50 protein-coding genes and 2 tRNA genes (2 of these 52 cut by a window edge) are annotated in these 57,671 nt (G+C 44.8%); 21 read left to right on the top strand and 31 right to left on the bottom strand.

The features are described from left to right. On the top strand, positions 1-554 hold the final stretch of the coding sequence (locus VIR50_RS04725) for an FAD-binding and (Fe-S)-binding domain-containing protein (RefSeq protein ID WP_331933985.1). Its footprint begins 2,440 nt before the window's first position; only the last 554 of its 2,994 coding nucleotides appear in the window; its start codon lies beyond the left edge, outside the window; it ends in the stop codon at positions 552-554. Further along, the gene (locus VIR50_RS04720; protein WP_331933984.1) at positions 551-3,073 is read left to right on the top strand and encodes an endonuclease MutS2; all 2,523 of its coding nucleotides are present in this window, start codon (positions 551-553) and stop codon (positions 3,071-3,073) included. Before VIR50_RS04725 ends, VIR50_RS04720 begins: the two co-directional genes overlap by 4 nt. 18 nt (positions 3,074-3,091) lie before the next feature. Here VIR50_RS04720 and mfd read toward each other — a convergent pair whose 3' ends face one another. From mfd to VIR50_RS04680, 8 genes are all read right to left on the bottom strand, one after another. After that, positions 3,092-6,523: a transcription-repair coupling factor gene (mfd, locus tag VIR50_RS04715; protein WP_331933983.1), complete on the bottom strand. Its 3,432-nt coding sequence runs from the start codon at positions 6,521-6,523 to the stop codon at positions 3,092-3,094. A gap of 3 nt (positions 6,524-6,526) precedes the next feature. Continuing rightward, positions 6,527-7,276, bottom strand: coding sequence for a polyprenol monophosphomannose synthase (locus tag VIR50_RS04710; protein WP_331933982.1), 750 nt, complete (start codon positions 7,274-7,276; stop codon positions 6,527-6,529). A gap of 75 nt (positions 7,277-7,351) precedes the next feature. Then, a complete protein-coding gene (locus VIR50_RS04705) occupies positions 7,352-8,110 on the bottom strand; it encodes a lysophospholipid acyltransferase family protein (RefSeq protein WP_331933981.1) in 759 nt (252 codons plus the stop codon). A 6-nt stretch (positions 8,111-8,116) separates the two neighbouring features. Next, positions 8,117-9,286, bottom strand: coding sequence for a metallophosphoesterase (locus VIR50_RS04700; protein WP_331933980.1), 1,170 nt, complete (start codon positions 9,284-9,286; stop codon positions 8,117-8,119). Positions 9,287-9,351: 65 nt separating this feature from the next. After that, entirely contained in the window at positions 9,352-10,677 is a 1,326-nt protein-coding gene (locus tag VIR50_RS04695) for a dihydroorotase (protein WP_331933979.1), read from the bottom strand. Positions 10,678-10,690: 13 nt separating this feature from the next. Next, complete coding sequence (locus tag VIR50_RS04690; protein ID WP_331933978.1) at positions 10,691-11,497, bottom strand: DUF4369 domain-containing protein; 807 nt, start codon at positions 11,495-11,497, stop codon at positions 10,691-10,693. Between the two features lie 116 nt (positions 11,498-11,613). Further along, positions 11,614-12,018, bottom strand: coding sequence for a hypothetical protein (locus tag VIR50_RS04685; protein ID WP_331933977.1), 405 nt, complete (start codon positions 12,016-12,018; stop codon positions 11,614-11,616). Positions 12,019-12,036: 18 nt separating this feature from the next. Next, positions 12,037-12,369 carry an FtsB family cell division protein gene (locus tag VIR50_RS04680; protein WP_331933976.1) on the bottom strand — a complete coding sequence of 111 codons (333 nt, stop codon included), beginning with the start codon at positions 12,367-12,369 and terminating at the stop codon, positions 12,037-12,039. Between the two features lie 207 nt (positions 12,370-12,576). On the opposite strand from VIR50_RS04680, the gene VIR50_RS04675 reads away from it, so the two are divergent. Continuing rightward, positions 12,577-14,367 carry a DNA polymerase III subunit gamma/tau gene (locus VIR50_RS04675; protein WP_331933975.1) on the top strand — a complete coding sequence of 597 codons (1,791 nt, stop codon included), beginning with the start codon at positions 12,577-12,579 and terminating at the stop codon, positions 14,365-14,367. Between the two features lie 691 nt (positions 14,368-15,058). Here the strand turns inward: VIR50_RS04675 and asnA are convergent. The 5 genes from asnA to VIR50_RS04650 all read right to left on the bottom strand — a co-directional run bounded on the left by asnA (position 15,059) and on the right by VIR50_RS04650 (position 21,916). Then, positions 15,059-16,096: an aspartate--ammonia ligase gene (gene asnA / locus VIR50_RS04670; RefSeq protein WP_331933974.1), complete on the bottom strand. Its 1,038-nt coding sequence runs from the start codon at positions 16,094-16,096 to the stop codon at positions 15,059-15,061. 124 nt (positions 16,097-16,220) lie between these two features. Continuing rightward, entirely contained in the window at positions 16,221-18,482 is a 2,262-nt protein-coding gene (locus tag VIR50_RS04665; RefSeq protein WP_331933973.1) for a cation:proton antiporter, read from the bottom strand. Beyond that, the gene (gene pepT / locus VIR50_RS04660) at positions 18,482-19,705 is read right to left on the bottom strand and encodes a peptidase T (RefSeq protein WP_331933972.1); all 1,224 of its coding nucleotides are present in this window, start codon (positions 19,703-19,705) and stop codon (positions 18,482-18,484) included. The genes VIR50_RS04665 and pepT overlap by 1 nt, the downstream gene beginning before the upstream one ends. 135 nt (positions 19,706-19,840) lie before the next feature. Further along, entirely contained in the window at positions 19,841-21,649 is a 1,809-nt protein-coding gene (locus VIR50_RS04655) for an SGNH/GDSL hydrolase family protein (RefSeq protein ID WP_331933971.1), read from the bottom strand. A gap of 193 nt (positions 21,650-21,842) precedes the next feature. Further along, positions 21,843-21,916, bottom strand: a tRNA-Thr gene (locus VIR50_RS04650). A 246-nt stretch (positions 21,917-22,162) separates the two neighbouring features. On the opposite strand from VIR50_RS04650, the gene VIR50_RS04645 reads away from it, so the two are divergent. The 3 genes from VIR50_RS04645 (at position 22,163) to queF (ending at position 24,440) form a co-directional block, all read left to right on the top strand. Continuing rightward, positions 22,163-23,104, top strand: a complete 942-nt coding sequence (locus VIR50_RS04645) for a calcium/sodium antiporter (RefSeq protein ID WP_331933970.1) — start codon at positions 22,163-22,165, stop codon at positions 23,102-23,104. Between the two features lie 169 nt (positions 23,105-23,273). Next, positions 23,274-23,963, top strand: coding sequence for a queuosine precursor transporter (locus VIR50_RS04640; RefSeq protein WP_331933969.1), 690 nt, complete (start codon positions 23,274-23,276; stop codon positions 23,961-23,963). 6 nt (positions 23,964-23,969) lie between these two features. Next, the gene (gene queF, locus VIR50_RS04635; protein ID WP_331933968.1) at positions 23,970-24,440 is read left to right on the top strand and encodes a preQ(1) synthase; all 471 of its coding nucleotides are present in this window, start codon (positions 23,970-23,972) and stop codon (positions 24,438-24,440) included. Between the two features lie 216 nt (positions 24,441-24,656). Here the strand turns inward: queF and VIR50_RS04630 are convergent, their stop codons facing one another. From VIR50_RS04630 to VIR50_RS04620, 3 genes are all read right to left on the bottom strand, one after another. Then, the gene (locus VIR50_RS04630) at positions 24,657-25,112 is read right to left on the bottom strand and encodes a MarR family winged helix-turn-helix transcriptional regulator (RefSeq protein ID WP_331933967.1); all 456 of its coding nucleotides are present in this window, start codon (positions 25,110-25,112) and stop codon (positions 24,657-24,659) included. Positions 25,113-25,210: 98 nt separating this feature from the next. Next, a complete protein-coding gene (locus VIR50_RS04625; RefSeq protein WP_331933966.1) occupies positions 25,211-25,759 on the bottom strand; it encodes a glutathione peroxidase in 549 nt (182 codons plus the stop codon). 438 nt (positions 25,760-26,197) lie between these two features. Next, a complete protein-coding gene (locus VIR50_RS04620; protein WP_331933965.1) occupies positions 26,198-27,052 on the bottom strand; it encodes a hypothetical protein in 855 nt (284 codons plus the stop codon). 207 nt (positions 27,053-27,259) lie between these two features. Here VIR50_RS04620 and VIR50_RS04615 point away from each other — a divergent pair, with 207 nt between their 5' ends. The 12 genes from VIR50_RS04615 to VIR50_RS04560 all read left to right on the top strand — a co-directional run bounded on the left by VIR50_RS04615 (position 27,260) and on the right by VIR50_RS04560 (position 41,137). After that, positions 27,260-29,035, top strand: coding sequence for an oxaloacetate decarboxylase (locus tag VIR50_RS04615; protein WP_331933964.1), 1,776 nt, complete (start codon positions 27,260-27,262; stop codon positions 29,033-29,035). After that, a complete protein-coding gene (locus VIR50_RS04610) occupies positions 29,025-29,591 on the top strand; it encodes an HDIG domain-containing metalloprotein (RefSeq protein ID WP_414703529.1) in 567 nt (188 codons plus the stop codon). The genes VIR50_RS04615 and VIR50_RS04610 overlap by 11 nt, the downstream gene beginning before the upstream one ends. 84 nt (positions 29,592-29,675) lie before the next feature. Beyond that, a complete protein-coding gene (locus VIR50_RS04605) occupies positions 29,676-32,507 on the top strand; it encodes a putative LPS assembly protein LptD (RefSeq protein WP_331933963.1) in 2,832 nt (943 codons plus the stop codon). Between the two features lie 132 nt (positions 32,508-32,639). Next, positions 32,640-32,716: transfer RNA gene (locus VIR50_RS04600), tRNA-Arg, on the top strand. 64 nt (positions 32,717-32,780) lie between these two features. Further along, the gene (fmt, locus tag VIR50_RS04595) at positions 32,781-33,779 is read left to right on the top strand and encodes a methionyl-tRNA formyltransferase (protein ID WP_331933962.1); all 999 of its coding nucleotides are present in this window, start codon (positions 32,781-32,783) and stop codon (positions 33,777-33,779) included. 67 nt (positions 33,780-33,846) lie between these two features. Beyond that, positions 33,847-34,416, top strand: coding sequence for an L-threonylcarbamoyladenylate synthase (locus VIR50_RS04590; protein ID WP_331933961.1), 570 nt, complete (start codon positions 33,847-33,849; stop codon positions 34,414-34,416). 3 nt (positions 34,417-34,419) lie between these two features. Beyond that, on the top strand, positions 34,420-36,195 hold the full coding sequence (locus VIR50_RS04585) for a chloride channel protein (RefSeq protein ID WP_331933960.1): 1,776 nt from the start codon (positions 34,420-34,422) through the stop codon (positions 36,193-36,195). 91 nt (positions 36,196-36,286) lie between these two features. Continuing rightward, on the top strand, positions 36,287-37,264 hold the full coding sequence (locus VIR50_RS04580; protein ID WP_331933959.1) for an ROK family protein: 978 nt from the start codon (positions 36,287-36,289) through the stop codon (positions 37,262-37,264). Positions 37,265-37,377: 113 nt separating this feature from the next. Further along, positions 37,378-38,049, top strand: coding sequence for a LysE family translocator (locus VIR50_RS04575; protein WP_331933958.1), 672 nt, complete (start codon positions 37,378-37,380; stop codon positions 38,047-38,049). 25 nt (positions 38,050-38,074) lie between these two features. After that, entirely contained in the window at positions 38,075-38,656 is a 582-nt protein-coding gene (locus tag VIR50_RS04570) for a DUF4924 family protein (protein ID WP_331933957.1), read from the top strand. Between the two features lie 11 nt (positions 38,657-38,667). Further along, on the top strand, positions 38,668-39,549 hold the full coding sequence (gene rfbD / locus VIR50_RS04565; RefSeq protein WP_331933956.1) for a dTDP-4-dehydrorhamnose reductase: 882 nt from the start codon (positions 38,668-38,670) through the stop codon (positions 39,547-39,549). Between the two features lies 1 nt (position 39,550). After that, on the top strand, positions 39,551-41,137 hold the full coding sequence (locus VIR50_RS04560) for a peptide chain release factor 3 (protein ID WP_331933955.1): 1,587 nt from the start codon (positions 39,551-39,553) through the stop codon (positions 41,135-41,137). A 115-nt stretch (positions 41,138-41,252) separates the two neighbouring features. On the opposite strand, the gene trpB is transcribed toward VIR50_RS04560, so the two are convergent. From trpB to VIR50_RS04545, 3 genes are all read right to left on the bottom strand, one after another. Next, complete coding sequence (gene trpB, locus VIR50_RS04555) at positions 41,253-42,452, bottom strand: tryptophan synthase subunit beta (RefSeq protein ID WP_331933954.1); 1,200 nt, start codon at positions 42,450-42,452, stop codon at positions 41,253-41,255. A gap of 79 nt (positions 42,453-42,531) precedes the next feature. Next, complete coding sequence (locus VIR50_RS04550; protein WP_331933953.1) at positions 42,532-43,245, bottom strand: phosphoribosylanthranilate isomerase; 714 nt, start codon at positions 43,243-43,245, stop codon at positions 42,532-42,534. A gap of 501 nt (positions 43,246-43,746) precedes the next feature. Then, positions 43,747-43,956: a hypothetical protein gene (locus VIR50_RS04545; RefSeq protein WP_331933952.1), complete on the bottom strand. Its 210-nt coding sequence runs from the start codon at positions 43,954-43,956 to the stop codon at positions 43,747-43,749. Positions 43,957-44,163: 207 nt separating this feature from the next. Between VIR50_RS04545 and VIR50_RS04540 the strand changes: the two genes are divergently transcribed. Beyond that, on the top strand, positions 44,164-44,757 hold the full coding sequence (locus VIR50_RS04540) for a sigma-70 family RNA polymerase sigma factor (RefSeq protein WP_331933951.1): 594 nt from the start codon (positions 44,164-44,166) through the stop codon (positions 44,755-44,757). A gap of 104 nt (positions 44,758-44,861) precedes the next feature. Here VIR50_RS04540 and rpe read toward each other — a convergent pair whose 3' ends face one another. The 5 genes from rpe to VIR50_RS04515 form a co-directional block, all read right to left on the bottom strand. Then, on the bottom strand, positions 44,862-45,518 hold the full coding sequence (gene rpe, locus VIR50_RS04535) for a ribulose-phosphate 3-epimerase (protein WP_331933950.1): 657 nt from the start codon (positions 45,516-45,518) through the stop codon (positions 44,862-44,864). Positions 45,519-45,566: 48 nt separating this feature from the next. Then, positions 45,567-45,716: a hypothetical protein gene (locus VIR50_RS04530; RefSeq protein WP_331933949.1), complete on the bottom strand. Its 150-nt coding sequence runs from the start codon at positions 45,714-45,716 to the stop codon at positions 45,567-45,569. A gap of 350 nt (positions 45,717-46,066) precedes the next feature. Continuing rightward, positions 46,067-47,527, bottom strand: a complete 1,461-nt coding sequence (locus VIR50_RS04525) for a glycoside hydrolase family 57 protein (RefSeq protein WP_331933948.1) — start codon at positions 47,525-47,527, stop codon at positions 46,067-46,069. 65 nt (positions 47,528-47,592) lie between these two features. Continuing rightward, positions 47,593-48,861 carry a glycosyltransferase family 4 protein gene (locus VIR50_RS04520; RefSeq protein WP_331933947.1) on the bottom strand — a complete coding sequence of 423 codons (1,269 nt, stop codon included), beginning with the start codon at positions 48,859-48,861 and terminating at the stop codon, positions 47,593-47,595. A 14-nt stretch (positions 48,862-48,875) separates the two neighbouring features. After that, positions 48,876-50,819, bottom strand: coding sequence for a glycogen debranching enzyme N-terminal domain-containing protein (locus VIR50_RS04515; RefSeq protein WP_331933946.1), 1,944 nt, complete (start codon positions 50,817-50,819; stop codon positions 48,876-48,878). A gap of 234 nt (positions 50,820-51,053) precedes the next feature. On the opposite strand from VIR50_RS04515, the gene VIR50_RS04510 reads away from it, so the two are divergent. Next, complete coding sequence (locus VIR50_RS04510) at positions 51,054-51,758, top strand: Crp/Fnr family transcriptional regulator (protein WP_331933945.1); 705 nt, start codon at positions 51,054-51,056, stop codon at positions 51,756-51,758. Between the two features lie 9 nt (positions 51,759-51,767). On the opposite strand, the gene miaA is transcribed toward VIR50_RS04510, so the two are convergent. Both miaA and gap read right to left on the bottom strand, forming a co-directional pair. After that, positions 51,768-52,691, bottom strand: a complete 924-nt coding sequence (miaA, locus tag VIR50_RS04505; RefSeq protein ID WP_331933944.1) for a tRNA (adenosine(37)-N6)-dimethylallyltransferase MiaA — start codon at positions 52,689-52,691, stop codon at positions 51,768-51,770. Positions 52,692-52,763: 72 nt separating this feature from the next. Beyond that, a complete protein-coding gene (gene gap / locus VIR50_RS04500; RefSeq protein ID WP_331933943.1) occupies positions 52,764-53,792 on the bottom strand; it encodes a type I glyceraldehyde-3-phosphate dehydrogenase in 1,029 nt (342 codons plus the stop codon). A 419-nt stretch (positions 53,793-54,211) separates the two neighbouring features. On the opposite strand from gap, the gene mscL reads away from it, so the two are divergent. Continuing rightward, positions 54,212-54,637 (top strand): large-conductance mechanosensitive channel protein MscL, encoded by a 426-nt coding sequence (gene mscL, locus VIR50_RS04495; RefSeq protein WP_331933942.1) that lies wholly within the window; start codon positions 54,212-54,214, stop codon positions 54,635-54,637. Positions 54,638-54,712: 75 nt separating this feature from the next. Here mscL and VIR50_RS04490 read toward each other — a convergent pair whose 3' ends face one another. The 5 genes from VIR50_RS04490 to guaA all read right to left on the bottom strand — a co-directional run. Beyond that, positions 54,713-54,922, bottom strand: a complete 210-nt coding sequence (locus VIR50_RS04490; protein ID WP_331933941.1) for a helix-turn-helix transcriptional regulator — start codon at positions 54,920-54,922, stop codon at positions 54,713-54,715. Continuing rightward, a complete protein-coding gene (locus tag VIR50_RS04485; protein WP_331933940.1) occupies positions 54,912-55,376 on the bottom strand; it encodes a hypothetical protein in 465 nt (154 codons plus the stop codon). The genes VIR50_RS04490 and VIR50_RS04485 overlap by 11 nt, the downstream gene beginning before the upstream one ends. A 172-nt stretch (positions 55,377-55,548) precedes the next feature. After that, entirely contained in the window at positions 55,549-57,360 is a 1,812-nt protein-coding gene (locus VIR50_RS04480) for a MutS-related protein (RefSeq protein WP_331933939.1), read from the bottom strand. 87 nt (positions 57,361-57,447) lie between these two features. Beyond that, positions 57,448-57,585 (bottom strand): hypothetical protein, encoded by a 138-nt coding sequence (locus tag VIR50_RS04475; RefSeq protein WP_331933938.1) that lies wholly within the window; start codon positions 57,583-57,585, stop codon positions 57,448-57,450. Positions 57,586-57,588: 3 nt separating this feature from the next. Then, positions 57,589-57,671, bottom strand: partial view of a glutamine-hydrolyzing GMP synthase gene (gene guaA, locus VIR50_RS04470; protein ID WP_331933937.1) — the end only. It continues 1,462 nt past the right edge of the window; 83 of the gene's 1,545 nt are visible here — the last part of the coding sequence; its start codon lies off the right edge, out of view; the stop codon is at positions 57,589-57,591.

Below are 57,671 nucleotides of genomic sequence, written 5' to 3'. Positions count from 1 at the left end.
GTTGTGGACAAATATGGGAAAGCAAAGGCATGATGGATATTGCTGACCGCAAAAGCGCAGAATTGGAAGCGGCACTATGGGAAGCCAGTGAAGAAGGACGCTACCCCATATTATGCGACCAAAGCCCATGCTTGCACCGTATGCGCAAAGTTTTCACACGACTAAAGCTGTACGAGCCGGTTGAGTTCATCATGACTTATTTGAAAGATAGGCTTATTTTCCACCCCACCCATAAGAAAATAGCCCTCCATATCACCTGCTCCACTCGTGAAATGGGACTTACCGAGCAAATGATTGAGTTGGGCCGGCTCTGCTCAGATCAAGTTCTTATCCCCGATGGCATAGGCTGTTGCGCTTTCGCGGGCGACAAAGGATTTACCCATCCCGAAAGCAATAAATACGCATTGCGCAAGTTACGCCCTCAAATTGAGAAAGAACATATAGAAGTGGGCTACTCTAACAGCCGCACATGTGAGATTGGTTTAGAGAGCAACTCGGGCATACCCTATTTAAACATCGCCTATTTGGTGAATGAAGTGACTGAAACAAAATGATATACCCACAAAATTTTGAGACTAAAATCGGATTCTACGAGATCCGCAAAATGATAAAAGAACGTTGTCTGTCAGCACTTGGAAAAGAGCTGGTAGACAACCTTACCTTTCTTACCGAAGCAGATGTTATCAACATCCGCTTGGCTGAAATCAGAGAATTTCGCCGAATCATAGCCCAACAAGAAGACTTCCCTTTAGATAATTTTCATGATGTAAGGGAAGCGTTGAAAAGGGTCAGGATTATCAATACCCATTTAGAAGAAACCGAACTCTTCGACTTGCGCCGTTCACTTGATACGATACATCGCATCAAACGTTTCTTGGTGCCTGCCACAGAAGACGAACAGACCGAATACCCCACATTGGCTAAATTGGCGGAAGAGGTCAATACTTACCCCAATATCGTACAACGCATTGACCAAATACTCGATAAGTTTGGTCACATAAGAGATACCGCAACCCCTACTTTGCGAGACATCCGAAGAGAGTTGGCCCGTATGGAAGGCAGTATCTCCCGCACCTTATACAGCATTCTACGAACGGCCCAAAGCGAAGGGCTGGTCGATAAAGACGTTACCCCCACGCTACGTGATGGTCGACTTGTCATTCCCGTTGCTCCGGGGCTAAAGCGTAAGATACAAGGTATCGTTCATGATGAGAGCGCTTCGGGGCGTACAGTCTTCATAGAGCCTACGGAAGTAGTGGAAGCTAACAACAAGATTAGGGAGTTAGAGAGTGATGAACGCCACGAAATCATCAAGATTCTGACAGACATCACCAACAAAATACGGCCCGAAGCGCAAGACATGCTACAGTCGTATGCCTTGTTATCGCAAATCGATTTCATCCAAGCCAAAGCCAATGTGGCCATTAACATGCAAGCCTTTGAGCCAAATGTAACGGCGAATCCTCATATAGATTGGATAAGGGCGTGCCATCCTATCTTGGCAAAGACCAAGGAGGTCGTACCTCTCGACATCACTCTTAGCCGAGAAAAACATATCCTTATCATATCAGGACCTAACGCCGGCGGCAAATCCGTGTGCCTGAAGACTGTCGGCTTGCTGCAATATATGCTCCAAATGGGTATAAGCATTCCCGTTGGTGACAGGTCGCAAACCGGTATTTTCCACAATATCATGATTGACATAGGCGATGAGCAGAGTTTGGAAAACGACTTGAGTACTTACTCCAGCCATTTGCTCAACATGAAAAACATGATGAAAAGTGCCAATGATCAGACCCTTATTCTCATCGACGAGTTCGGTACCGGCACTGAACCACAGATTGGTGGCGCCATCGCTGAGAGCGTATTGGGTCAGTTTTGTAAGAAACATGCGTTCGGCGTGATTACCACTCACTATCAGAATCTCAAACATTTTGCCGATAGCCATGAGGGAGTAGCCAATGGAGCCATGCTCTATGACCGCCACGAAATGCGTCCCCTATTCCAATTGGCGATAGGTCGCCCGGGCAGCAGCTTTGCCATTGAGATTGCCCGAAAGATAGGATTGCCCGAAGAAGTCATCAATGAGGCAGCTGAAATCGTGGGCAGTGACTACATTCAAAGTGACAAGTATCTGCAAGACATTGTGCGTGATAAGCGCTATTGGGAGAACAAACGGCAGAGCATTCACCAACGAGAAAAAGACTTGGAAAGGACTATCGCCAACTATGAAGCCGAAATAGAAACGTTGGAAAAAAGCCGCAAAGAGGTTATCCGCAAAGCGAAGGAACAAACGGAAGAACTCTTTAAGGAAAGCAATAAGAAGATAGAAAACGCTATCCGAGAGATTCGTGAGCACCAAGCAGCCAAAGAAGAAACTCGTAAAATTCGCCAAGAGCTGAATGATTTTAAGGACAACGCACTGCAAAATGCCACTGACGAAAAGATAGCAAAGAAAATAGAACAAATCAAACAGCGGCGTGAGCGAAGCGAAAAGAGGAAAAAGGAGAAGACCCAACAAGAGGCTAAGGCCGCGGAAGCCATCCGTACGAGCTTAGGACAACGGGCTGAAAATCAAGCGAACAACAGAACAATTCAGGCCGGCGACACCGTAAGAATAAAAGGACTGAAAAGCATAGGCAAGGTCGAAAGTACGGACGGACGCATGGCTAATGTTATTTTTGGCGACATGCGGACCAAAATGAAGACCGAACGTTTGGAAATAGTAGACTCCGTTTCCGTGGAAGAAAATAGCTCCAATACTCATGTCGGCCTGCAAACTTACCAAGTGAGCCGCACCACACGCGACACGATTGACGCACATAAGAATAACTTCCGACAAGACTTGGACGTAAGAGGAATGCGAGGCGACGAAGCCTTGAATGCCGTACAATACTTTATTGACGACGCCATTCTTGTGGGCATGCAGCAAGTAAGAATACTTCACGGCAAAGGTAATGGTATCTTACGCCAACTGATTCGTCAATATCTTGGCAGCGTTCCCAATGTAACCCACTATCGGGATGAGCACGTTCAGTTCGGTGGAGCAGGAATTACAGTCGTTGAACTGTAATTCCCGCATCCTCAAACCTCATGAACTTTGGATTTCTTTCAACAACCGGACAGCCTCCTCCACCGAAAATATATCCTTTATGTGCATGAGCCTACGCCCTTTTATCTCTTTAAGATCGCAACGACGAGGGTGACTTGCTATAAAATTAAGAATGCGATCAAAGCTCTTACTCTTGTAATAAGCACTTAAAGGATTGCTTACAAACTGTAGATTAAGCTGACTGCCACGAAGCATAATCTTCTCACATCCCAAGCCTTTTCCCAATCGGCGAAGGAGGACTACCTGCATAAGTTCCTCTCCCGCATGAGGAATAGGACCAAAACGGTCTATCAGTCTCTGCCTATAGGCTTCGAGCTCACCATCGTCATTGATATTATCAAGCTCACGATACAACAACATGCGCTCACTGCTTCCGGGCACATAAGTATCGGGAAAATACATTTCCAAATCACTTTCAATGGCACAATCCTCCACAAACTCCCCGCCTGAAATATCATTGCCGGCAGCTATTTCCTCGGCATAAACATCATGGAACTCCTCATTCTTCAGCTCTGTAACGGCCTGATTCAATATTTTTTGATACGTTTCATAGCCTAAGTCCTCCATGAAGCCACTCTGTTCAGCCCCCAGCAGATTTCCTGCGCCACGTATATCCAAGTCCTGCATGGCCAAATTAAAGCCACTGCCAAGCTCGGAGAAAGTCTCAAGCGCCTCCAAACGGCGGCGGGCCTCGGGCGTAAGCACACTTTTAGGGGGAGACAACAGATAACAGAATGCCTTACGATTGCTACGTCCTACCCGACCACGCATTTGATGAAGATCGGACAAGCCGAAACGATGCGCGTCGTTGATAATAATGGTATTGGCGTTACTTATATCAATACCATTCTCTACAATCGAAGTAGATAGCAGTACATCGTAATCGTAATTCATGAAACCTACTACTATCTTCTCGAGTTCCTCCGGCTTCATCTGCCCATGACCGATGGCTATACGGCAATCGGGCACGTGCTTCTTGATAAGTCCAGCTATCTCCGGGAGATTGCTGATGCGGTCATTTATAAAATAAACCTGCCCGTTTCGACTCATTTCAAAGTTAATGGCGTCGGCTATCACCTCGTGCCCATAAGTCGCCAATTCCGTATGGATAGGATGGCGATTGGGAGGCGGCGTCCGTATTATGCTCATGTCCCGGGCGCCCATCAACGAGAATTGAAGGGTTCGAGGAATAGGTGTGGCCGACATCGTAAGCGTATCTACATTTGTCTTTAGCTTCCGGAGCTTCTCCTTAGTGCTCACGCCAAACTTCTGTTCCTCATCAATAATCAACAAACCCAAGTCATGCCACTTTACCGACTTGCTGATCAGCTTGTGCGTACCGATAATAATATCGATACGACCAGCCTCCAAATCACTCAACACCACCTTGGTATCTTTGGCCGAACGGGCCCTTGAGAGATAATCAACCCGCACGGGAAGATGCTTCAAACGGTCACGGAAAGTCTGATAATGTTGGAAAGCCAATACCGTTGTCGGCACCAACACAGCCACCTGCTTGCTATCGGCGGCTGCCTTAAAGGCCGCACGTACAGCCACCTCTGTCTTACCAAATCCCACGTCACCACAGACAAGTCGGTCCATGGGCCGCTTACTTTCCATGTCAGCCTTGACATCTTGCGTGGCCTTGTTTTGGTCGGGCGTGTCCTCATAAAGAAAACTTGCCTCCAATTCATGCTGCATATAGGAATCGGCACTGAAGGCAAATCCCTTCTCATGACGCCGCAGCGCGTAAAGTTTGATGAGGTCGCGTGCGATGTCCTTGATACGCTTCTTGGTCTTTTCTTTCAAGCGATCCCACGCGCCGGTACCCAAAGTAGACAGCCGTGGCGGCTCTCCCGTGTCCTGCCTGCGGTATTTACTTATCTTATAAAGCGAGTGAATAGAAACGTCAACCTTATCATTGTTCTGGTAAATAATGCGTATCATTTCCTGATAGCCTTGCTCGCCGACGGCACCCGACGGCGTAGGTAACGGCACACGGACCAAACCGCCGAACTTACCGATACCAAAATCAACGTGCACAAGATAATCCCCGGGCTCCATTTCCTGCAACTCTTTCATCGTGATGGCCATCTTTCCGGCCCGAGCCCCATCCGATTTCAAACTGTATTTATGGAATCGGTCAAATATCTGATGGTCAGTGAAATAGCAAATCTTAGCCACATTGTCGACAAAACCCTCATGAAGCGTTTTATCTATGGGTTCAAAACGTATGGCATATTTCTTCAGCGCATCGCTCTCAAATATGTCTTTCAATCGCTGTTGCTGCTTCTCGCTATCAGCCAAAACAAACAGTTGATAGCCCCGCAACTGATAGTTCTCCAGCGTTTGTGCCAATAAATCGAAATTCTTATGGAACAATGGCTGCTGCGAAATATCAAAAGAAATAGTGGAAGACGCTTCTTCGGAATTGGAAGAGCCCAATGTTATACGTTGAAAACCGGCCATATCGTGCACGAATTGGGCTGCCGTACAAAGCGACTTTTCCTTCTGCATGGAGCTGATTATTTCCTGCTGCTCCATTTCCGTGGCGTTTGCCAATTGGTCGGTAAGGGCTTGTGACGAAAAGCCTTCCTGATAAATTCGCTGAATAACGTCATGAACAAAAGAAAAATCTTTCATGACAAGCACAGCCATTTCGGGCAAGAAACTTAAAAAACTTATCTTTTCAGTGCCCAAAGAGGCTAACTCCGGCACTATCTCTATCGACTTTTTAATATCCTTCGATAATTGGTCCTGCACCTCAAACGTGCGAATGGTATCAATCTCATCGCCGAAAAAATCTATTCGATAAGGGTATTCGCAGGAATAAGAATATACGTCGAGAATGCTTCCACGCAATGCGAATTGCCCCGGTTCGTACACGTAATCAACCTCTGCGAAGCCATAATCACGCAATGAATGGACTATTTCCGTTACATTTACTTGGGCCCCACAAGCCAAGGAAAGGCGACGCTCGTCGATCACTTTTTTAGATACGACCAGCTCGGAAAGGGCTTCCGGGTGGGTCACGATAAAGGTTGAACGCCCCTTTTCGCCCTTATCGGCAGTCAACGCGCTCAATACTTCCGTACGCAAAATCTCATTCGCGGCGTCCTTTTGACCGTACTTCACGGCCCGTCGATAAGAAGAGGGAAAGAAAAAGGCCTGCTCTTGGCCGATCATTTGCACCAAGTCATGATACAAGTAGCCTGCTTCGTCAGCGTCATTAAGCACAAACAAGAATGTACGAGAAGCCTTCTTTGACAATGACGCAAAGAAAACAGAAGTGGCCGAGCCAACAAGTCCTTGCAAAAAAATGTTGCGTTGGGACTTATCTTTCAACAAATGCAAAAGGGCCCCACCCTGTGGAGCCTTTTCAAAGTTAGCTAAAATGTTATTGATTTTCATGAGTTACTGGGGCATTGCAGGGTACTTACGAATCCAACCATCGAGCCTTAGACGCATCACTCCAAAGAAAGCCTCGCCAAAAATACCACCGCTCATCTTGCTGGTACCCTCACGTCGATTCACGAAAATCACGGGAACTTCCTTTATTTTAAAGCCTATCTTAAAGGCGGTAAACTTCATTTCTATTTGAAAACCATAGCCCTTGAATCGTACTTCGTCAAGTGGTATCGTCTCCAAGACACGCCGACGATAGCAAACAAAGCCCGCGGTAGTGTCGTGAACCTTAAATCCGGTAACACACTGAACATACTTTGAGGCGAAATAACTCATCAATACGCGTCCGATAGGCCAGTTAACGACATTGACACCACTCACATAACGAGAACCGATAGCCACATCATTGCCCTCCGTATGTACCGCCTCATAAAGCCGGGGCAAGTCATTAGGATCATGACTGAAGTCGGCGTCCATCTCGAAAACGTACTCATAAGCATGTTTTAACGCCCACTTGAAACCGGTAATGTAGGCCGTACCCAAGCCCAATTTACCCGAACGCTCTATAATGAACAGCCTATCTTGGAACTCAGTCTCCATCAAATGATGCACTATCTTTGCCGTACCATCAGGACTACCGTCGTCAATGACCAATATATGAAAAGCCTTTTGCAAGCCAAATACGGCCCGTACTATTTTCTCTATGTTCTCCTTCTCGTTATAAGTAGGAATGATTACGATACTATCGCTCTGACTCATATTGCTTTATTGTTTATATTTACAAAGGTAATCCTTTTTTAGTGCATGCGATGAAACTTATCCTTAAAATTCACATTATTGGTCAGGATTTTCCACATAACCTTGATATTCCGGCACCAAACCATCCATCACGGCCCGGTAAGCCTCATCCATTGTCTGCTTTTCAAACTCAAGTCCCTTTCCCTTAGGCATTATCGGCTGATGAATTGTGAGCTTTAAGGGGTGCCATATTGCCCAACGCAAATCACGCATGCGGGGCATTACATCAAACGAGCCGTTGATTGTCAGCGGGACAACGGGCAACTGCAACTCATCGGCCAGCATGAAAGCGCCCCGGCGAAAGAATCCCATGTGCCCCGTAAACGTACGCGACCCCTCGGGGAAAACCACTAACGACATGCCCTCTTTCAAGATACGACTCGCATTAACATAAGTCTGTCGAATCTTGCTCGGGCCTCTCTTGTCCACAAATATATGATGGGCCGCACGGCAAGCCATGCCTATCAATGGAATATTTCCCAACTGGTGCTTCATCATCCATTTAAAGTTTCTATTCAGATAGCCGTAAATCAGGAATATGTCAAAGGCTCCTTGGTGATTGGCCACAAAGACATAGGACTGGCCTTTTTGCAGATTCTCCTGACCCTCGACCTTTACCGGCAGCAACAGCACTTTGATAATAAGCCACGCCCAGCACTTTCCGGGGTAATAACCCCAAAAGTGTCCGTTGCCAAGCAGGCAGCCGATGACCGTCACCAAAGAAGTTATAATAGAAGCCAACAAGATAATTGGCAGGCAAACCAACAATTGATAGACGCGATAGATAATTCTCATGATAAACTATTTACTATGAAGAGTGAACACTACTATTTCGGGAACAGCACCTATTCGTATCGGTACTACCCCACCCAATCCTGCCGATACATAGAGGAAACGTCCTTCCTTTTCAAACAAACCATAATCTTGCTTGTAAGTCAACATGGTGGGTCGCAGCCCAAACAGCTCTACTTGCCCCGCATGGGTGTGACCGCTCAAGGTTAGACAGGCATTGGTATGGGGCAAAATAGTACGTTCCCATGACGATGGGTCGTGCTGAAGCATGATGACAAAGGCTTCCTTGGCTATGCTAGACATGGCTTTCTTTATATTGATTTTAGAGGGTAAGGGAGGCTTACCGTCATTATGTGTTCCCACGATTACAATACTGTCACCACCCCGACGAACCGTAGCATGCGCATCGGTCAGCAACTTCCAACCCACTTGCTCTTGCAAACGGCATGTCAAACGTTCATTATTTCGCTTCGCGTTTTCAGCCTCTCCCTTTTGATAAAGGCTGTAATCATGATTTCCCAAAACAGAAAAGACGCCATCAGGAGCACGCAAGGATGATAATTCCTTTTGAAAATGGATTAACTCTTGCGGCTTTACATTTTGCAAATCACCCGTAAACACGATGATGTCCGACCGCTGGGCATTGATACTGTCAATATCTCTCGTTAAAATCTTACGGCGCCATCCCTTATAAGTTCCTATATGTAAATCGGAGAACTGGGTAATTCGGAATCCGTCAAAAGACTTTGGCAATCCATCCACCGTAAGATTAACATGACGCACTACGAGCTTCGACTCACCATGGGTAAAACCATACCAAAAGAAAGCAATGCCCAAAACCGAGAAAAACGGACCGATAATGTTTCCCCAATTACGATGTGTCCGGCTCATGATACACCATAACCAACCTGCACAAGAGCAAACTACAAAAAGGAATTTAGGCAGAATAACGAGTGTCAGTAATATGTAGAAGATTTCCAACCAAATCATATTATCCGGAACAAAGTCGCGGAATGTTGCCATCCATATACAATAACCGGTCACCGCTACAGTGGGAAGCCAACCCAAAATTCGCTTCCACCAACGTAGATGAAACCTTCTCCTAAAGAAGTGAAGGTCCACGTACACTTGCGGCAACAGTACTGCCAATAACAAAGGTATGATAATTCGTGCAATCATCTATCAAGAACAAAGTCTCACTAATACTACACTTTAGCGCCAAGCGCCTTTACTTACTGTCCTTTTTAAGCAAAATATAATTGCTTGCCAATATTACTTGACTCGACTTCTCCCTCACGATAGACCAATGACCCATTGCAAAGAGTAGCCTTGACTTTCCACTCAAAGGAATTTCCCTCAAGCGGACTCCAACCACATTTGCTCAAAATGACATCCTTCGTCAGCGCCCATGGGCGACTTGGTTCCACGATAGCCAAATCTGCCCAATAGCCTTCTCGGATATATCCACGCTGCTGTATATGAAATAAAGAGGCCGGATGATGGCACATCAACGCAACAAGCTGCTCAATCGTTAATACGCCTTCATTGACCAATTGAAGCATGGATACTAAGGAGAACTGCACCATTGGCATGCCCGAAAGGGCTTTACTTGCCCCTCCCTGCTTCTCGCTCCATTGATGAGGAGCATGGTCCGTGGCTATTGTGAATATCCGTCCGTCTGCCAACGCCTGCCTGAGACTTTCTCTATCAGTGGCCGACTTTACCGCCGGATTACATTTTATCAACGCTCCTTTGGTCTCATAATCAGCTTCGGAGAACACCAAATGAGGCACACATGCCTCTAAAGAAACGTTTTCTCCCGCAAATTCTAACTCTTGAGCCGTGGTCACATGGGCCACATGGAGCCTCGTGTCAAACTTCCTCGCCAACTCCGCGGCCAAGGCTGTCGAGGCATAACAAGCCTCCGTAGAACGAATCCGAGGATGCAAAGAGATGGCAGGATCAGGCCCATACTGCTCTTGTGCCGCCCGCATATTCCTATTTATAATGGCCGTATCCTCACAATGGGTCATGAGGGGCAGCCTTAAATCATGGCAAATCTTAAAGACTTGCTCCAACGATTCCCGCCTATCAACCAACATATTGCCCGTACTGGAGCCCATAAATAGCTTTATGCCGGGAACCAAATGGCGGGGTATATCCGTAAAACGGTCTGCATTCAGGTTGGTAGCGCCTAAAAAGAAGCCATAGTTAACTACACTTTTCTCGGCCGCCAACTGATATTTTGCCTCCAAAGCCTCACGTGTCGTGGTCTGCGGATTCGTATTGGGCATATCCAAAAACGAGGTTACACCGCCTGCCGCAGCCGCTCTGCTCTCCGTATAGATGTCGGCCTTGGCCGACATTCCCGGCTCACGAAAATGCACATGCTCGTCTATGACACCGGGTAAAACGAAACATCCCGTGACATCTATCACTTCATGATAGGCATCACGGGGGCAAAGAACATTCTCAAATATCGATAAGATACGACCGTTCTCTATCAAGAGATCAGCATGAAAAGAGCGGTTTTCATTAACGATAGTACCACCTTTTATTAATAATCTCATGTAATTAAAACGTTTATTTCGGTTCCGAAGCAGGTGCCGCGGGCTGAGCCATCTCGTTAGGGGTGGGCGCTGCCGCGGGAGCAGGGGCTGTTGGGGCTGTTGGGGCAGAAGCCATCGGTACTTCCTTCAAACCATTCATAATCTGCTCATTCTCCTGAGCCTTTTTATAATAATCCTTTACGTAAGGGTCGTTTTTAAAGGTTTCGGTAGCCTTACTCATTATATCTTCTATCCAAGCGGTCAGCTCCGGATATTGATAACCGATGGTTACCATGAAGAACACACCCGGACCTAACACGTTGTCAAAGTTTTCACAAACAAAACTGGTCACCAACTGGTCTTCCTGCTCCGAAAGTTTATTGGCCTCGTTGTTCAACTGAACATTGACAACGTCCATATTCTTACCATTCATGATAGCTTGATCATGCTTATGAACTAATTCCGCTTCCTGACTTTTGAGCTGATTATACCTGCTTACAAACTTAAAAAGCTTATCATTTAACGGTGTTCCACTAACAGTTTGTTGTGTATCATCTAATTTTACGACAATATCTCCGTCTTCTATCACGATAGGCATGACGCTCTCGTCATCCATAAAGATATTGGCCATTCGTACAGAATCGTACGTTCCACTGAAATGAAACTGCCCATGAACGACATCACAAGAGTCAAGACTTTTGAACTCATTGTTCTTCAATATCTTCAAATATAGCTTTCTTCCATCCAGATTTGAAACATTTGATGTGCCTTGTATATTATATGAATTCACACAAGAAGTGAACGCAATTAGAGATAAGAACAGGTATAGAACTTTATTCATAAACGGGTTTTATTCATTCTCAAGCAAAGGTAACACGTATTATCGATGTTTGGAACTTTTTTTATGGTATTTAATTGATATGACTTATCTTTTATGTTTTTTTTGGATTCTGTTTTTTACTCCTTTTCCAGCTCGGAAGATATGCGATGCATCGTATAAATTTCAAGGATAGCTGCTATCAATAATAACACAACCCACTTATTATATACATAGGTAAGATAACTCGTTATATCATGAAACATAGGGCGTAACAATCCATAAGCATTATCGACCATCAGTAGGCCTGCGATAATAAAGAACAGATCGGCCAATGTCATGATATTCTTTAAGCGCTTAATGACGAGCGAGTTACCCATGTAAGCTTGGGCAATCTGCATCGACGCAAACAAAACTGCGCCCAATAAGAACACCCAACAAACTATCGGCTGGTTCCACATAAAGACATACAAGCCTGCTCCTAAGACCATCAAAGCGCCTCCTATTATGAAAAGCCAACGCTGTATCTTTGTCAATTCTTTCATTATATATATTTTTCTAAACTACTTTTCTTGGCTTTCATCCACCGGCTGTTCGTCCGTACTCAAGACGAAAATATCCTCATCATCGGCTTTCATGAAGTATCTTTCTCTGGCAATCCGCTCTATTGCCTTCGGATTCTGACGTATTTCCCGCAATTGTTTGGAATCAGCCGCGTGCCGGGCCTCATTCTTCTCAATCTCCGATTTCAATTCGTCGATTTGCAACTCAAGCCTGATTCGCTTTAATACACTATCCTCACCCACTACTCCTATCAGTAATGAACAAATCACAATCACAAGAAAATACTTATAATGTGATATAAAATTCCATAGTATATTGAGCTTGCTTGCCATACAGATGATTTATTTATGCAAAAGTAAACAAAAAATCACCAACCCTTGATTGGGCCTATCTAAAATTTAGAATAATTAATAAGAGGAGTTATTCTTTATTCATTCAATTGCACTAACTTTGCATAAGCTAGGCGGCACTCGACAATTAAAGAGCAAGTTCTTATTGTTCTCGTTTGCACTATCTTTGCATCAATTACAATATAACAAATGGAATATATCGTATCAGCACGCAAATATCGTCCTATGACTTTTGATTCCGTTGTAGGACAATCATCACTTACCACCACTCTTAAGAACGCAGTAAAAAGCGGAAAATTAGCTCATGCCTACCTATTTTGCGGCCCTCGCGGCGTAGGTAAGACCACATGCGCACGTATTTTTGCCAAAGCCATCAACTGCCAAACGCCTACTGAGGACGGCGAGGCTTGTAACAACTGCGAAAGTTGTAAATCTTTTAACGAGCAACGTTCCTTTAACATCTTTGAACTTGACGCCGCAAGCAACAACTCCGTAGAGAACATAAAGACCCTGATGGAGCAAACCCGAATACCGCCGCAGGTAGGCAAGTACAAGGTTTTCATCATCGACGAGGTTCACATGCTATCCACGGCGGCTTTCAACGCTTTTCTCAAGACGTTGGAAGAGCCCCCCGCACACGTTATTTTCATCTTAGCCACGACCGAGAAGCATAAGATTTTGCCGACCATATTATCGCGTTGCCAGATTTATGACTTCGATCGAATGACGGTAGCCAATACGATTGACCACCTCAAACGCGTCGCCGAAAAGGAAGGTATCACCTATGACGAGCAAGCATTGGAACTGATTGCCGAGAAAGCTGATGGCGGTATGCGTGACGCTCTTTCCATTTTCGATCAGGCAGCGAGTTTCTGTCAGGGAAATATTACTTACCAAAAGGTAATCGAAGACTTAAATGTGCTCGACATAGAGAACTACTTTAAGATAGTAGATTACTCACTATCCAATCAAGTAAGCGACATTATGATCTTACTGAATGGAATATTATCGAGAGGATTCGACGGAGGCAACCTCATTAACGGGCTGTCGCAACATGTACGCAACTTGCTGATGGCCAAGGATCCCATTACGATTTCGCTATTGGAGTGTAGCCAACAGCAGGCTCAAAAATATCAGGAACAAGCCCAAAAGTGCCCGGTTCAGTTCCTCTATCAGGCACTGAAAATCATGAATCAATGCGACATTAACTACAAACAAAGCAGCAACAAGCGACTATTAGTGGAGCTTACATTAATTCAGGTTGCCCAAATCACACAATCTGAAGACGACATCCCTGTCGCGGGGCGCAGCCCTAAAAGATTAAAATCCCTGTTCAGCCAATCTCTTAACTCTCAACCTAAAAAGGCAGCGCAGGTGGCCAATGTTGAGAGTAACAACACATCTGACAACAACACGTCAACCGAGCAACCGCTTCCAAAGAAAGAGGTTGCCGAAATATCACAACCCAAAGCCAAACCGACAACGGCCGCAAATACCGATAACTCAAGCTCAAAATTCAAATTAGGCCGCATCGGTTTTACCTTTGACGCCATTCGTAAGGGGCCCGAAAAGCCCGCTTATCAGAGCGAACCCGAAATAAAAGACCACAAAGCCGATAGCCATTTTTCACAAGAAGAACTTGAACTGCAATGGATGTCCATGTGCAATCGCATGCCCCAACAGATGGTCGGGCTGGCTTCAAGACTGAAACATGTCGTTCCGAAAATAACAGAATACCCCGCCGTAGAGGTGGTGTTCGACAACAAAATACTGCTCAACCAAGTAGAACAGATAAAGGGACGCATTAAAGTTACGCTGGCAAACAACCTCAACAACGCGGCATTGACATTGGATTTCCGCCTTGCTAAGGGCGAGGAATTTACCAAATTACTTAGCAAACGTGAAGTTTTCGATGAGATTAGAAAGGAAAATCCTGCCATCGAAAAACTCCGCTCGTTGCTGAATTTGGACTTGGCTTAAAGCCGTCTACCGCCACGTCAATCCGCCAATCTCTATCTTTTTACCCACTTCACATGCCCATTAGCGTGCTATTTGCTCACTTTCGCAAACAGCATTCTGCCCTTATACTCCCCTGCGAGCCATTATCCGCCACGCCTTTATGAGCTTTTATGAAACGACGGATTTGGCTTTATAAAATATTGCATACCAAGTATTTACCCTGCATTTTATCCTTTTACTCTTGGCAATTCCCATCCGTTGGATTGCCAAAGCTACTCTTTGGGTTGGTCAAAGCACTGCTTTGGGACGCCAAGAGCTATGCTTTCATGACATCAAAGGGCAACTTTCATGTTTTCAACAGACAGCGGTCGTTTTTTCAAAGAATATTTTTCAGGAAAATAAAACACAACGATAAACACGTTCCCCTTGTTTATTTTAGCGATAACCTCCCATAAACAGCAGTGCGTAATTCGTTATATACGCTCTCTGCAATAGGCTTATTTCATCCAAACATGCGTGCTTTAAACTATTTGACTAACAAATAGGACATTGCAGGGCGATAGAACAAAAGGAATCATCTTTGAATAGAAACAAAACAAGGGGAATGTTTCATCAAGTAAAACATTCCCCTTACCCATTATTATTTACAAGATCAGAAACACCCTATTCTCCCAAACCTAACGGGGCAATATGATGGATTACGAACTCAAACTTATATCAGGTGCATGCCGACGGCCTCACATTCCTTTCTCATATCCTCGGGCCAGATACTTGCTTGTATCTCTCCGATATGCGCTTTTTGGAGCAAGACCATACACAAACGGCTTTGACCGATACCGCCACCGATACAAAGTGGCAAGCGTCCTTGAAGAAGTTGTTGATGGAAGAATAATTTTTCGCGTTCTTCTTCATGTTCTATCTCAAGCTGACGCACAAGACTCTTCTCGTCAACACGAATACCCATGGAACTCAATTCAAAGGAACGTTCCAACACCGGATACCATATTAATATGTCACCATTCAATCCCATCTTACCGTTTTCCGTCACCGTGCTCCAATCATCATAGTCAGGCGCACGGCCATCGTGCTTCTCACCATTGCTGAGCACGCCGCCAATGCCTTCCACAAACACTGCGCCGTACTTTTTGCAAATAGCGTCTTCACGCTCCTTGGGTGTTAAGTCAGGATACATTTGCAGCAAATCCTCACTGTGTATAAAATGGATTTCCTCGGGTAAAAAGGGCGTTAATTGCGGATAAGTCTCACAAGTAAGGTATTCCGTGCGCCGAATTGCCGCGTAAATGCGCCTTACGACATCCTCTAAAAATGCAAGCCTGCGCTGCTCTTTGGTGATAACGGCCTCCCAATCCCATTGGTCTACGTACAAGGAATGCAAATTATCAAGCTCTTCATCGGCCCGGATGGCATTCATGTCGGTATATACGCCATATCCCGGTTCTATCTGATACTCGGCCAAAGTAAGCCTTTTCCACTTTGCCAAAGAATGTACCACCTCGGCTTTAGCGTCGTTCAAATCTTTAATGGGAAACGTTACAGCCCGCTCCACCCCATTTAAATCATCATTGATACCTAAGCCTTTCAGTACAAACAAGGGGGCTGTAACTCGGCGCAGCCTAAGTTCGGTTGACAGATTCTGCTGGAAAAACTCCTTTATAAGTTTTATTCCTTGCTCCGTCTGCCGCATATCAAGCAGGGGCCTATACCCCTTTGGTTTAATCAATTTACTCATGTGAGATTTCTAATGTATGTTTACAAATACACAACAAAATTATATTGTTTCTATCAAACAGACAACTATAAAGGCAATTATTTGCACAATTAGATAGAAAATTCACCTTAATACTTACTCAACTTTAAGATTCGGGTTGCATGACCGAGGCCGCCAATGACAATCGTTTCAAGGAATCGGCCTCACCTACCACCCAAATTATATCCCCCTTCTCAAACTTTCTCATCGGGTCTATCATCGTTAGGTTCTCTTGCCCTTCCTCTACTCCGACGACCATGCAATCATACTCATCACGAATACCGCTCTCTTCCAGCGTTTTACCCATGAAACGGCTTCGGCCGGTAATGACGATTTGGCGCAGTTTCATTTCCCTTTTCTCTATCTCGATGTCCTCCGGTATGAGTTCGGCCTCTATGCTATCACCAAAATGTTTCAACTGTTCATCGTTACCGATAACTTGTAATTGGTCGCCGGGAAACAAAATAGTTTCACCATTAGGGATATTGATTCGCTGGGCACCGCGCAGAATGCTGCTCAAATGAACACCGAAACGATTGCGCATTTGTAAATCGGCGAGTTTTCTACCGGCCCACGAGGAATTTTCGGGCAGCTCAAAATTGCCGATATGAATGTCACGATCCAATAAATGCCCCTCGTAAAGTGGTTTCTTTATACCTTTCACTTGGGCCTGAATATCTCTCGATCTCAAATTAAGCATGAACTGGCGTTCCATTTGAATACTCCTTTTCTTAGTGATACGAGAAAGGATGATAAGCCCCACGATAACAGCTCCGATACAGATAATCAGGGCATTTGTGAAACGAGTAAGATAGTTGATGATATAAAAAATAAAGGCCAAGGCTATCATAAACCTTACCAAAATGGTAAACAGCAGGGGCGGTCTGTTGTAATTGCTCTCTATCCAAAGGCGTTTAAACTCCTCGCTATGGTTCTTTTTCATGACCATTGCCCGCAGGAAAGGAGCGATAAGCACAATAGTCAATATCCCCGTAATGGCATTGGCATACCAATGAAGCGTCCACCCGGGCATAAGTTTACGAGCTATCGGAAGTACGAAAGTAAACATGATTGTGATGACTGCGGCTGAAAGGATTCCATATACCACCGTATTCAACAGCATTTGGGTCAACAATTGTTTCCACTTATGTAGCTGGGTAGTGTTAGGATGAATCATTTGCATACTGTTGAGCCAATGAATCAACTTGTAGGGCAAATGTCGCTCCAATCGGTTATAGGCGGGACTTGCCAGCTTTATCATATAGGGCGTAAGAAAGGTTGTGATAACACTCACCGCCACAACCACCGGGTAAAGAAAGTCACCGATAACGCCTAAGGCCAAGCCTACCGAGGCGATAATAAAGCTGAATTCACCGATTTGGGCCATGGAGAATCCACACTTCATAGCAGATTTCAATGACTCACCCGCCAGCATGAAGGCCATCGTTCCAAAGATAGCCTGCCCTAAGACTATCGTCAAAATCAAAATAAAGATAGGAAATGCGTACTCCACTATGATTTTCGGATCGACCAACATACCGACAGACACGAAGAAAATGGCACCAAACAGATTCTTCACCGGCTCCACTAACTTCACGATTCGCTCCGCTTCCACGGTTTCAGCCAATATGCTTCCCATGATGAAAGCACCAAAAGCCTCGCTGAAACCAACCTCCGTGGAGAACACGGCCATGGCACAACACAAGCCCAAAGCTACGATCAGCATGGTTTCATTGTTAATAACACCACGGACAGACCTAAGGAACATCGGGATGGCATAAATGCCTACAACCAGCCATAACACCAAGAAGAAGACTATTTTAACAATCGATTCCAGCATGGCTCCACCATTGGCATTGCCCGTGGCGATAGCACTTAGCATAACCATCATCACAATTGCCAATATATCCTCAAGGATAAGAACGCTCATGACCCTACCGGCAAACTGTTGTTGTCTAAGCCCCAAATCATCAAAAGCCTTGTAGATAATCGTCGTGGAGCTCATGGCCAGCATACCACCTAAGAAGATGCAGTCCATCTTTGACCATCCAAAAAGATGTCCGACGCTCACGCCGGCTATCATCATGCAAAAGACTATGATAACGGTTGATATGATGGGGGAAGCTCCCATCTTCAAAATCTTCTTAAAAGAAAAATCCAATCCTAAGCTGAACAGTGTAAACATAACACCTATATCAGCCCAAGAATGGATATTGGCTTCGTCAACCACGGACATCGTATAAGGCATGTGTGGCGAGACAAGAAATCCCGCCACAATATAACCTAAAACTAAGGGTTGACGCATTTTTTTAAAAATGATTGTAGTAATGCCCGCTACAATCAATATTAAAGCAAGGTCTCTAATCATTAATCTTCAAAATTTCCGGTAATCTCACATATTTTCGTAATCACCTTTACGGCTTTCTCCATCACTTGGACACTTACAAACTCATGTGGACCGTGGAAATTCACACCTCCGGCAAATATGTTGGGGCAAGGAAGTCCCTTGAAACTAAGCTGTGCACCGTCCGTACCTCCGCGGATAGGCTCTACCTTCGGAGCGACGCCACTCTCTTGCATAGCCCGCAACACAATGTCTATCACGTGCATGTTAGGATCAATCTTTTCTTTCATATTATAGTATTGGTCCTTCATATCTATGCGCACGGTTCCTTCACCGTACTTTTCATTCATCTGCTTTACGCAGTCTTGCATGAAATCTTTGCGTGCCTCGAACTTCTCCCGGTCATGATCACGGATGATATAGCTTAGCTTAGCCTCTTCAGTGCGGCTGTCTATGTTGAGCAAATGGTAAAAACCTTCGTAGCCTTCCGTAGCTTCTGGTATCTCGTTTTCAGGAATCATCGCATTAAACTCGCAAGCCAACCGATTCGCATTTACCATTTTACCCTTGGCATAGCCCGTATGAACACTGACACCTTTTATATATACCTTAGCGCCTGCGGCATTGAAATTCTCATATTCCAAATCACCTTCATCACCACCGTCCATCGTATAGGCCCAATCACATCCAAACTTTTCTACATTAAAATGATGTGCGCCCATACCAATCTCTTCATCCGGATTAAAGCCTACACGAATATCGCCATGCTTTATCTCATCATGATCGCGCAAATAACACATTGCCTGCACTATCTCCGCTATGCCGGCCTTGTCATCAGCGCCCAATAAGGTTGTACCATCGGTCACAATCAAGTCTTCTCCAATGTGCTCCTTCAACTCCGGAAACTTCGCCGTGCTTGAGATAACACCGGGACTTAACACGATGTCCTGACCGTCATAATTGTGAATAACACGAGCCTTTACATCCTTGCCACTCGCATCGGGGCTGGTATCATAATGTGAAATAAAACCTATTGTAGGAGTTTTCTTTTTTGTATTCGACTTCAATGTAGCGTAAATATAGCCCATTTCGTCCATTTCTACATCGCTTAATCCCTCATTTTCAAGTTCTTTTGCAAGATATTTGGCAAACTCCAATTGCTTTGCCGTACTGGGTACACTCTCTGAGTCTTCGCTCGATTGTGTATCGAATTTTGTGTAATTGATAAATCTTTCTATAAGATCCATATATTTAATACATAAAATGGTTATACTTGCAAATGTACATAAAAAAACAATCCGAACAAAAACTATGTTTACAAAAAAAGCAATGGAATCATTTCCATTGCTTTTTTATCTTATTCAAAAATCATATTTTTTACCTTATTCCGGCTCCGCAATCTTCCCAATTTGGCGAAGGCCCTCTACCGGATTATTGGTTGTAATGAAATCAACACCTGCTTCAATGAAATGCTTAATGTCCTTTGGCTTATTCACGGTCCATACATTCACCGTCATACCTAATTCATGGCAACGGCGAATCCACTCGGGGTGCTGTCTCAAGACCTTATGTGGATAATCAATACCATTACAGCCCCACGACTTTACTTCGTCCGGTGTAGCGTCACCCTCCAAATACGCGATATTAGCACCTTTCATCTTTTGGGCCAATCGTTGGCAAACACGTTTACTGAAAGAGATATAATCAACACGATCTACAAGTCCCGCAGCCTTTACTGCTTTCAAAGCTTCATCTACGCAACGGTCTTCACGCTTAGCCGACTTGTGCTTTTTGATTTCAAGTATCAGTCGAGTCGTACAATTCTTTCCTGCCGCCAAATACTCATGGAGCAATGGAAGACGCTCACCGTTTATCAATTTTTGGTCAACAAGATCTTTCCATTTTGCCTCCTCAATTACAATATCACCCACCGCATCGTCATGATTAACCACCAATTTTCCGTCAGCTGAGATATGAATATCAAACTCAGAACCATACGTATGAATGCTGTCCGCTTTCATCAAAGCGGCTATAGAATTCTGCGCACTGCCCACAGTATCCCAATAACCTCTGTGTGCTATTATCTTCGTTCCTACAATCGTTCTCAACGCTTTGGTGTAAGCACGTGCATATATCAGGGAACCTATGTCGTTAGGATGCACTCCTTCTATCATTCCATCTTCCGTTAAGTCAAGATTATCTTGTGTCAACAGATAGAGATTTTCGACTCCTTCACTCTTCAATTCTTTATAAGCAGCTCTCAAAGCGTCGTTACCACGCTTATAAGGTTTGTAAAGTTTGCCGTGCATAACGCTATCGCTCAATTTGTGGTTTTCAACCAGCAATATCGGCGTCTTGCATCTTTCACGCAGATATTTCACACCAGCCTTAACACGATCATGAACCACCTCTCCCTCAAATTTCCAAGAATTAGGAATCGGATCTATTACATAGGCCTGCGCATCTATCTCGCCCAACACCTTAAACATTTCAGGTTCCATGTAGCAATTACCCGAGAATCCAAGATTCACAAAAGGCTTACGCAATGCTCGAGACGCAATATTCGTGATAGACAATCCCGGACGTGAAGGCGACGCTCCTTGGATAATGCTGCTACCATAAACAACTATCGGCTTCTCTATAGTCTGATTCGGAGACTTAAACTTCAGCTCCGCGTCACCATCGATTCCCACCTCAAGCCATTCCACCGTATTATAATTAGGCAAGTAAAGCTCATACTCCATATCGGCTTTAACGCTCAAATTCTTAAATACAACCTGCAAGGTATCCTTGGCAGATTTACCAAAATGATAATTAAGATGATTGGAAACCCAATGATGACGGCCATTATTGAATACAGCATACAAGTCAACTCCGGACGAATTAAGGTCTGACATATTGTGCAAATTGGCAGCTCCGGCCAATCCATACCTTACATATATATTCTTGGAACCGGTCACAAACTTGACCGACAAGCCACTGCTGTTCCGAGAAAGTCCCCATACTTTTTTGGGAACATCACCCTTCATCCTATTCGGCAGCCTGCTATAGTTTTTACCGTTTTCTACATTCCACGCCCGACCAAACACCGCCGGCACGTCACCATTCATTGGATTAAACCACTTCGTCTGCGCAGATAACGCCGATACCATGGCCAATCCTAAAACCACAAGAAAGCTTCGTGTTTTCATCTCATACAATTTTAATGGGTTATTTTATCAATGCTGCAAAAATACAATTTATATTTCATTCCGAAAAGAAATCGTAATCATTTTGTAAGTAAAAGCCTTTTTCCCAACTATTATATAACGCATCCGCAACGATACACTATACATTAAGTACGAAAAACAAAAAAGACAACCAACAAACTGCTGATTGTCTTTGAGCCTCTTGTCGGATTCGAACCAACGACCCCGAGATTACAAATCACGTGCTCTGGCCAACTGAGCTAAAGAGGCGGGTGGGCAAGCGATTCATATCGCGCCGCTACAACCAAGTACCCTTGCTATGTTCCCATCCTGGGGGATTCCGAGGGAGCTGGCCGTATGAGACTTGCCCATTTTGACTTTCCTTTCAGAAAGCGGGTGCAAAGGTAAAGAAAAGTTTGAATTATCCCAATTTATTTTTCTCTTTTCCTACGAATTTAATATCTTTTTACAAATAATATTCTTCCCATTCTGTGGCTACACTTTACCTTTGCAGCCATGATTATAAATATACTTATTATTATAGCCAGTATCGCCATCGTAATCTATGGTGCCGATAAATTGACTGAAGGTTCGGTAGGTATTGCCGAACGCATAGGAATGCCTCAAATAGTGATAGGCCTGACGATTGTTGCCATGGGTACATCCATGCCCGAGTTCAGTGTTTCTCTTATCTCCGCACTGAAAGGAACAAGTGATTTAGCCGTGGGCAATGTGGTTGGTTCCAACATTTTTAACGCCATGCTCATCGTAGGTTGTGCCGCGCTTGTTGCTCCGATGACCATTCTCGAGACAACCGTCAGAAAGGATATACCCTTTGCCCTTGTAGCTTCCGTCATATTATTTCTTATGAGCACTGATGGCGAAATCTCACGAATTGACGCCACTATCATGTTTGCCATGTTCATCCTCTTTATGTTTTTCACCCTCAAAGGTGCAAAAGTAAACGCTATTAAGGTGGTAGCTTCCAGCGACGACAGCGTTAAACCAATGAACATGTGGAAAGCTATCGGCTTCATTCTGTTTGGATTGACCGCTCTTATCTTAGGTTCCAACTACTTTGTTGAATCAGCCACGGACGTAGCCAAGACCCTTGGCGTGAGCGACGCGGTCATAGGACTTACCATTGTGGCAGGAGGCACCTCCATGCCGGAGCTGGCTACCAGCATTGTTGCCGCACGTAAAGGCAACAGTGGCATAGCTATAGGCAACGTATTAGGCTCTAACGTCTTTAACATCCTCTTTATTTTGGGCGCAACAGGCCTTGTTTCGCCTATGCACTTGGAAAATATCACCACATTAGACATGACCATGCTCATCGTCTCAATGATTCTGCTGTGGTTATTTTCTTTCACAAAATACACCATCCAACGCTGGGAAGGCGCCCTTCTCGTTATTGGATTCTCCGGCTACGTAGGATACCTTATCTCCATGGTATAGGCCTAAAAAGCCACAATTAGGTTGCGGGTACAAAATAGTTTTTGTAATTTTGTACCCGCAAATTAACATATAGAGTGCTTGATACCTCTTTAAAAACAAGTCAGAGTTCTTGAAACCTCTTAAAAAACAAGGGAAAGAGTGCTTGGTAAACCTCGTTAAAAACAAGAAAATGAAACAACAAAAACAAACCGTGAGTGTACTGTTCATGCTTTTCAGTATACTCTTCTGCGTCTGCCTTATTGCGGCAAACCTCTTAGAAACAAAGCAAATTGCGGCAGGACCTATCAGTTTAACCGGAGGCTTGATCGTATTTCCGGTATCTTACATCATCAATGACTGCGTGTGCGAAGTATGGGGCTATCGCAAAGCCCGGCTGCTTATATGGACCGGTTTTGCGATGAATTTCTTCCTCGTAACCGTCGGAGCCATTTGCGATGCTATCCCCGGAGCCCCCTATTGGACCAATCAGGAAGGTTTTCATGCCATCTTCGGACTGGCTCCCCGCATAGCCGCAGCCTCCTTCATCGCCTTCCTAATCGGCAGTTTCATCAACGCCTACGTCATGAGTAAGATGAAATTACGCGATGGACAGCGTCGTTTCTCCGCCCGCGCCATCCTCAGTACAATCTTCGGAGAGAGCGCCGACAGCATTATCTTCTTCCCCTTGGCCTTGGGAGGCGTCGTGCCTTGGGAAGCATTACCCGGCATGATGATAGGACAAGTCATCCTCAAAACGCTTTACGAAATCATCGCCCTACCCGTAACCATCCGTGTTGTCAGGGCACTGAAAGCACATGAGGGCGAAGATGTATATGACGAAGGAATCAGCTATAACGTCTTAAAAATATTCCAATTATAAACAGCTATGTCTGACAACAGAACAGAAGAAGGTCTTCAAGCCCTTGGCGCAAAAACGCAATACCGCATGGATTACGCCCCCGAGGTTTTGGAAACCTTCAATAACAAGCACATGGGGAATGATTACTGGGTTCAGTTCAACTGCCCTGAATTCACCTCCCTATGCCCCATCACAGGGCAACCCGACTTCGCAGAAATCAAAATAAGCTACATCCCGGCCGAGAAAATGGTTGAAAGCAAGAGCCTCAAGCTCTACCTTTTCAGCTTCCGTAACCACGGCGACTTCCACGAAGACTGTGTGAATATCATCATGAAAGATTTAATTCGGCTCATGGCACCCAAGTATATAGAGGTAATCGGTATCTTCACTCCACGCGGAGGAATCAGTATTTACCCCTATGCCAACTACGGGCAGCCCGGCACCAAGTATGAAAAGCTGGCCGAACACCGGTTCATGAATCACAACATGGGGCGCTAATACCCAAACCAACAGTCAGCAATTCTATATGTATTGCGATATAAAAAGAAAGCGGGTAGACTTCAACAAGTCTACCCGCTTCTTATTTTAAATGAACAATATCTTGCCGGCAAATACTTTTTGACTCTTTTCAGGCCAGCATATAGCCCGACCGACAAGCCGTTTTTCTTCTTTTAAAATAAATATATAGCCATGCCATAACCAATACGGCGGCTTTTAAATATCCTTGTCTTTTTGTGACAAACCGCCAATCATCGCATCCAGCGTCGGAATGATAGCAAGCAAATTCTCCGTATCTATGCCACACTCCCCGAAGTTATCAAGCAGGCAGCCCGGAATAGCGGCGGCCTTTTTCCTCAAGTTCCTTCCTTTGACAGTCAGGTAAACATACTGCTGACGCTTATCGCTCTCACTGCCATGACGGGCCACCAAGCCCATTTTCTCCATCCGTTTTATGAGCGGCGAAATAGTATTGATACCCAACAAGAGCTTTTTACCGATGTCATTCACCGGCTGCTCGTCGTGCTCCCACAGCACAAGCAACACCAAATACTGCGTATAGGTAATGCCCAACGGCTTGAGATAAGGCTCATAACTCTGGGTTATCAGCCGACTGGCCGTGTAAAGCCGAAAACAAAGTTGGTTACGAAGTTTCAGTTGTTCGGTAGCCATAATTCATGTATCTGTTATCCAAAAACAAAGGTGAACAAAGGATTGTGCTCACAATGTTCACCTTATTATATATTACGAAACGGGAAATACTTATCTGCTTAGAGCAGGGTAGCAGCTTGTGCCTCAACATCGGCCATGTCGTGGGTCGGCTCAAAGCGGGCTACAACCTTGCCTTCACGGTCAATCAGGAATTTGGTGAAGTTCCACTTAATATCACTGCTGTTACGCCAATCGGCACCCGACTTGTCAAACATCTCCTCCAAAATGGGAGTCAGCTTGTTATCTTTGTCGAAACCGTTAAAACCTTTTTCGCTCTTCAGCCAAGTATAAAGGGGCAATTCGTTGGCACCATTCACGTCGCTCTTCTTGAACTGCGGGAAGTCAACACCAAATTTTACGGTGCAGAACTCTGAGATTTCCTCATCACTGCCGGGAGCCTGATTACCAAACTGGTTGCAAGGAATATCCAATACCTCAAAGCCCTTTTCTTTCAAACGGCCATACATGCCCTCAAGTTCTTCATATTGGGGAGTAAATCCGCAACCGGTAGCCGTATTAACTACCAAAAGCACCTTGCCTTTGTAATCAGACAGACTTACTTCTACACCTTTTTTATCTAACACCTTGAAATCGTAAACTGTACTCATAATGCTTATTTGTTTTATGGCGATGGTCACCCAAGCGCCAAATTAATATTTTTCTGTTTTTTACTTTTATCTTTATTTGACGGTGCAAATATAGCACAAAGAATTTATATCGCAAGCGATAGTATTCTCATTTTAAGCATTTTTAAAAGTATATCGCTTGCGATGTATTTATCATCACAACTCTATAAAAACATCACACTCTAAAAAACACCCCATCCCCATGAGAATACAGCATTATAAAAGCTGCCTTTTGAGATTATCAAAAGGCAGCTTTTACAAGGCCAAAGCACAGCTCTTACCGCCTCAAAAGGGCACTCTCGGAAAACAAGGTCTCCACTCCGGCTCCCCCACTCCTCCACAAAAGCAAACAAAATACCCTATATCAGCGAGTTACTTGCTGATATAGGGCACTCTTTTTATACGACGATAAAACGGTCGTTACTTATCGGAAGTAGTGGCTCGGAAGGCCTTTTCCTTCAATTCCGCGGCTATTTTCTTGGCTTTTACATTAACATCATTGATATCGTTCTTTCGATAATAGCTTCGCGTTCCCCATCGATCCGTCAATACCAACGAATCGGGACCAAGATAATCTATGTCACATGTGTCACGAAACAAGTCGGTAACGACAATCTTATTATCCGTTTTGGAAATGACGGGGTTACCACTTATCACGATAAGTTTACCGTTCCAAATACGCCACTCCGTGAAATAGCCAAGCTGCGGATAAACTACCGGGCTCTCATCCTCCAACGAGCTGGCCTCGCTCACGTAGCCCACGCTCTGACATTCCCAATTGCGCTTCATCCAAAAGCCATATTCCCGTGGTATCATGTAGGTGGCCTTTACCGAGTCTGAAAGGCTATTCTCGAGCCGACGCTGCAAAGTTTTGCCCATGTTTTCCCAATCCCGCATCTTCGGCATGACCACATAACACCATATTCCCTTGAGTTCGTCGATGTCAACCACCAAATCTGCCTTACGAGGATCTTCCTTGTTAAGAACCACACCTATCCAATCGCCTACCGAGAGCTTGCCCATGACCTTATGATTTTGGGACGCTTCGTAGCAATTATAGCGTATCGGATCGCTTCCATCGGTTGGTAGAAGAATCACAACAGAGTCATTGGAACCCTCACAAGCCAATCCATAGACGGTACTATCGCCCTTCAGACGCATTTCCTCGAAGCTTTTACCATCAGCCTTCATACGATCAAGCTTATTCTGTTCACGGTTGCAGGAAAACAAAAGCAGGGCAACCAAAGAAAAAATACATATCAATTTTGGCTTCATATTTGCATGAACGTGTAAATTAACAGCTGCAAATGTACGAATTAATCACCGCCCTGCCAAATCCGACATTGTATTATATTAATCAAAAAACACTAAAAAATAAAGGCAGGAAGGCGTTATTCGATTTTTTTATATAATTTTGCAATTCAGTTATTACTGAAGAATGAGTAATATATTTTTTACAGATCACTAATTTCTTATATAGATATGAAGAAAAAAATTCAGTTCAGTCTCGTCTATCGAGATATGTGGCAGAGCTCCGGTAAGTTCCAGCCCCGCAAGGATCAGCTCGAACGTATCGCGCCCATCTTCATCGAAATGGGTTGCTTTGCACGCGTTGAGACCAACGGTGGAGCCTTTGAGCAAGTAAACCTTCTGGCCGGTGAGAATCCCAACGAAGCCGTACGTGCTTTCTGCAAACCGCTCAACGAGGCCGGCATAAAGACACACATGCTCGACCGCGGTTTGAACGCGCTCCGCATGTATCCGGTGCCTGATGATGTCCGTCAGCTGATGTACAAGGTTAAGCACGCGCAAGGTACCAATATCACCCGTATTTTCGACGGTTTGAACGACGTCCGCAATATTATTCCTTCCATCAAGTGGGCCAAGGAAGCCGGCATGACCGCACAAGGAACACTGTGCATCACCACTTCGCCTATCCACACTTTGGAATATTACACAAAGATAGCCGACCAACTGATTGAGGCCGGCGCCGAGGAAATCTGTCTGAAAGACATGGCCGGTATTGGACAGCCCGCCCTCTTGGGACAGCTCACCAAAGCCATCAAGGACAAACACCCTGAGATTCTCATTGAGTATCATGGCCATTCAGGTCCGGGTCTCTCCATGGCCTCTATCTTGGAGGTGTGCAACAATGGCGCCGATATTATCGACACAGCCATCGAACCCTTGTCATGGGGTAAGGTTCATCCGGACATCATTTCCGTGCTGAGCATGCTGAAGAACGAAGGCTTCGATGTGCCCGAAATCAATATGAACGCCTACATGAAAGCCCGTGCGCTGACACAAGAATTCATCGATGAATGGCTTGGCTACTTCATCAATCCTTCCAACAAGATCATGTCTTCACTGCTGCTTGGCTCAGGTCTGCCCGGCGGTATGATGGGAAGTATGATGGCAGACTTAGGCGGTATTCACCAAACCATCAACAACCTACGCAAGAAGAAGGGTGAGGAAGAACTGTCAATGGACGACATGCTCGTTAACCTTTTCAACGAAGTAGAGTATGTATGGCCACGTGTAGGCTATCCTCCATTGGTAACTCCGTTCAGCCAATACACCAAGAACATTGCCTTGATGAACCTCCTCACCATGGAGCAGGGCAAGGGTCGCTTCGTCATGATGGACGAGTCAATGTGGGGTATGATTCTCGGTAAGAGTGGAAAAATACCCGGAACCATCGCTCCCGAGCTCATCGAACTGGCTGAAAAGCAGGGCCGTGAGTTCACCGACGCCGATCCTCACACGCTTCTCCCCAACGCCTTGGATGATTTCAAGAAAGAAATGGACGAGAACGGCTGGGATTATGGTCAGGACAACGAAGAACTCTTCGAGCTTGCCATGCACCCCGAGCAGTATCGTAACTACAAGAGCGGACAAGCCAAAAAGAATTTCTTAGCCGACTTACAGAAAGCTAAAGACGCCAAGTTCGGTGCCAAAATCAGCTTAGAAGAGGCCACAGCCTTCAAGCATGCCAAAGCCGACGCCATCGTAGCGCCCGTGAAAGGTCAGATATTCTGGGAGTTCCAAGGCGACGCCGAAGCCGTGGCTGCGGTAGAACCTTTCATCGGCAAGGAATACAAAGAGGGTGACGCGTTCTGCTACATCTGCACTCCTTGGGGTGAATTTGAAATGATTCCCGCCGCATTGGGTGGCCAACTCGTTGAAATCAACGCCAAGCAAGGCACCAAAGTCAACAAGGGTGACGTGATAGCCTACATCCAGAGAAATGAAGAATAACACTGATACTCCCCACATGATATGGAGGGAAGTTTTCAGACACTGCTATCCGGAGGATACCGACTTACGCCGTATCCTCCTGCAACATAGTCAATCTGTAGCGATCAAATCGCTACAGATTGTTTCTTTACACCCCGAATTGAAAGCCAATCGGGATTTTATCATCAACGCAGCCATGCTCCACGACATCGGAATCAAGTTCTGCGACGCGCCGGGTATCTGCTGTCATGGCGACAAACCCTACATACAACACGGCATCATGGGCGCCCGTACCTTACGGGAGTTGGGCATTGAGGAACGCTATGCCCGTGTATGCGAACGCCATACGGGTACAGGCATAACCCGTACCGACATCGAAGACCGACAGTTGCCTTTGCCTTCGGCCGACTACTTGCCCGAGACCATTGAGGAACAGATTATCTGCTATGCCGATAAATTCTTCAGCAAGAGCCACTTGGAGCGCACGAAGACCATTGACCAAGCCCGGAACAGCCTTTTGAAATTCAGCGAGGAGGGGCTGAAACGCTTTGACAAATGGATAAAAATGTTTGAATAGAAAAGTTAAAAAAGTAATGATTTAATCTAAATCTTATCGAAAAGAACAAGGGTATATCATCTTTTTATTAATTTTGTATCTCACATGAGAAGGAAAACATTTACAGTCCTGCTGTTCATGGTCGTTGCCTATGTCATGGCCAGTGTCAATATGCCTCTTTTCAAATCATCGAAAAAGAAGCCTATCACTGATTCGTTGACAACGAATGATTCCCTTAAGAAAGACTCCGCAGGCACGGTTGCCGTTGACACAACGAAAATGGATTCGTTGCAATTGGCCATCTACCATCATAACAAACAGATAGATGATTCTATCCGTTTGGACTCGCTCAACCGCAAAAAATCCACCGGCATTGAAGCGCCCGTGGTCTTTGCGGCCACTGACTCCATGATTTACAACGCATTGAGCAAGACGGCCCACCTCTATGGTTCGTCAAATGTAAAATATACGGACATGGACCTGAAGAGCGAAAAGATATACATGAGCCTTGACAGCAATATTGTTCATGCGACAGGTATCTATGCCGACTCTACAAAAACAACGCTTTCGGGTACTCCCGTATTCCAAATGGGTGCCGATTCCTACGAGAGCGACACGATGGCCTTCAACTTTAAGACCAAGAAAGGCCTGATACGAAATGTTTATACACAGCAGGAAGACGGCTTTTTGCGCAGCGAAATTTCGAAACGCAACGACAAAGGAGAGGTTTACCTGCAGCATGGACGCTATACAACGTGCGACGCCGAACATCCGGACTTTTACATCGCACTTTCAAGAGCTAAGGTAAGACCGGGCAAAGATGTTGTTTTCGGCCCTGCCTATTTGGTTGTGGCCGATGTTCCACTGCCGTTGGCCATTCCTTATGGCTTCTTCCCTTTCACTAAAAGTTACTCAAGTGGTCTTATCATGCCTACCTATGGCGACGAGAGTTCTCGTGGCTTCTATCTTCGTGATGGAGGCTACTATTTTGCGATAAATGACAAATGGGACCTAAAATTAATAGGCGAAATCTATACCAAGGGCTCATGGGGCGTAAGCGTAGCCAGCAACTATCGCAAACGTTACCGCTATAGTGGAAAAATCTCTGCAAGTTTTCAAGACACACGTACCGGCGACAAAGGACTGCCCGACTACTCTAAACAAAAGAGTTTTAAGATTCAGTGGAGCCATAGACAGGACCAAAAAGCCAATCCTTTCAGTAACTTCGCTGCCAGCGTGAACTATACCTCATCCAACTATGAGCGCAACAACCTCACGAGTTTTTACAACCCGCAGTTGCGTTCACAATCAACCCGCACTTCATCTGTCAGCTGGAGCACAATGTTCTCAAGCATCGGACTGTCCCTCAGTTCCACGGCTAACGTTTCGCAAAATACGGCAGACTCAACCATATCCATGTCGCTCCCCGACCTCAATATATCTTTATCAAAGTTCTATCCCTTCAAACGCAGATATGCGACAGGCAAAGAGAGGTGGTATGAGAAGATTTCCATGAGTTATACGGGACAACTGAGCAACTCAATCTCAACCAAAGAAGACAAAATACTCCATTCCAACCTGATTAAAGATTGGAAAAATGGAATGCGACACAATATTCCCATCAGTGCAAATTTCTCCGTGTTGAACTATATCAATTTGACACCTTCGTTCAACTTCACCGACCGCATGTACACCAATAAAGTTAAGCGGTCATGGAATAAAATGACACAGACCGAAGTTGCCGACACAACCTACGGTTTTCATAACGTGTATGACTGGAATCTTAGCCTAACCGCAAACACGACGGTTTACGTATTTTACACGCCAAGCAAAAAGATATTTGGAGATAAGATCCAAGCTATTCGCCACGTCATCACACCATCAATAGGATTCACTTACGCTCCCGACTTTGGCTCTCACAAATATGGATATTATGATTCTTACCTAAGAACAAAAAGAGATGGCTCGACAGAGTTGGTAGAATATTCTCCTTTCCAAAACGGACTATATGGAATTCCGGGCAGAGGAAAGAGCGGTAACCTTAATTTTTCACTGGGTAACAAAATAGAAATGAAGGTAAAGTCAGATGATGACTCTACCGGTTATAAGAAAAAGTCTATCATAGACGAGCTAAACTTAAGCATGTCATACAATATGGCTGCAAAAGTAAAACCCTTGAGCGATTTATTTGTTAAGCTCCGCTTGAAATGGTGGAAAAATTACGAATTCAACATGGACGCCCAATTTGCCAGCTACGCTTATGATCTTGACAAGGAAGGAAACCCTTATGTTGGCAATCGAACCTATTGGGGAATGGGAAAATTCGGACGTTTTTTGGGAATGTCACAACGAATAGACTACACCCTCACACCTGAGAAGATTCGCAAACTTTTCAACGGTGGTGAAGATAACGACAAAGATTCTCGAAAGAGAATAAAGGATGAAGATGGTATTGATACGGATATAGAGAGCAATATCGATGAGGATTTGGCCAATCCTCATACTGCAAAGAAAAAAGCGAGTGGTGGAAAAGCCGAAACCGACCAAGATGGCTTCATGAAGTTCTCCATGCCTTGGTCACTGACATTTGGCTATGGTATAACGTTGACCGAGGACTTAACTAAAGAAAAGTTCAATAAAAAAACCATGCGCTATCCTTATAAGTTAATCCATACATTGAATATCAATGGTAACATACGTATCAGTGACGGCTGGAATATTACTATGCGCTCAGGTTATGATTTCGAACGCCATGCCATGAGTTTGACAACAGCCAGCTTACAACGTGATTTACATTGCTTTAACATGAGTTGTGAAATTGCATTAGCGCCTTATACCAGCTACAACTTCACATTCCGCTGCAATGCCAGCACATTGACCGACGCTCTCAAATATGATAAGAGGAGTGAGACCACTAACACTGTAAAATGGTATTAAGCTATTTTAATTACACCTTATTATAATATAAGGCACCGATAAAAATAATAGCAGCACAGTTCCTTTTCAATAAAATTGATAACTTTCTGTTTGGTCAATCTATAATTTTATTGTAAATTTGCATGCGTTATTGGTCCCGTAGCTTAGCTGAATAGAGCGTCAGATTCCGGTTCTGAAGGTCTTGGGTTTGAATCCCAACGGGATCACCAATCATATAGTAAGCGGAAATTCTAAAAAGAATTTCCGTTTTTCTCTTAATTAATTCAAAACTGAATGAGAAAAACGGATCTAAGAATCGTATTTATGGGCACGCCCGAGTTTGCCGTTGGCACACTCGACAAATTAGTAACTGAAGGATATAATGTAGTGGCTGTTGTAACACAACCTGACAAACCGGTAGGCAGACATCAGGACCATGTGCAGCCATCGCAAGTAAAACAGTATGCGCTGGCACATCAACTGCCCGTCCTTCAGCCTGAAAAGATGAAAGATCCGGTATTTATTGAAGAGCTCAAAAGCTATAAAGCAGATCTTCAGGTGGTCGTAGCATTCCGCATGCTTCCTGAAATTGTTTGGTCAATGCCTAAATATGGAACTTTCAATGTACACGCAGCGCTCCTGCCACAATACCGTGGCGCAGCCCCCATTAATTGGGCCATTATCAATGGAGAGCAGAAAACCGGTGTGACAACTTTCTTCTTAGACCACCAAATAGATACAGGTCGGATTATTCTACAAAAAGAATTTGCGATTCCAACTGACGCTAACGTAGAATACGTATATGACGGACTGATGGAGCTCGGCGCAGAAGCCGCGGTGGAAACGATTGACCAAATTATCGAGACTGATGGGCAATTGAATGCTATAGACCAAACCGCAGTCATTCAGGAACGAGCCTTAGACGCTTCACAACTGAAATCTGCACCTAAGATCTTCAAGGAAACTTGCCAATTAAATTGGGACCAGCCCGCTAAAAAAGTGCACGATTTCGTACGAGGATTAAGTCCGATTCCGGGCGCATGGTCTGACTCCTTAAACTTAATTGATGGCACAGAAAATTCTGCGGAAGCATTAAACATCACCAAAATATATGAAACAGCCCTGACCGAAAAACCTTGCTCGGAAAAACCGGGCACTTTAATAATTGAAGGAAAGAGGCTGTTTGCTGCTTGCTCAGACCAATGGTTGGAAATTAATATCATCCAACCTACCGGAAAGAAGCGCTTGAATGCCATCGACTTTATCAATGGAAAGAAAAGTAAGAATAAATAAAGGATTCATCCTTAGATTTTGCTTTCTCATAAAATAGACGTATATTTGCGATTATATTATTTACGAAATGAAACAAGAAGACGATATAAAGAATGCCGTTGAGTGCATGAAAAACGGTGGAGTTATCCTTTACCCTACCGATACCGTTTGGGGTATTGGCTGTGACGCAACTAATCCTGATGCAGTTGCCAAGGTTTATAAAATCAAGCAACGCGACGATTCAAAAGCGCTAATCTGCTTGGTTGACAGCGACGCACGCCTCCAGCGATATGTAAGGAATGTGCCTAACGTCGCATGGGATCTGCTTGACGCTGCCGTCAAACCCACTACCGTCATCTTGGATAACGCCGTAAATTTGGCCCCCAACCTTATCGCGGAAGATGGAAGCATAGCGCTTCGCATAACCAAGGAACCATTTTCAAACGAGTTATGCCGCCGCTTCCAGAAAGCGATTGTCAGTACCAGCGCCAACATCAGTGGGCAACCGGCGGCTTCCAATTACGGTGACATCAGTGAGGAAATACTGCAAGCGGTTGACTATATCTGCTGGAGTCGACGTCAGGAGCACAAGCCTCACACCCCCAGCAGTATCATCAAACTAACAGAGAACGGAGAAGTAACCATTATTAGGAAATAAACATTGACTAAAGAAAAGATCATTCAATGGAGAGAGGACCACTTGTCGGACCGGCAGGCCATCCTCATCCTTGCTTTTGTCATAGGGTTCTTTGCCTCAGTGGCAGGCTATATTCTTCATATTATTATTAAAGAAATCCAGTATATCCTTACTTCCGGATTTGATTCCACTACCTTTAACTGGCTTTATTTACTATTCCCGGTATTGGGCATTTGGCTAACTTCACTTTTTGTTCGCCACATTGTAAAAGATAATATCTCCCATGGTATCACACGGGTACTATATGCCATATCAGCCAAGCAAGCCAAACTCAAAGGACATAACTGCTGGTCGAGCGTCATAGCGTCAGGAATAACCATCGGCTGTGGTGGCTCTGTAGGAGCCGAAGCGCCAATCGTCTTAACGGGTAGCGCCATCGGTTCTAATTTAGGAAAGCTGTTTGGCATGGATAACCGACAACTTATTTGGCTTGTAGGATGCGGAGCCGCCGCAGCCATTGCAGGCATATTCAAGGCCCCTATTGCCGGATTGGTCTTCACATTAGAGGTTTTGATGGTAGACCTTACGATGGCCTCGCTGCTTCCTATCCTTATTTCATGCGTCACGGCCACGGGTTTTACTTATATCTTTGCAGGAAATAATAGTTTATTTACTTTCCATTTAGATAATAGTTGGGTGCTGGAGCGTACACCGGCTTGTATCTTATTAGGTGTATTTTGTGGTTTTGTAAGTTTGTATTTCATGCGTTCCATGACCGTTTGCGAGAACCTTTTTGCTCGCATGAACAATCATCCATACGGTAAACTCATCGTCGGCGGATTAGTACTTAGCACACTTATATTCCTTTTCCCTTCACTCTATGGCGAAGGATACAGCGCAGTGAACATCCTTCTTAATGGAAACACCATCAATGATTGGGGGAAAGTAATGAACAACTCTCTCTTTGCCGGCAATCAGAATTTGCTTGTTCTCTACATCGGATTGGTTCTGTTGACCAAAGTTTTCGCGACATCGGCCACCAATGGTGCCGGAGGATGCGGCGGAACATTTGCGCCGAGCCTCTTTATCGGCGGCTTTGCGGGATTCTTCTTTGCCCGTATATGGAACATGAATCAGATAGGATTGTATATACCGGAGAAGAACTTTACCCTGATGGGCATGGCCGGAGTGATGGCCGGAGTGATGCACGCGCCATTAACAGGTATGTTCCTTATCGCTGAACTTACGGGAGGATACCAACTGTTTATGCCGCTTATGATAGTCTGCATCTGCGCATATCTGACCATCAATATTTTTGAACCACACAGCATATATGGTATGCGTTTGGCCCGAGCTGGAAAATTAATCACCCATCATACCGACAGTGCCATCCTTACACTGATGAGCCTTGAGAGTATTATCGACAGACAATACGAGTCATTAGACCCCGATTTACCATTAGGAAAACTCATTAATGTCATCAGCAAAAGCCACACAAGTTTTCTCCCGGTTCAAGATCACGCAGGCACATTGTTAGGAGAAATCGACATCACAAAGATACGACACATCATGTTCAGGTCGGAATTATACAACCGATTCACCGTGAGTCAGATCATGACCCCGGTAAAAGCAACCCTTGGAATCAATGATAAGATGATAGATGTCATGAGAAAATTTGAAAGCACCAACAGCAATTTTCTCCCCGTTGTAGACGTCAATCAACAGCTCCAAGGTTATGTTTCACGCACCAGAATGTACAGTATGTACCGCAAAATGGTGGCAGACTTCAGTGCCGAATAGCAAATATAATATAATTTGTTTTGCAATTCCATGCTTTTAATTTATCTTTGCGTGAAGAAAATCTTTAAAAATAACTATAAAACATAAAAGCATGAATTCAGAAGACACTATGAAACCGTATGTAATCGGTTTGGACCTTGGTGGTACCAACTCCGTGTTTGGCATTGTAGACAGCAGAGGCGAAATCAAAGCTACTACCGCTATCAAGACACAAGGATATGATAATGTAGATGATTATGTCACAGCTGCCGTTGACGCACTGCAGATTATTATCGACCAAGTTGGTGGTATCGAAAAAATAAAGGCCATGGGTATTGGTGCCCCCAATGGCAACTTCTATAAAGGCACCATCGAATTCGCGCCCAACTTGAGCTGGGGTCACAACGGAATTGTACCTTTGGCAGATTTGTTCAGCAAAAAACTTGGCATACCAGTAGCACTTACCAATGATGCCAATGCCGCTGCCATCGGCGAAATGATTTACGGTGTAGCCCGCGGTATGAAGAACTTCATCGTTATTACTCTTGGCACCGGCGTTGGTTCAGGTATCGTTGTCAATGGCCAACTACTTTATGGCTGCGACGGCTTTGCCGGCGAACTTGGTCACGTTATCATGAGAAGAGAAAACGGTAGAAGCTGTGGTTGTGGACGCTCCGGCTGCTTAGAGGCTTATTGCTCCGCTACAGGTGTTGCCCGTACAGCCCGTGAGAAATTGAACACCACTCAAGAACCTTCCCTCCTGCGTGACCTTAAACCCGAAGAAATTACAAGTTTAGATGTCAGCATAGCTGCTGGCAAAGGCGACAAGTTGGCCAAAGATATTTATGAGTTTACCGGCGAAATGCTTGGTGAAGCATGCGCGGACTTCGCTGCTTTCTCCTCTCCCGAAGCCTTTATTTTCTTCGGTGGCCTCACAAAAGCCGGCGATTTACTGATGGAACCCATCAAACGCAGCTACAATGAGCATGTCCTCAAGATTTTCAAAGGCAAGCCCAAATTCCTCATCAGCGGCTTAGAGGGTAGCTCCGCAGCCGTATTGGGTGCCAGCGCAGTAGGCTGGGACATTTAATTTAAGATTTATCTAAATCCCTAAAAATGAAGATGGTACTTTACGGAGTGCCATCTTCTTTTTTAGGGATTTATTTTGATATTCCAACTAAACTCCGTAATTTTGCACGAGTTATGCCATTTCAACTTCATATAGACATTATTGATTTGATCCTGAAGGGAATACTAATCGGTATCATCGCTTCAGCACCGATGGGACCAGTTGGCGTACTCTGTGTTCAACGCACACTCAATAAAGGGCGTTGGTATGGTTTTGTTACAGGGGTCGGCGCCGCTTTCAGCGATTTTATTTACGCCCTCCTGACCGGACTTGGAATGAGTTTCATGCTCGAATTTATCTCAAATCCAAGTTACAAATTCCTTATTCAGCTTTCCAGTAGTATCATTCTTTTACTCTTCGGAGTCTATTGCTTCAGAAGCAATCCCACTAAGAAAATGCACCGTAGCGGAAATACCAAGGGCACATTGTTCCACAATGGGCTGACCGCTTTCTTGGTGACATTCTCCAATCCCATGATCATGTTCCTATTCATTTTCCTCTATGGCTTGTTTGCTTTTGTCATTCCGGCCCATCCTTTGGAAATGCTTATAGGCTTTCTCAGCATTGTGACGGGCGCGCTTCTGTGGTGGTTTGGCCTGACATGGCTCGTTGACAAGATTCGAGGCAAATTCGATGATAACGGAATTTTAATTATCAATAAAGTAATTGGTAGCCTTGTTATCATCTTCTCGTTAGTTGTTTTATTTGGAACAGCTTTCAACCTTTACCATTTACCGGAATTCTAAATTCTCTAAATAGCATTTTATTATCATGTATATAGCGCAAGAACTCAGAAAGAAATCTATTGCGGAATACTTGCTTTATATGTGGCAAATAGAAGATCTCATTAGAGCTTACGACTGCTACATGCCGGCTATCAGGAAGCAATATATCGATCGCTTCGACTATACGCCTGAACAAAAGGATGAAATGATTGACTGGTACGGCAATTTAGTCCGAATGATGAATGAAGAGGGCAAAAGAGAATACGGGCACCTCAATATCAATGAGATTCTGATGAAAGATCTTCTTGACTTACACGCCCGGCTTCTCCGTTCCTCAAAATTCCCATTCTACAGCGCCGCTTATTATAAAGTTCTACCCTTTGTAGTAGAATTAAGAGGGAAAAACAGAAGGAGCAGAACCGAAGAAGAGAACGCGCAAGCCGAAAACGAGTCGGAAGTTGAGACATGCTTCGACGCTCTCTACGGGGTCATGCTGCTGAAATTACAAAAGAAAGAAATCACTCCCGACACATCGCACGCCATCAAAGAAATAACGACTTTCATCGGGCTTTTGAGCGATTATTATATCAAAGACCGTGATGAAGGCCTCGATTTCGGCGACGAATAGCCACCACGCCTATGAATATATTAGTAACCGGAGCCAATGGGCAACTTGGTAATGAAATACAAATAGCCGCAGCCAAGAGTAAAGATACCTACCTATTCACAGACGTTATCGGCGATTATCAGAAGCTGGATATTACGAAACTCGACGACATACGCCAATGCGTAAAAGCCCATCAGATAGAATGTATCATCAATTGCGCGGCTTGGACCAATGTTGACGCCGCGGAAACGGCGGGTGAGATTGTAGAAACGCTCAATGCCACCGCCCCGGAGAACTTGGCCATCGCCATGAAAGAAGTCGAAGGCTTGCTCATTCATATCAGCACAGACTACGTTTTTGGCGGCGACGCTTATAACGAACCATGCACCGAAAGCCAAACAGGCACGCCCACGGGAGCCTATGGACGCACGAAGCTGTTAGGCGAACAAAAGATTCAAGCCACCGGAGTAGAGCACATCATCATCCGTACCGCATGGCTGTACTCCGAATTTGGCAAGAATTTTGTCAAGACAATGCTCCATCTTATCAGCAGCAAGCCTCAACTGAAGGTTGTCTTTGACCAAGTAGGAACTCCCACCTACGCAGGCGATTTGGCCGCAGCCATACTCCATATTATCGAAACACGGAAGTTCAAAGGCAACTCCGGTATCTACCATTTCTCCAATGAAGGCGCATGCTCATGGTTCGATTTTGCCAAAATAATAGCGTCGTTAGCCAATCTTACTTCATGCGATATTCAGCCATGCCACAGCAGTGAGTTCCCAAGTCCGGTAAAACGACCGGCCTACTCCGTATTAGACAAGACAAAAATAAAGCAAACATTCAATATCACTATCCCCTATTGGGTAGATTCCCTTAGAGTTTGTATGGGCAAACTTTTAATCGAAAAATAAAATGAACGAAATACAAAGAAGACGTACTTTCGCGATTATCTCGCACCCCGACGCCGGTAAGACCACGCTGACAGAGAAATTTCTACTCTTCGGAGGTCAAATTCAAGTGGCCGGAGCCGTAAAGAATAACAAGATTCGCAAGACCGCCACATCCGACTGGATGGACATTGAAAAGCAACGCGGCATATCTGTTTCAACCTCCGTTATGGAGTTTGACTACCTTCCGGACGCAGAAACGGGACAGCCCTATAAGGTCAACATTCTCGACACTCCCGGCCACCAAGACTTCGCCGAGGACACTTACAGAACGTTGACTGCCGTTGATTCGGCCATTATCGTGGTCGACAGCGCCAAAGGTGTTGAGGCACAAACACGCAAACTGATGGAAGTTTGCCGCATGCGCAATACCCCCGTTATCATCTTCATCAACAAAATGGACCGTGAAGGCCGCGATCCTTTCGACGTGTTGGACGAACTTGAGGAAGAACTACAGATAAAGATACGCCCCCTAAGCTGGCCCATCGGCCAAGGACAACGCTTCAAGGGCGTTTACAACATCTACGAACAACAGCTCAACCTCTTCACTCCCAACAAGCAACGTGTGACCGAAAAGGTTGCCGTAGATATTCAAAGCACGGAATTAGACGCCCAAGTAGGCGAACGGGAAGCCCAACAATTACGTGACGACTTGGAACTTGTAGACGGTGTTTATCCCACATTCGACGTCGAAACCTACCGCAACGCGGAGGTAGCCCCCGTGTTTTTCGGGTCGGCCCTCAATAATTTCGGTGTGCAAGAACTGCTCGACTGTTTCGTGGAGATAGCTCCCAGCCCCAAACCTACCAAGGCCGAAGAGCGCATGGTGCAACCCGAGGAGCCGAAATTCACCGGCTTTATCTTTAAGATAACGGCCAACATCGACCCTAACCACCGCAGTTGTATCGCTTTCTGCAAGATATGTTCTGGTAAATTCGTGCGCAATCAGCCCTACCTCCACATGCGATTGGGCAAGACGGTGCGCTTTTCGTCGCCCACACAGTTCATGGCCCAGCGCAAAAGCACTATCGACGAAGCCTATCCGGGCGATATAGTCGGACTGCCGGACAATGGCATTTTCAAGATTGGCGATACCCTGACCGAAGGCGAACAGCTCCATTTCCGCGGACTGCCCTCGTTCTCTCCCGAAATGTTTAAGTACATAGAGAATGACGACCCCATGAAAAGCAAGCAATTCCAAAAGGGAATTGAGCAGCTCATGAATGAGGGTGTGGCCCAGCTCTTCGTCAACCAGTTCAATGGCCGTCGCATTGTAGGAACGGTAGGCCAGCTCCAGTTTGAGGTCATTCAGTACCGACTTGAAAATGAGTACAACGCCAAATGCCGCTGGGAACCCGTCCACCTTCACAAGGCATGCTGGATAGAAGCGGAGAACGCCGAGGCTTTGGAAAACTTCAAGAAGCGCAAATACCAATACATGGCCAAGGACATTGAGGGCCGCGACGTATTCCTTGCCGACTCGGGCTACGTTCTCAGCATGGCACAACAAGACTTCAAGGACATAAAATTCCACTTTACCAGCGAATTTTAACGACCGAAGCAGACACGCAAACATATTACAATACAAAGTTCCCCCTTTATCTTCAACTTTAAAAGCCCAGAAGATAAAGGGGGAACTTACGTTTAACGGGGCCAAAACAACCTGACTAAAAGCCAAATCCTTCCGCCATGGCCTTGTTATTCAGATAGGTTTCAACATCCTTATCGCCTCGTCCGCTTACCGTAAGAACCACGACATCATCCTGCTTAAACTTCATTTTCCGCAAGGCGGCTACGGCATGAGCGCTCTCTATGGCCGGAATGATACCCTCCATGCGGGTCAGTTCGTAACCGGCACCGATGGCCTCGTCGTCATTGATGGCAAAAACATGGGTGCGACCGCTCCGCGCCAACTGGGCCTGCAATGGGCCTATTCCCGGATAATCCAACCCCGCGCTGATACTATAAGCCTCTTTCACCTGCCCGTCATCGGTCTGTATCACCAACGTGCGTGAGCCATGAAGAATGCCCTCGGTGCCACAATTGATGGTGGCTGCCGTGAAATCGGTATCCACACCACGGCCTCCGGCCTCAGCCAAACATATTTTTACCCGGCTGTCATCTATGTAATGATACATCGTACCCGCGGCATTGCTTCCGCCTCCAATGCAGGCTACGAGATAGTCGGGATAATCTCTTCCCTCCTTCTCTTGCAACTGCCATTTTATTTCTTTTGAAATAACACTCTGCATACGGGTCACAAGATCGGGATAAGGATGGGGACCTACCGTTGAGCCTACGATGTAAAAGGTATCTTGAGGACGCTCACACCAGTTGCGAATAGCCTCCGTGCAAGCATCGCTCAAGGTCATGTTACCACTCCGTACGGCCGTCACCGTGGCACCGAGCATACGCATACGCTCCACATTCAGGTGCTGGCGCTCCACGTCGGTGGCACCCATGAATATCTCACACTCCATCCCCATCAGCGCGCAAACGGTGGCTGTGGCCACACCATGCTGGCCCGCTCCGGTCTCGGCGATGATTCGTTTCTTGCCCATTTGGCGGGCCATGAGTATCTGCCCTATCGTATTATTGATTTTATGAGCCCCCGTGTGGTTCAGATCCTCGCGCTTCAGATAGAGCCGGCACCCATATTTCTCGCTCATCCTGCGTGCATAGTAAAGCGGCGAAGGCCTGCCCACATAATCTTTCAACAACTGATGATACTCCTTCTGAAAGGCCTCACTCTCTATAATTGGCAGATAAGACCGCTGCAATTCGGTAATACACTGCCGTAAACTCTCCGGAACATAGGCGCCACCAAAGTCGCCATAAAATCCTTCTTTATTAGGTTGATTGCTCATTTTCTTTATATTTTTACGTGTTATACAATTGATTCGTTATGCTATAGGAAAGCGATTAAGCTAATTATTTTCCATCCAATTATGGCGCGTCATGGCTGTTGGCTCTCCCCACATCCAGCTTTTGAATAAAATCTCGCAACAAATTGACGTCTTTCACCCCGGCTGACAATTCAAACGCTGAATCCAAATCAATGCCTGCCAACATAGGATGATGGAAAGCGTTGAGCCTATCCGCGTCTTTCGGACCTATATCGCCACCCAGCAAAAAAGGTGTTTTCCCATCATAATGGCGAAGCAACAAGTCATAAAAATCGGCACCGGCGTTGCCTTCAATCGGTGTTTTCACATCAAAAAGAAACAAGTCTGCCACGCCCTCATAGTCCTTGCAACACTCCAAATCGGCGGCGACAGAAGCGGGGATAGTCTTGATTATCTTCACATTAGCCTGAACATCAGGATTCAAGGTGGCCTTGAGGTTTTGAATCATCGTGGCGCTTTCATTGCCATTAAGCTGCACATAGTCGAGTTCAAAATAAAAAACGCGAGTAACAATGTCCTGCACCGTTTCATCCGCAAAGACGCCTACCCGCCTCAAGGCTCGTGCACTGACGTCATCGGTCCTTAAATCATCGGCCGGCTCGTCGGGCATAATACCCGCTCCACTTGGTACCATCGACACATAACGTTCGCTCGAAGGACTGAAATTAAATCCTATCATATCAATTCCCAAATCGGATACGGCACGAATATTGTCAGCGTCGCGCATCCCACAAACTTTTATTATCATCGTCATTTTTCTATTAATTGGTGTAAGGCCAAGGGCCGGTTATCTGTCTGCATAACGTGTTTTCAGGAGCGTTCCCCTACCAACTACGCCACCAAGACTCCGCCTCACGAACCACCATTTCGGTAAAAACATCTTTCGTACCCATAATTTTGAAATATTGAATCGATTTTAAAACTTGATGAAGAGGTATAAAACGAACCGAGGCCTATCGTAAGTACGATAGGCCTCGGCTATTTTTCTCAATGAAACTATATACACACGGCTTCGCTACTCACGACTTTTCAATCTTGAGATGTGCCACCACCATGCTATAGTTACATTCATTTTCATCGAATTATTTGTTTGATTGCTGCAAATATACGCATTTTATATAAATCCACAAACTTTTCTTCACTTTTTCTTACATTTTTTAAATCAGCCTATCTATCTACTATCACAACTCACCTGCATCATTCCCTTAAAAACAGCAGCCATCATCGGCTATTTCTACATACAGACATCGGCCTCTTATGCCTCATAACAAACTACGCCACTTTGCCACAAGGAGCTAAAGGCCATGCGCCATTCCCAAGAAAACAAATAGGAAAAACAGCCGTCATCCGACAGCAACCCACCGGCAAAAGTCCTACTTAGGCATGGGCTACCCACAGCCACAACCTCGTAAAAGCCGCCGATGAAAATATCGGACAATATTTGGGCATAAAGAAAATTATCCATATCTTTGCTATATAAATATGCGGTTCACGGGACAGCACGACAGCCATCGATTTCTGATTATGGCCTTTTGACCCGATGAAAGGGCCGCTTTCGCAAAGCCAAAAGATACCTTTCGCAAGGCGAAAGCACTGCTTTGGGAATGGGCTTAGGAATCATTTTAAAACGCTTGTTACGACATCTGCACGCAAAGAAACGACACTTTGAAAAATGAAGAATCTTGAGGAAATGACCGATGAAGAGTTGGCGTTGCGCTATATCGACGGCAACAATAAGGCTTTTGATTTGTTGTTGGAACGCAATCAATCAAAACTCTTCGCATACATCATGTTCGTCGTGCGCGATCATGACATGGCTGACGACATCTTTCAAGAGACCTTTGTCAAAGTAATCACGAAGCTGCAACAAGGAAAATACGTGGATAATGGCAAGTTCGCGGCGTGGATGATGCGAATAGCACACAACATCATCATGGATAACTTCAGGCAGACCAAATCAGAAAAGGTAATTGAAACCGACAATCAGGAGCTGGCCAAACTGAAAAATGATGAAGCGCTGACCGATTGCATCGAGCGTGAATTCGTGAATACTCAGGTGATGAACGACGTTAAAAACATAATGGAGCAACTGCCGGCCAGCCAACGCGAGGTGGTCTACATGCGCTACTATCAACAGCTTTCGTTCAAGGAAATAGCCGAAATGACCAATGTCAGCATTAACACTTCGCTGGGACGTATGCGCTATGCCCTGCTCAACATGCGACGCATGATAAGGGACAATCGCATTCATCTGCAAATGGAGTAAACGTCAACGACCGAATCTATATCTCAAGAAATAACGAAGCCGACAGAAATTCCTTTATGGAAATCTGTCGGCTTCATTGTTTTTATGAAATGGTTGGGCTCGATTTAACGTGTCAACTGCTTCAATTCGGAAATAGTAGACAAAGGATTGGCGCTTTTAAAGATATAGCTGCCGCTGACCAACACATCGGCACCGGCTTCCACAAGGCAAGGCGCCGTATCGGCCTGAACGCCACCATCGACCTCAATAAGTGCGTGGCTACCCGTACGGGCTATCAGTTCGCGAAGTTGGTGTACCTTTTTCACCGTGTTCTCAATGAACTTCTGACCGCCAAATCCCGGATTGACACTCATTAGCAACACCATATCCACATCGGTGATAATATCCTCGAGCAACGCCACGGGAGTGGCGGGATTGAGCGTCACGCCGGCCTTCATACCGGCATTATGGATTTCTTGCACGGTACGATGCAGATGGGTGCAAGCCTCATAGTGCACATTCATCATCATGGCGCCGGTCTTGGCCACTTGGCTGACATAGTGTTCAGGATGGACTATCATCAAATGTACATCCAAAGGCTTTTGACAATATTTGCTGACAGCCTCGATTACGGGGAAGCCAAAAGAGATATTGGGAACGAAAACCCCATCCATTATATCCAAATGGAGCCAATCGGCCTCACTCTTGTTAATCATTTCTATATCTGATTTCAAGTCGATAAAGTTTGCTGAAAGCAAAGATGGGGAAATTAGTGTAGTCATTTCAAAGATATTTATAAGTACGAAAAATGAGTTAAAACAAATTGATAATTAATTCAGACAGAGGCTGGGATGTCCACCCCTCGCATCCGCAGGCCGATAGCTATGGGCTATTTGCCGAATCAGTTGCAGCGTCGTCAGGGACGGAGCTTCTGCTTCGGGGCGCAAAATTAGTAATTCTTCAGGTGTAAGAAACTTCATAAGCACATTTTTTTATTAAGATACTGACATTTTAAACATGACGGATTGACATTTCAACATAAGTGACAGACCGGGGCAAAACCATGGAACGGTCCGCACAAAGCGGCTCCACGGCCCCATGCCCGGTGAGCGTCCTTTGATTGATAACGCCCTTTTGAGCTTCTTATTATACAAATGCTATAAACTAATTATCAAGTATATAAAAAAAGAGGTTGGCGCAGGAAGCTACCAACCTCGAGGGATGATTTCGTTAAAATAAAAATAAATACGAAATCTTAAACATGTGGCAAATATAAGTTATATTATTGATAAAAGCAAGAAAATACTTGAATTTAACACTTCATACAACTTTATGCCTTCTTTTCTTCCGATTTAGCAGTTTTTGGTTCAGCAGCCTTCTTGGGCTTAGCCTTGGCAGATGGAGCTTTAACAGCCTTGGCCGGAGCCTTTTTCGCCGGCTTGCTCTCTGCCTTCTTGCCGCCTTCATATTTCTCACGCAGCTTCAGTTCGGCCAATTCCAACTTAGCGATTTTAGCCTGCAAACGGGTGATTTCCTTGTCTTTCACCTCTATCTCGTCACCTTGGTTATTGATGGTCGTAAGCATGGCTTCCAACTGATCGTTATCAAGTTCCTCGGGATAAAGACGGTTTACACGGTTAATGAAATCGCCCAAAATATTCATGTAATTGGTAAAAGCGTCGAACGGACTAATGTATATGCCTCGGTCAAGTCCCACATTGCTGGGCTTTGTTGTCATGAATCTGAAGTTGTTGCTGGCCTGCAGGTAGTCCCAATCCTGATTAATACGTGGATCATTGGCAATACGTACACGATCGGCCACGCTGTAGAGCTTGTTAAAGGCCTCACGCTGCATAGGATTACCCAGCCAACTGCTGATGTCTCTTTCCTCATCTACCCAGCTAAGCGTGTCAGGAACGTTGAGTTCGCCGACACTCTTCATCTTCATGCATATTTCTGTAGGCGTTGAGAAAGTGATACCCCGCTGCTTCGCACAAATAGGAAGTGCCTTAATGAACTCTAAAATATTGCTTGACAAGGGTTGGGCTATGCCCAATGAAGACAGTTCCATAAAGACATTGATGACTTGCTCTTCCTCCGGCAAGCGGGCTATCTCGTCCATATAGGTATCAGCAAACAAGGGATAGCCGTCCCACTCGCTGTTATTGAAACGCAACGATATGTCATCGCTCAACTTGACATCACGCAACAAGAGTTTCAGTTTTGGATTCAGTGAGCAATGATAGAGATAATGGGGCGACTTCCAGCCCAGCACGTGACGTGCACCTTCGGTCAACATACCCTTAAATCCCATGTGAGCAACCTGCTGACCAATGTCATCACTGTAGATGAGTGATGAATTACGAAGCACTTTAGGCTCCTGTCCGAAGTATTCTTTAATCTTTTGGCATTGTTTCTTCACGTCGCTGGCAAAGCAGTCTTCATTGACCAATGAGGACAGACCATGCGAATAAGGCTCGGCAAGGAACTCCACGCATCCGGTCTCGTTCAGCTCCTGAAGTTTCTCCAAAACTTGAGGGGCATAAATCTCAAGTTGCTCTATGCCCACGCCACTCAAGGAAAAGGCCACTTTAAAGAACTTACCATGCTCTTGAATCATTGACTGCAATGCGTTCAAAGCCGGCATGTAACTGCGCTCCGCAATGTCGCCTATCGAGCGTTCATTCTCATAATTATCGTAGTAATAATGGTCCGTTCCTATATCAAAAAAACGATAGCGCTTCAGATGAATGCTCTGATGTATCTCGAAATATAAACAAATTGTTTTCATTGTTATTATATTATTAGTTATCAGTAATTGATAGATAATTTAATTCATGATTAAAAACAGTGAGACTATTTCCAACCTAATGTTCGCTCGTAAAGCTCACGTATCCATAAACCTACTTTCTCCCAAGTGATTTGGTCAACCTCTTTTTTGCCTTCTTCCTGCAAATAGTTGAACAAACTTTCGTTATGGCAAATACTGTAAATCGCATCAGCCATCGCCTGAATGTCCCAATAATCTACTTTGATACAGTTGGTCAGGATTTCAGCACAACCACTTTGTTTTGAGATAATGGTAGGAGTTCCACACTGCATAGCCTCCAACGGAGAAATACCAAAAGGCTCACTCACCGATGGCATGACATAAACATCAGAGTCTTTCAGGCATTCATAGACCTGCTTACCACGCATAAAGCCGGGGAAATGGAATCGATCGGCAATACCACGTTCGGCCGCAAGGTAAATCATTTGGTCCATCATATCGCCCGAACCGGCCATACAGAATCTGACATTGCAAGAGCGATGGAGCACCATATTGGCCGCTTCGACAAAATACTCGGGACCTTTTTGCATCGTAAGACGTCCAAGGAAAGTTACAACTTTTTCTTTCCCGTGATGGTCTTGGCGTGGTATGTCCTGCAATTCCTTTACCAATGGATAAACGGCATTATGAACAGTAAACACCTTACGCGGGTCTTGATGGTATTGATGAATCACGGTTTGTCGTGTCAACTCTGACACACACATAATGCAATCCGCATTATCCATACCATCTTTTTCTATAGAATAAACCGTTGGATTCACATGACCTCGGCTACGGTCGAAATCAGTTGCGTGCACATGAATGCACAATGGCTTACCGCTAACTTGCTTGGCATGAATTCCGGCAGGATAAGTTAACCAGTCATGGGCATGGATAATATCAAAATCAACGGTGCGGGCTACAACGCCGGAAATGACCGAATAATTATTAATCTCATCATGCAGATTTGACGGATAGCCACCGGCAAACTCTATACATCCCATATCGTTCACGTTCATATAATTGAAATCGGCATAGATATGGTCACGTAGCTGATAATAAAAGTCAGGATCCATTACATGGCTTATCCTGTTTTTGACCGTGTCATAATCAACGTCTCGCCAAGCCACAGGCACACAATTCATGGCTATGATATTTGCGGCACTCCGATCCTCATCGCCCCAAGGCTTGGGCAAACAAAGGGTTATATCTACATCACCTTGCGCATTCAGGCCTTCCGTAATACCAAAATTAGCAGTTGCCAAGCCACCAAAAACATGAGGAGGATACTCCCATCCAAACATTAATACTTTCATATTCGTTCCTCCTTCTAATAATTAAATTTCTCCATTAACTCCAATGTCCGAAGTATCTCGGCCACATTCATCGCAAACGAAATGGCTCCTCGTCCATGGAAGGGAGGATTACCATCAAACAATTCCGGAATGGTTCCCAGACAACGGTTCATCATTTCATCCTCGTAACCAACCAATTGCCTATGAATAAAACTCAACCGAGATCCCTTATAGAGCTTCAGACAGGCTTCCATATAGAAACCTCCCAGCCACGGCCATGCCGTGCCTTGATGATAAGCATAGTCACGTTGATTCTGTGGACCGGTATAAAGCGGATTATATCCTCCACTCTTTGGCGAGAGCGAACGAAGTCCCTTAGGAGTAAGAAGTTCACGGGTACAAATATCAAGAACACTCTTCTTTTGCTCTTGACTTAAAGGAGAATAATCCAAAGCGACGGCAAAAATCATATTGGGCCGCACACTCCAATCCATCATATTGCCATCTACATAATCAAACAGATAGCCATACTCATTCATGAAGGTATCTACAAAAGACTGCTTGCACTGCTCTGCCAATTCATTCAAATGCTCTGCTACTTCTGAATTATTATCAAGTGTTGCCAACGAAGCCGAAAATTTCAGGGCATTAAACCAAAGCGCATTAAATTCAACAATGTATCCGGTACGCGGAACAACAGGCTTTCCATTCGCAGTAGAATTCATCCAAGTGACAGGTTTGTCTTTTCCATAAGTACGGAGAAGGCCATTCTCGGCCAACTCTAAGTTAGGATGCTTGCCCGACTCGATAAACATCAACATGTCTTTCAAGAGCATTCCATACTTTTTCAGACACACATCCATCCCTGCCTCTTTGGCATATTGCTGCACACACCAGAACGCCCATAAAAAGACATCGGGCTGATCTATTTCATACATCTTACCCGTCAGAGGCTTATTTTCCATAAACTCACGCAACGCACGTTCGGCAGTTTGCATGACCAATTCAAAATAATCGCGCTCCTGAATAGACAATGTCAATCCCGGAAGAGCGATAAAAGTGTCGCGTGCCCTACACTTAAACCATGGATAACCGGCCAAAATGTATCTGTCATCGTTCTTCATACGAAGATGGAACTGATGAGCTGCGTTCACAAGACAATGGAAGAAATTATCACGGGGACTGCGTTCCTCGACCTCATCTTCAAATAATTTCTTCAATTTAGAAATCTTTATGTCTGAAGTTGAAGCAGAGAAAACAATGCTCTCGCCTTTCCTTATTGGCATTTCAAAGTAGCCGGGAACATATAGGTCCTCATTCGAGGCATAACCACGTTCCTGCTCCTTGGGATACTCCACGCCCCTATACCAGTCGGGAGCAAACACAAACTCATTTTTCTTGCTGAACTGCATGTAAAGATCGGGGTAGCCCGCATACATACATGTCTTGATTCCGTTGTCCACTTGCTGGTAATCCCGGCTAGCCACACAGTTCTCATGTGTAAACTGACGCACACTTCTAAAGGCCAAGAAAGGCCTGAAACGAAGGGTTGTGGCTGAATGTGCATCAACAAGTGTGTACCGAATAAGAATGCGGTCTTCGTAATGTTGGAAAACAACTTCTCGTTTCAAAACGACTCCACCCACGCGATAAAGCGTTGTTGGCACCTTATCGCAATCAAATTCTCTGATGTACTTATGCCCCTTGGGACTGTAGTTGTTGCCTTGGTATTTGTGCAGTCCTAAGTTAAACTCTGCTCCATGCTGTACTACAGTAACATCCATTGAAGAAAGCAACACATGATTCTCATCGTCCAACTCGGGAACCGGGACGACCAATAGTCCATGATATTTTCTTGTATTGCAATCAACGATAGAAGAACATGAATAAGCTCCGGAACGGTTTGTACGCAATAACTCCCTTGGAAGAGACTCTTCAAGGTTAGTCATCAGTGCTTTTTCAAATCGTAAATAACTCATAGTTCTCTTATATTAAGGCTTTAAATGTTTTTTAAAGGTAATTTCTTAACTTTTTGAAGAATATATCTTCTATCTCCAAAAGTAACATTTTATTTGTTCACCACAAAATTTAAAAGACGATAAATGAACATTAACTTCAGAAAACATGTTATAAAATACATTTTTTATCAAGACATATCATTATATCAAACTAAAATCGTAATTTTGCACATGGTAGTACATTTATAACACGATATGATTTCTAAACCGGACCTACGAAAAGAAGAGGTGATTCAAGCCATAAGTAACCTCTGGTCTCCTTTGACACTATCACAGCGTCAATCGTTGCTTGACAATGTCACATTGCGGCAATTCAAGAAAAACGAAATCATATACAATGATTTTGACAAGCCTGAATACATGATATGTCTCATCCATGGCAAAGTCAAAATTCATAAGGATGGAATAGGTGGAAGAAACCAAATCCTACGTGTTATCAAACCTATTGAGTTCTTTGGTTTCAGGGCTTATTTCGCCGAAGAGCACTACAAGGCAATCGCTACCGCACTTGAGCCTTCGCTCATCGCTTCTTTCCCAATGGATATAATCTTGCAACTTATGCAAGAAAACTTCAATATCAGCTTATTTTTCATGCACCACTTAGCCCGCCAATTGGGCTATAGTGACGACCGCACCATCAGTCTTACACAAAAACATATCAGGGGACGATTGGCTGAAGCGCTGTTGTTTTTAAAAGATAATTATGGATTAGAGGAAGATGGCTATACCTTGAGCATTTATATGAGCCGAGAAGATTTGGCCAATCTCTCCAATATGACGACCAGCAACGCCATCCGTACACTCTCCGCATTGGCCGCAGAAAAGATTATCGCCATAGATGGAAGAAAGATAAAGCTGATAAATATAGAAGAATTAGAGTTGATTTCCAAATTAGGTTAAGCGGCATGTTCAGCCTAATAACGCTACTATCTTTTGCAACTTTTCTTCCATTGGTAGTTGCGCATCTATCCAATGAATCGTGAAACCTCTGCGTTCCATGCCTCTAAACCAAGTCATCTGCCGTTTCGCAAACTGATGAATGGCAATTTCCAAACCACAAAACATTTCATCATAAGACAACTTCCCTACCACGTACTCCGTTATATATTTATACTCCAAGCCGTAATAGATTAAATCGTCAGCGGGAATACCACGATTCAACAAGCCTTTTATCTCATCTATCATGCCATCGTCCAAACGCTGACGAAGGCGCCTACTGATCTTCTCACGACGTAAATTTCGTTCTATATCAACACCTATGATTAAAGAATCTACTGCCGGCAACTCCCGCTCAGACACGGGATGTTCTAAATTATAAGTTTCTATTTCAATAGCACGAATGGCACGTTGCGCCGTGTCAACATCCGTCTGATTGTGCATCGTACTGCCACTTTTAGCCTTTAAATCTATCAACAGCTTCGTCAATTCTTCTAAAGTCTTATCAGCCAAAGCCGTACGCAACTCCTCGTTTTGCGGCACCGGGGACAATTTATAACCTTTGAGAACCGACTCTATATAAAGTCCCGTTCCCCCGCATAGGATGGGCTGAACTCCTCTTTTCTGTATTTCGATATAAGCATCGTAGAAATCCTGCTGATACAAGAATAAATTATATTTAGTTCCCGGCTCACATATATCTATTAAATGGTAAGGTATGGCCACTCCATTCACCTCGTAATCGGCTAAGTCCTTACCCGTCCCGATTGTCATGCCACGATAAACCTGCCGCGAGTCTGCCGAAATTATTTCCGCGTTCAGGCGATAAGCCAACTGCGCGGCCAACTGTGTCTTTCCACTTGCGGTAGGTCCTAAGATTGTCAGAAGCTTCTTCATGTAACAAAGATAATAAAAAATCCCTGACGACAAATGCCGTCAGGGAATATTTTGAGTAAGTAAACTCGTGTATTACTTCAACTCTGCGAGGTACTTGATAGTACGAACCATCTGAGAAGTATAAGAGTTCTCATTGTCATACCAAGAAACTACTTGTACCTGATAGGTATCCTCGTCGATCTTGCTAACCATTGTCTGAGTAGCGTCGAAGAGTGAACCGAAGCGCATACCGATAATATCAGAAGAAACGATCTGATCCTCTGTATAACCGAAGCTCTCAGTTGTAGCAGCCTTCATAGCGGCATTGATACCCTCTACAGTTACATCCTTACCCTTAACAACAGCGATAAGAATAGTAGTAGAACCTGTAGGAGTAGGGATACGCTGTGCAGAACCGATCAACTTACCGTTCAACTCAGGAATAACGAGACCTATAGCCTTAGCAGCACCGGTAGAGTTAGGAACGATGTTGCAAGCACCGGCACGTGAACGACGGAGGTCGCCCTTACGCTGAGGACCGTCAAGAATCATCTGGTCACCAGTATAAGCGTGGATAGTTGACATGATACCTGACTGGATAGGAGCATAGCCGTTCAAGGCAGCAGCCATAGGAGCCAAGCAGTTTGTTGTGCAAGAAGCTGCAGAGATAACTGTATCGGCCGGAGTCAGAGTTTCATGGTTAGTATTGAATACGATGGTAGGAAGATCGTTGCCTGCGGGAGCAGAGATAACAACCTTCTTAGCGCCTGCTGCGATGTGAGCAGAAGCCTTTTCCTTAGAAGTATAGAAACCTGTGCACTCAAGAACTACGTCTACATTGAGCTCACCCCAAGGAAGTTCAGCTGCGTTAGGCTTAGCGTAGATGGTAATTTCCTTACCGTCAACGATAATAGAGTTGTCTGTTGCCTCTACAGTGTGCTTACCTTCACCAAACTTGCCGGCGAAACCACCCTGAGCAGTATCATACTTCAAAAGGTGAGCAAGCATCTTAGGACTTGTCAAGTCGTTGATAGCAACAACCTCATAACCTTCAGCCTCGAACATCTGACGGAATGCGAGACGACCAATACGGCCAAAGCCGTTAATAGCTACATTTGTCATTTTAATTTATTTATTTATATAAAAATGTATAAAACGTTATCTTTACATAACGGAAAGAGTTCCGTTTTCATGCGCAAAGATACAAAATATATTTCTAAATCATAAATGCCACATGTATTAAATATATTAAAAAACGAGGCTCCTTACCATATATTCAAACTTATAGGCAAAATAGTTTTTCCATTGCCAACTCTATATTGCAATTCGGAACTTTATTGGTAATTTGACAAATCAATAAAATTCATACAAACCTTTCATTACCATTGAAAGACAGACCATAGGAAAGCATTTTACATAAAAATACGTCCAATAATAGAATAATTAGGCAGATTTACATAAAACTTCAATCTTTTTTGCGAATATTACATTGATATTCGTTAACTTTGCGACCACAAGAACTCACTTTTAACAATATTTTTATGGGAAAATTCATCAATGAATTCAAAGAATTCGCAGTAAAAGGAAATGCTGTCGACATGGCAGTCGGTGTAATCATTGGCGGCGCTTTCGGCAAGATTGTTAGCTCCATAGTTGACGATATTATCATGCCTCCTATCGGTTGGCTCATCGGCGGTGTTAAGTTTACCGACTTGAAACTTACTCTCCCCACCGTAGATATTCCCGGAGTAGAGAAGATGGAAGCCGCAACCATTAACTACGGAAACTTCCTCCAGACTGCTTTCGATTTCATTATCATTGCTTTCTGCGTATTCCTGCTGGTAAAGGGAATCAATAAGATGGCGAAGAAGAAGGTAGAAGAGCCTGCAGCTCCTGCTCCCGAACCGGAACCTACAAAGGAAGAAAAACTGCTGACAGAAATCAGAGATTTACTGAAAAACAAATAAACACAGCTTTTAAAACATCAACCAACAAACAAGCCCGAACCTGGTGATTCAGATTCGGGCTTTTTACTATTCCTGCTATTTGATCCAGTCACTATCTTCGAGTTGAAACACATCATCAAACGAACGACCGAAGATTCGACATATTTTGAGGGACAAAACGGTTGAAGGCACGTATTTCCCCGACTCAATAGCATTGATTGTCTGACGGCTCACTCCCACCCTTTCAGCCAGTTCCGTCTGCGTCATTCTCACAACAGCACGTTCCACTCTCACGTTATTTTTCATTGAAGCTTCTTAATTTATGCAATTCGAAATAAAACTTGGCGATAAAAAGCAGGAAGATCAGTGCCAGATAAAATATCATGAAATAAAAGAAAGCCAAGTCAAACAAGAAAAAATTTGCAATAATAAGCAAGACGACATCAATCTTGATGGCCCAGACAAGCGAATAAAGTCGCAGACTTAATATATATTCATCCTCGTCTTTCTCACGTGCAAAACAGATAAGCGACAGAGAAATCAAGATTCCAAGAAAGGCAATCTCATTCAGGATTCCGTGCGTCGCCAGACCAAAATAGGGTTCTGCAAAAGGCACTATCGCATAACCCAACCATTTTATCTTGACCAACTCATCATCGAGAACACCCGTGCAAACGAGAAAACTCAACACTGCAAAAGGAACAAACAGCCACCAGCCAATCTGTTTACATCTGTTTGGGAACAAATAATTTGCTTTCATAATAAGAAAATGTTAGAGAATTAATTAAATTAGGTCATAAGACACCATGCAAAAGTAAAGCAAACTTTACAGAAAGTCAAACAAACCTGATATAATTAACATATTTTATTCTTCTTATTAGAATAGCAAGAGCCTATCAGCATGATTTAAAGGCAGTGCACATCCATAGTAATCACGGGGAGTCTATTTCTTTCAGCACACGCTTCAGCAAATATGTTGCATTCTGATTGCGGGCTACCCCCGGCGTGATACGATAAGAATAGGTGACGTTTTCACCCAATTCTATTTCGAAACAATAGTTTCGGAAGCGATGTGGAAGCTCGTCTGACAGCTTTGAAAGTTCCAAATCATGCGTAGCGATGACACCCGACACGGGCAACTTGCATATCTGTTCCAGAAACAAACGGGAGCCATTGAGCTTATCGAGTGAGTTCGTGCCCTTCAATATCTCGTCCAGAATAATCAAAGTGTGACCCTGACCGGAAGCCGTTCCGGCTTGATAAGACGGCAGCTTGCAGAAATGGACGAGCTGTTCCAGCCGCAACAGTTCGGCATTAAAGTAGGAAATGCCTTCAGCCAGATCATCCGTCGTACGCATGCTGCTGAACAAATTGAAGCGCGAAACCTTCATCCGGTTGGCAAAGACAGGAATGCCGTTGCGTGCCAGCACATAGTTGATTCCCAGCGTACGCAGGAACGTGCTCTTCCCCGCCATGTTGGCACCCGTCACTATCGTGTAACTCCCATCGGGAATAGCAAAGTCGTTCCTGACAGCCTCAGCCCCCAGGAAGGGATGGTACAATCCTTCTCCTTCATAAACCATCGTCTCGCTATCCACGACCTCGGCCTGCCTTGCTTCAGGATGGTTATAGACAAAGCGACCTAACGATACCAAGGCGTCGACATGGCTCAAAGCATTCATCCACGACTCCGCATGTTCGACATAGTCATCACGCCACCGCAGATAGTCCCGAATCAAAAAAAAGTCGTTCAACAGGAAGGTATCCAGCAGGAACAGGCCCAGAATATTCCCTCGCCGGTCGAGCCGCCGGATGAGATCTTCCAGCAGTCGGGCTGAATTCATCGCTGCCTGTAAACATGCCAGTTCATCTTTCATCGACTCAGGCCACTCCCGCTGTTGCTCGCAGAGACGTAACAACTTTATCAAACTTTCACTTTCGCGATGCAACAAATCCGTCTGCCGACCGATGGAACGTGCGGGCGCATTGCAGACAAGGAAGACCACGAAGAACTGCAAGGTGGCATAGAACAGGGGCAGCGTACTATCCACCACGCCCAGACTTGCCAACAAGACGAGCAAAGGCAAAACGGCGATCATGCAACAAGCCAGCACCTTGGCCCACCTCCTGCCCAGCCATCCGGGCAATTCCAGCCTTTGCATCGAGCCACGCAGAGCCAACAGGCCCAACGTATCGGTCTTCCGGTCTTGTCCAAGGGCCTGAAACGCGTCCAAAAAGGGCAGCTGCTGGCTGCAAAAAGCTATCTTTTCAGGCTGATAACAGATAGCTTTAAAGTCCAGATAGCAGGCCAACAAGCGCTTTCCTCCCGTGGTCACACAGCGGTTCATGCGAGCATACAGCGACCGGGGGCCGAATATGTCGAGGTCAAAGCTGAACGGATGGTGATAGTCGACAAACTCCTGCCCGTCGTCAAAGGAGCTATAATCGCCTCGCAGTGCCTCCAATTCATGCTGATAGACCTGCTGCAAATTTTCGCAGTCGGCTATCCGGGCAGCATTGCGGCTGTCGAGCAACCGCGTCAGCACATAACTTGCCAACGACAGGCCAACCAACAGCAAGCCACTCCAGCCCAACAATGTGCCGGCATAGAGGGCCAATCCGGCTATGAACAGTCCGAAAAAAAGTATTTCGGCCAGAATGAAAGCCCGATTGCGCCGCTTCAGTCGGGCCACAATGCCCGCCAGCGTTTCATAACGAGCCGTATAGTATTGGTAATTATCCATCAAACTATCCTTTAAATTCACACGATCATTTCAAAAAAAAAAGAGGTTGCGGCGACAGAAGTAAACTTCCATGCCACAACCCCGTTTCTATTTCACGTAATCTTTCGTTATCATATCATAATAAAGTGCCTCCAATTCAGCAAGCGAAAGCTGTTCTATGCTGTGTTCCAACTTTCGAATAAGCTCTTCCCGACGATAGTCGTCGGTCTGCCGTCCAAAGTTCATAGGCTATTCCCACTCTATGGTCGAAGGCGGTTTGGAGGAGATGTCGTAGCAAACGCGGTTCACCCCCTTCACCTTGTTGATGATTT

The sequence above is a fragment of the Prevotella sp. genome (assembly GCF_036570325.1).
GTDB lineage: Bacteria > Bacteroidota > Bacteroidia > Bacteroidales > Bacteroidaceae > Prevotella.
This window is presented reverse-complemented; position numbering and strand designations above follow the sequence as displayed.

Bases quoted from the DNA above. Each gene is read 5' to 3' on its own strand.
- VIR50_RS04700 (WP_331933980.1), bottom strand. From the start codon at position 9,286: ATGATTGCACGAATTATCATACCTTTGTTATTGGCAGTACTGTTGCCG.
- VIR50_RS04550 (WP_331933953.1), bottom strand. From the start codon at position 43,245: ATGACGATGATAATAAAAGTTTGTGGGATGCGCGACGCTGACAATATT.
- miaA (WP_331933944.1), bottom strand. From the start codon at position 52,691: ATGAAGAAGCTTCTGACAATCTTAGGACCTACCGCAAGTGGAAAGACA.
- rfbD (WP_331933956.1), top strand. From the start codon at position 38,668: ATGAATATATTAGTAACCGGAGCCAATGGGCAACTTGGTAATGAAATA.
- VIR50_RS04480 (WP_331933939.1), bottom strand. From the start codon at position 57,360: ATGGATAATTACCAATACTATACGGCTCGTTATGAAACGCTGGCGGGC.
- rpe (WP_331933950.1), bottom strand. From the start codon at position 45,518: ATGACTACACTAATTTCCCCATCTTTGCTTTCAGCAAACTTTATCGAC.
- VIR50_RS04605 (WP_331933963.1), top strand. From the start codon at position 29,676: ATGAGAAGGAAAACATTTACAGTCCTGCTGTTCATGGTCGTTGCCTAT.
- VIR50_RS04485 (WP_331933940.1), bottom strand. From the start codon at position 55,376: ATGAAAGCAAATTATTTGTTCCCAAACAGATGTAAACAGATTGGCTGG.
- VIR50_RS04695 (WP_331933979.1), bottom strand. From the start codon at position 10,677: ATGAGATTATTAATAAAAGGTGGTACTATCGTTAATGAAAACCGCTCT.
- VIR50_RS04540 (WP_331933951.1), top strand. From the start codon at position 44,164: ATGAAGAATCTTGAGGAAATGACCGATGAAGAGTTGGCGTTGCGCTAT.
- VIR50_RS04560 (WP_331933955.1), top strand. From the start codon at position 39,551: ATGAACGAAATACAAAGAAGACGTACTTTCGCGATTATCTCGCACCCC.
- VIR50_RS04645 (WP_331933970.1), top strand. From the start codon at position 22,163: ATGATTATAAATATACTTATTATTATAGCCAGTATCGCCATCGTAATC.
- VIR50_RS04575 (WP_331933958.1), top strand. From the start codon at position 37,378: ATGCCATTTCAACTTCATATAGACATTATTGATTTGATCCTGAAGGGA.
- VIR50_RS04490 (WP_331933941.1), bottom strand. From the start codon at position 54,922: ATGAAAAATAACGTGAGAGTGGAACGTGCTGTTGTGAGAATGACGCAG.
- pepT (WP_331933972.1), bottom strand. From the start codon at position 19,705: ATGGATCTTATAGAAAGATTTATCAATTACACAAAATTCGATACACAA.
- VIR50_RS04720 (WP_331933984.1), top strand. From the start codon at position 551: ATGATATACCCACAAAATTTTGAGACTAAAATCGGATTCTACGAGATC.
- VIR50_RS04655 (WP_331933971.1), bottom strand. From the start codon at position 21,649: ATGAAAACACGAAGCTTTCTTGTGGTTTTAGGATTGGCCATGGTATCG.
- queF (WP_331933968.1), top strand. From the start codon at position 23,970: ATGTCTGACAACAGAACAGAAGAAGGTCTTCAAGCCCTTGGCGCAAAA.
- mfd (WP_331933983.1), bottom strand. From the start codon at position 6,523: ATGAAAATCAATAACATTTTAGCTAACTTTGAAAAGGCTCCACAGGGT.
- asnA (WP_331933974.1), bottom strand. From the start codon at position 16,096: ATGAGTAAATTGATTAAACCAAAGGGGTATAGGCCCCTGCTTGATATG.
- VIR50_RS04590 (WP_331933961.1), top strand. From the start codon at position 33,847: ATGAAACAAGAAGACGATATAAAGAATGCCGTTGAGTGCATGAAAAAC.
- VIR50_RS04705 (WP_331933981.1), bottom strand. From the start codon at position 8,110: ATGAGAATTATCTATCGCGTCTATCAATTGTTGGTTTGCCTGCCAATT.
- VIR50_RS04630 (WP_331933967.1), bottom strand. From the start codon at position 25,112: ATGGCTACCGAACAACTGAAACTTCGTAACCAACTTTGTTTTCGGCTT.
- VIR50_RS04615 (WP_331933964.1), top strand. From the start codon at position 27,260: ATGAAGAAAAAAATTCAGTTCAGTCTCGTCTATCGAGATATGTGGCAG.
- VIR50_RS04620 (WP_331933965.1), bottom strand. From the start codon at position 27,052: ATGAAGCCAAAATTGATATGTATTTTTTCTTTGGTTGCCCTGCTTTTG.
- trpB (WP_331933954.1), bottom strand. From the start codon at position 42,452: ATGAGCAATCAACCTAATAAAGAAGGATTTTATGGCGACTTTGGTGGC.
- VIR50_RS04640 (WP_331933969.1), top strand. From the start codon at position 23,274: ATGAAACAACAAAAACAAACCGTGAGTGTACTGTTCATGCTTTTCAGT.
- VIR50_RS04625 (WP_331933966.1), bottom strand. From the start codon at position 25,759: ATGAGTACAGTTTACGATTTCAAGGTGTTAGATAAAAAAGGTGTAGAA.
- VIR50_RS04610 (WP_414703529.1), top strand. From the start codon at position 29,025: ATGAAGAATAACACTGATACTCCCCACATGATATGGAGGGAAGTTTTC.
- VIR50_RS04690 (WP_331933978.1), bottom strand. From the start codon at position 11,497: ATGAATAAAGTTCTATACCTGTTCTTATCTCTAATTGCGTTCACTTCT.
- mscL (WP_331933942.1), top strand. From the start codon at position 54,212: ATGGGAAAATTCATCAATGAATTCAAAGAATTCGCAGTAAAAGGAAAT.
- gap (WP_331933943.1), bottom strand. From the start codon at position 53,792: ATGACAAATGTAGCTATTAACGGCTTTGGCCGTATTGGTCGTCTCGCA.
- VIR50_RS04570 (WP_331933957.1), top strand. From the start codon at position 38,075: ATGTATATAGCGCAAGAACTCAGAAAGAAATCTATTGCGGAATACTTG.
- VIR50_RS04515 (WP_331933946.1), bottom strand. From the start codon at position 50,819: ATGAGTTATTTACGATTTGAAAAAGCACTGATGACTAACCTTGAAGAG.
- VIR50_RS04675 (WP_331933975.1), top strand. From the start codon at position 12,577: ATGGAATATATCGTATCAGCACGCAAATATCGTCCTATGACTTTTGAT.
- VIR50_RS04580 (WP_331933959.1), top strand. From the start codon at position 36,287: ATGAATTCAGAAGACACTATGAAACCGTATGTAATCGGTTTGGACCTT.
- VIR50_RS04545 (WP_331933952.1), bottom strand. From the start codon at position 43,956: ATGGATAATTTTCTTTATGCCCAAATATTGTCCGATATTTTCATCGGC.
- VIR50_RS04530 (WP_331933949.1), bottom strand. From the start codon at position 45,716: ATGAAGTTTCTTACACCTGAAGAATTACTAATTTTGCGCCCCGAAGCA.
- VIR50_RS04510 (WP_331933945.1), top strand. From the start codon at position 51,054: ATGATTTCTAAACCGGACCTACGAAAAGAAGAGGTGATTCAAGCCATA.
- VIR50_RS04475 (WP_331933938.1), bottom strand. From the start codon at position 57,585: ATGAACTTTGGACGGCAGACCGACGACTATCGTCGGGAAGAGCTTATT.
- fmt (WP_331933962.1), top strand. From the start codon at position 32,781: ATGAGAAAAACGGATCTAAGAATCGTATTTATGGGCACGCCCGAGTTT.
- VIR50_RS04665 (WP_331933973.1), bottom strand. From the start codon at position 18,482: ATGATTAGAGACCTTGCTTTAATATTGATTGTAGCGGGCATTACTACA.
- VIR50_RS04680 (WP_331933976.1), bottom strand. From the start codon at position 12,369: ATGGCAAGCAAGCTCAATATACTATGGAATTTTATATCACATTATAAG.
- VIR50_RS04685 (WP_331933977.1), bottom strand. From the start codon at position 12,018: ATGAAAGAATTGACAAAGATACAGCGTTGGCTTTTCATAATAGGAGGC.
- VIR50_RS04710 (WP_331933982.1), bottom strand. From the start codon at position 7,276: ATGAGTCAGAGCGATAGTATCGTAATCATTCCTACTTATAACGAGAAG.
- VIR50_RS04525 (WP_331933948.1), bottom strand. From the start codon at position 47,527: ATGAAAACAATTTGTTTATATTTCGAGATACATCAGAGCATTCATCTG.
- VIR50_RS04520 (WP_331933947.1), bottom strand. From the start codon at position 48,861: ATGAAAGTATTAATGTTTGGATGGGAGTATCCTCCTCATGTTTTTGGT.